Genomic DNA, 57,671 nt, shown 5'->3' on the forward strand with positions numbered 1-57,671 from the left:
AACTCTCCAATAAGGTTTTTCCGGGCGGTTACTCCACTTGAATCACTCCGAGGAAATAACCATCCGAAAACTATCGAAAAGAGCGATTCGCTCATTTTGAAACATCTGACGAGAATGTTACATTCTCAAGATGAATTTCTAAAACGTACAAGACGCTGTGAAAATCATCAGTTTTGGAATCACCGAAGTGAATTCCGATACTCACTCGTTGTTCAGTTTTCAAAGATCAAGCTCGTTGTGGCTGTTCATGTTTCGTCAGCAGCAACTCTTATACTATATCACATCCGGTCGTTCGTTGCAAGCTCTTTTTTAATTTCTTTTTTCGAGCTTGGCGTAGATGCTTTTCAGCATTTCTTGGCCGGAATAAGAATATACCATGTACATAAATAGATTGCAAGCATTATTTTAAAACCCTATACTATTCCACTAAAGAAGGCAGATCATCCGGATAAATAAAGGAGCTGCTCGCGCAGCCCCTGGGAATATTGTGATTAGTCTTTGTTACGCATATGCGGGAACAGCAGCACATCACGGATAGATGCAGCATTCGTAAGCAGCATAATCAGCCGGTCCACGCCGATTCCAAGTCCACCCGTTGGCGGCATGCCATACTCAAGCGCACGGATGAAGTCTTCATCCATCTCATGAGCCTCGTCGTTCCCCTGCTCTTTCTCGTGAATCTGAGCTTCAAAGCGCTGGCGCTGGTCAATCGGGTCATTCAGCTCGCTGAACGCATTCGCATGCTCTCGGGCGACAATAAACAGCTCGAAGCGGTCTGTAAACCGCGGATCCTGATCATTCTTCTTCGCCAGCGGAGATATTTCAACCGGATGCCCCATAACAAATGTAGGCTGAATAAGCGTTTCTTCAACAAACTGCTCGAAGAAGGCATTCAGGATATGGCCAAACGTCATATGCTTTTCAACCGGAACACGGTGCTCCTTAGCCAGACGCTGTGCTTCCTCATCTGTCATATGAACACCAAAGTCCACGCCCGTCACTTCCTTGACCGCATCAACCATAGTAACACGGCGCCATCCCGGAGACAGGTCAACTTCATGTCCCTGATAATTAATCTGCTGACTGCCAAGAACCTCCTGGGCAATGTGGGCAATCATATTTTCGGTCAGCTGCATAATGTCCTTGTAGTCGGCATAAGCTTCGTACAGCTCAATCATTGTAAATTCAGGGTTATGGCGTGTTGAAATCCCCTCGTTACGGTATACGCGGCCGATTTCGTAGACTTTTTCCAGACCGCCGACGATCAGGCGCTTCAAGTGAAGCTCAATGGCAATCCGCATATATAGCTGCATGTCCAGCGTATTGTGGTGAGTAATGAACGGACGCGCAGCAGCTCCCCCGGCAATAGCATGCAGTGTCGGAGTTTCCACTTCAAGATAGCCCAGCGAGTCCAGATAACGGCGCATCGACTGGATAATCCGTGAACGGGCAATAAACGTCTGCTGAACCTCAGGGTTGATGATCAAATCAACATAACGCTGGCGGTAGCGCAGCTCGACATCCTTCAAGCCGTGGTATTTCTCAGGCAGCGGAAGCAGCGATTTGGACAAAACCTCAAGATTGCTTGCTTTAATCGAGGTTTCCCCTGTTTTGGTCTTGAACAACGTTCCGCGTACGCCGATAATATCCCCCAGATCCAGCACGTTGAATGCTGCATACTGTTCTTCAGGAATACTGTCCTGGCGCACATAAATCTGGATTTTGCCGCTCAGGTCCTGGATGTGGGCGAAGCTGGCTTTTCCCATTACCCGTTTGGCCATAATACGGCCGGCAATGCTTACATCAAGATTAAGCTGGTCCAGCTCTTCCTTGGTCTGTCCATCATATTTAGCCAGAAGATCCCCGGCGCCTGCTGTACGCTCGTACTTTTTACCGAACGGGTCAATTCCCAGTGCACGCAGCTCGTCCAATTTGGCACGACGGATGCGCAGCAGCTCGCTGAGCTCATTCTCCGTATTCTCCACCGTATTCAATTCCTCGGTCATGTTCGTTCATCCTCTCTAAAACCATCATGTCATATACATAAGAAGAAACGGCGCCCCAGGCTTAGACCGAGGGCAGTCCGTTTCAGAGCAAAATCCGAAAAAAGCTTCCCTAAGGAAGCTTTCAGGGGTGTAACGGTTAGTTACTTCATTGTGATATCAAGAATTTTATATTGAATAACGCCAGCAGGAACACTTACATCGACGACTGTACCGACTGTTTTGCCCATAATGGCTCTGCCAACCGGGCTTTCGTTGGAAATCTTGTTGTTCAGCGGGTCCGATTCTGCTGTTCCGACGATCGTGTATTCCATTACGTCGCCATACTCCAGATCCTCAACGCTTACAGTTACTCCTACGCTTACCACATCGGTAAGAATCTCGTCGCTGTTGATAATCCGGGCGTTGCGAAGCATTTTTTCGAGAGTAATGATACGGCCTTCAATAAAAGCCTGCTCGTTCTTCGCGTCTTCATACTCCGAGTTCTCGCTGATATCTCCGTATCCGATTGCCACTTTAATCCGCTCGGCCACTTCACGGCGCTTAACAGATTTGAGGGTCTCCAGTTCTTCTTCCAGACGTTTAAGTCCGTCCGGCGTAAGGATGACTTCTTTATCGCTCATCTCAACCGATTCTCCTGTCGTATACATTTATTGAAAACACCATACTATATGCGAATCCGGAGGGATCAGAACCCTCCCTGCTGCATTAACACTTGCTGTAACGGCGATTTTATACTGTGAAATTATATTGGAACCGTTACTAAATGTCAATGATGTACAAGAAACACCGCTTATTCGGGTATTTGCCCTGTTAAACCCGCCTACGCGCCGGTAGTGACAATTGAGTAACAACAGAATCTTATGCTCTTGGAAAAGAGGGACAGATGCGGCTTCGCATCTGTCCCTCTTATTATTATGCCATTACAACGCCATTAGCGCAGCTCCGCTGTCCTGATCCTCTTCATCCTTGAGCTGGGCGACAAAATCATGCAAAATCCGCACCATCTCATCCCGCTCCGTTCCTTCCATGATGTGATCCTTCACCCGTGCTGCTGCTCTGAAGCCTTTGAGATACCAGGCCAGGTGCTTACGCATCTCGCGTACAGCTACAGCCTCTCCCTTGAGGGCAATCAGACGGTCCATATGAAGAATGGCTACCTTGATCTTCTCTTCTGCTCCAGGTTCAGGCATCAGCTCGCCAGTACTCAAATATTGCACGGTCCGGTACAGCATCCACGGATTGCCCAGTGCTCCGCGGCCGATCATTACGCCGTCACAGCCGGTCTGGTCAAGCATCGCCCGCGCATCCTCAGGTGTGTTGACGTCACCGTTCCCGATGACCGGAATGGATACGGCTTCCTTGGCCATTTTGATGTACTTCCAGTCGGCACGCCCGGTATACAGCTGCTCACGGGTACGCCCGTGCACGCTGACCGCCTGGCCTCCGGCACGTTCGACAGCACGCGCATTCTCTTCGACAAAAATATGCTCGCTGTCCCAGCCGATACGCATTTTGACAGTAACCGGCTTATCAACCGCCTCTACAACAGCCGATACCATCTCATATATCTTATCGGGGTTCAGAAGCCAGCGCGCACCGGCATCACACTTGGTTACCTTGGGTACAGGGCAGCCCATATTAATATCAATAATATCAGCGTTAGTCTCTTTATCGACAACTTTGGCTGCTTCAACCAGAGAAGCCCGGTCACCGCCGAAAATCTGCAGGCTAAGGGGCTTTTCCCGCTCATCGACAAACAGCATTTCACGCGTACGCTTGTTACCGTGCAGGATCGCCTTGTCACTGACCATTTCCGCGCAGACCAGGCCTGTGCCGAATTCTTTGGCAATCAGGCGGAACGCCGGATTACATACGCCGGCCATCGGTGCCAGAACGACCTGATTTTTCATTTCAATACTGCCTATTTTCAGCATGCTCATTCACTTCCTTACTGTACTGTTGTATATAAAACTCTACGTATTAAAAAGCGGAGGCTCAAATCGAGGGGTTCGCCAGCTCTTCGGCAGATACGCCGAGAACATCTGCAATTTTATTTAAAATTTTATCCTCTAAACGCCGGTTTCCCCTCTCCACTGCACCCAGTACGGCGAGAGAAATTCCGACAGAATCCGCCAGCTGCTGCTGGGTATAGCCTTTCAGTTTCCGGAATGCTCTGACCCGTCTTCCCATTCTTTTGATGTCCACAAGCGCATTCCTTCCTTTCCGTCCAATTCTTGAAGCGCTGCAGTAAGCTTGCTGTGAAGTGAAGCCTCTGACTGATCCTGCGTCACAATATCGCTCAGCGGAACCAGTACAAACGCCCGCTCCATCATCCGGGGATGCGGCAGCGTTAAATCCGGTGTATCCAAAACCTGGCCATTGGCCCACAATAAATCCAGATCAACCGTCCGCGGACCGTAACGGATATCCCGTACCCGGCCAAGCTGATTCTCAATCTCGAGCATGACTTGAAGCAGAGCTTCAGGTGCAAGTGTAGTGCGGAGTGCAGCAGTCATATTCAAAAACTGCGGCTGATCGAGGTAGCCGACCGGCTCTGTCTCATAAATTCTGGAGCAGCGCACCACTTCTATGTCCTCATGCTGGTCAAGCCTGTGTAAGGCTTCCTTAAGAGTCTCCTCACGGTTACCCAAATTAGCCCCTAAAGCAATATAAGCCTCTGATGCCTCAGAGGTGGAGTGTATGGTCATGGACTTGTCTCACTTTCTCGTTCTGCGCAGCTCTACGGTCACACCCTCAAAATGAATGTCGAACGGCGGATGCGGCTTGGTCACTTTAACCGTTACCGCATTGATAATAGTATAAGTGTCCAGTAACACGGATGCAATATGTTCCGCCAAAGCTTCAATTAACTTAAAGGACTTTGTTTCGACAATATTTTTGACCGTGTAATGCACTTCGGCATAATTTACGGTCTGGGTGAGATCATCATTCTGCCCTGCCGCCTGGAGGTCAAGCTCCAGCTCCAAATCCACATAAAAGCGCTGGCCGAGCTTGCGTTCCTCTTCAAACACCCCGTGATATCCATAGTATTCCATGCGGTGCAGCTTCATTTTATCCATATCGGGTACCTGCCTTTATATTTAAAATAATCCGCCGCTCTTATCCGGGCTATTCCCGAACCTGCGGCGGGGAGGAGTATAGCATGGCATCGCACATTTGAACGGTGCGTCTAATTCTCGCTACATCATGGACCCGCACGATCTGACAGCCTTGGGCAATGCCAAAAGCCACTGTCGCAGCCGTACCCTCTACAACATCATCGGCGGGAAGATCCAGAACGGTGCGGATGAATCTTTTGCGCGAGGTTGCAAGCAGTACCGGATACCCTATAGCAGCCAGACTGTCGAGCGCCATCATTGCCTGCAGATTCTCGGTATAGTCCTTGGCAAAGCCGATTCCCGGGTCAAGGATAATGTTATCCGGCTTGACCCCTGCGGCTAACACCAGCTCAATGCTGCCCTGGAGATCAGCAGCCATATCGGCTTGCAGATCCTGATAGTTACGGTCATGGCGGTTATGCATCAGAATAACCGGACATCCGGCTTCAGCGGCTACTGACGCCATATCCGGGTCCGCCTTTGCCCCCCACACATCATTAATGATGTGCGCCCCCGCCTTGATAGCCTGACGGGCAACCTCTGCCTTATACGTATCTATAGAAAGAACCAGTTGGGGAGCTGCGCGGTGGATGCTCTCAATTACTGGAAGTACCCGGTCCAGCTCCTCCTGCATACTTACCGGCTCATGCCCCGGCCGCGTAGATTCTCCGCCTATATCAATGATATCGGCTCCTTCCGCCGCCATCTGCAGCGCATGCTCCACTGCCCGGCCCGGATCATTCCAGAGCCCCCCGTCCGAAAAGGAGTCGGGCGTTACATTCAGGATACCCATAATTAGTGTCCTGCTCCCCAGAGTCAGTATGCTGTCTGGAAAACGGTAAGTCCGTTTATAGATAACAGGGTTCATCTCAGCGCTTCCGTCCTTTCTCTGTATAACCTGATCAGTTCGGCTGTGTACCTTCCGCAATAGCCTTTACCTGCCTGAAAAGGCTCGTTGCCCTGCCACAGCATGGTTACTGGAACAAGCTCCTGTATCGAGTTTGTCAAAAAAATCTCATCAGCCGCAAGCAGCTGTTCCCACCGGTAGAAGCCCTGCTCAGTCTGCAAACCAGCTTCCCGGGCCAGCACGAGCACCATTTCCCGGGTAATTCCCGGCAGAATGCCTGTTGCTATATCAGCTGTGTACAGTACACCGTCGTTGATAAAAAAGACGTTACTGACAATGCCCTCTGCAATAAAACCTTGTCCGGTCAGCATCAGCCCTTCCGCTCCGCCGGCGGCAGAGACGTATCCGGCAAGCTCGCGCTTGGCCAGAATGTTATTCATGTAATGCAATGACTTCAGCCTCACCGGACCCTCCGGTGTATTGCGCGGTGTGTTCAGTAATTGCAGTCCTTTGCCTTCCAGATATAGCGCCGGGTCCCTCTTCGGCAGCTCCTTGATATACAGCAGGTGATTAGGCTTGCTGTATTCTCCGGACGGAAGTCCCAGTATATCCTCACCTGCAGTAACGGTATACCGGATATAGGCCTCCTGCAGCTCATTGGCATCCATTATCTGCTTAATCCATTGGCGTAGAGAAACTTCATCTGCTTCAAACGGTATTCCTAATTGTCTGCAGCCGTCAGCCAGCCTGTCCAGATGCCGCTGCAGCAGAAATGGAATCCCGTTATAGGTGCGGAAGGTCTCAAACAGGCCCATGCCGTACAAAAAGCCGTGATCCAGAGCGGACACCACGGCGTCTTTGGCCTCTACTGCTATATGGTTTAATCCTATATATTTCATGCCGGTTCTCCGGCTCTCCGTTTCAGAAAATTGCGGAGCATGGTGTGTCCATGATCGGTAATGATGGATTCCGGGTGAAATTGCACGCCTTCGATCGGGTATTCCTTATGACGCAGTGCCATAATCTCACCTTCGGCAGTCTCGGCGGTGATCTCCAGGCAGTCCGGAAGACTCTCGCGCTCTACAATCAGCGAGTGGTATCTGGTAGCTGTAAACGGAGATTCCATCCCTTCAAAGACAGAGGTGCCGTTATGGTGAATTGGCGATGTCTTGCCGTGCATCAGACGCTCTGCACGGATCACATTGCCGCCGAAAGCCTGACCGATGGCCTGATGGCCCAGACATACACCAAAAATAGGGATTACCCCCTTGAAATGCTGCAGCAGCTCGAGGCTGATACCCGCTTCATTCGGTGTGCACGGCCCCGGTGAAATCAGAATATGGTCGGGCGCCATTGCTTCTATCTCCCCGATTGTAATCTCATCGTTGCGGTGCACCTTTACTTCCTCCCCCAGCTCGCCTAAATACTGCACCAGGTTGTAGGTAAAGGAATCATAGTTATCGATAACCAAGATCATAATGCTGCTCCCCCTTTGGCTCTGCTTGCGGCTTGCGATTCGTGCTGCAGCTCGCTGCAGAGAACCGCCTTTACCACTGCTTTGGCTTTGTTATGGCATTCCCGGTACTCCCGGTACGGATCAGAATCAATTACGATGCCTGCGCCCGTCTGAATATAGCCCACTCCATCCTTGACTGCCAGTGTTCTTATTATAATATTTAATTCCATATTTCCGTTATAGTCAATCCAGCCCATTGAGCCTGTATAGGGTCCGCGGCGGACCGGCTCCAGCTCCTCGATGATCTCCATCGTGCGCACCTTAGGCGCGCCGGTAATGGTGCCGCCGGGAAACAAGGCGGCCATGACATCGTAAGCATCCTTGCCGGCGGCGATGCGGCCCTCCACCTGCGAGACGAGATGCATGACATGCGAGTATCGCTCCACGGTCAGCAGCTCAGGCACGCTGACCGACCCGTACGCAGCGACACGGCCGATGTCGTTGCGTTCCAGATCGACAAGCATGATATGCTCGGCGATCTCCTTCTCGCTCCCGCGCAGCTCCGCCTCCATGGCGGCATCCTCCGCGGGAGTGAGCCCCCGGCGCCGGGTGCCGGCAATGGGGCGGGCGCTGATCTTGTCCCCGTGCAGCTTGACGAGAAGCTCCGGCGACGCGCTGGAGAGCGCGAAGCCGGGCGAGCGCAGCAGCCCCATGTACGGGGACGGGTTGAGCTTGCGCAGCCATTCATAAACATCCTCCGGCGGGGACTTCAGCTGCGCCTCCTGGCGCAGCGAGAGGTTTACCTGGAATACATCGCCCTGGCGGATGTATTCCTGGACATCCAGCACAGCCTGCTGGAACTGCTCCGGAGAAAAGGCAGACTGCATACCCGGCCATTTTCCGGTCAGGCTGACGTTCTCTTCAATTGCCGCAACAATGCGTCCGGCTTCAGTCTGCGGGTGCTCTTCGGGTACTGAAGCTGCACAGAGCAGCTCCCATTGCTTCAGCATTTTTTCGGCGCGTACCAAAGTCTCATCATAAAGCGTCTGAAGAGCGAGAGGATTCCTCCTGGCCTCCTCTGTTAATGGGGCATGGACTGTGCAATAAATCCTGTCTTCCTGGCTGTCATAGATCCAGAGCTCCTCAAAGCGCATAAACAGGTAGTCAGGAAACCCCGGATGATCTTCAGCCCGTGAAGGCAGCACCTCCAGAGAGCGGACCACATCATAGCTGAGAAAACCGATACAGCCGCCTGCAAACGGAGGCAGGCCGGCCAACTCCAGGCGTGGTGAAGTAAATTCGTTCATCCAGCTGTGAAGCACATCCAGCGGCTTGCCCAGCAGCTCCATAGGTCCGTTCTGGCCGGCAGCGGCTCCGCTCAGGGCTACTTCCTGCAGCCGGAGCACTTCAGCCCGTCCATCCTTCCCTTCAAGCACGGAAACCGGCTGCAGTCCGAGATAAGTAAAACGTCCGCCCTTCCCGCTCTCCAGTACTACCGAGTAAGGGGAAGCCTGCTTCCAGGCGTCTGTCCAGGAGGCGGGCAGGCCCGGCTGGACCTGAGGGGAGTGTATAATTAAAGGAAGAAGGCTCCAGCTCCCGGTATTCCATTGCTTCCAATCCTGATACGCTGTTAAGATCTCCAAAGCTATCCTCCTAAAGATATGTGATTCGTAACCATATTCACGTTTATTGCCTGTCAGTATACTGTACTTCCGGCTGGTTTGAAACCCCTGATCGCAGCTTTCTGCAAAAATAACCGGGATTCGTGTAAATTTAAATATTTCCATAAAGCGCGACTTTTACGTACAGCGTATTCAAGGAGTTGCTGAAACCAGAAAACACGTATATCAAAAAGAGCCTTCACTATCCCTGTACAAGCGGATAGCAAGGCTCCAGTAAACGTTATTTAATAACTTAAACTTCGAAGTTGTAAAGCGGTGTGCTCAGGTAACGTTCACCGTTACTTGGGATGACAACAACCACTTTTTTGCCTGCGCCAAGCTCTTTGGCCACTTTGAGCGCTGCAAACACAGCAGCACCGGAAGAAATACCGGACAGTACGCCTTCTTCTTTGGCAACACGGCGAGCCGTTTCGAATGCTTCATCATTCTCAACGTGAATAATCTCATCGTAGATATTCTGGTTCAGAATCTCAGGGATAAAGTTCGCACCGATCCCCTGAATTTTGTGCGGGCCTGGTTTGCCGCCGGCCAAGATCGGGGAAGCTGCAGGCTCTACTGCATATACCTTCACGCCCGGATATTGCTTCTTCAGCACTTCACCCGCGCCGGAGATCGTTCCGCCTGTACCAATTCCTGCAACAAAAGCGTCGAGAGGACCGCCAATGGATTCAATGGCTTCAACAATCTCAGGACCTGTAGTTTCCAGGTGGATTTTGAGATTGGCTTTGTTTTTAAACTGATCTGCAAGGAAGTAGTCCGGATTCTCGGCCAGGATCTGCTCAGCCTTCTTAACTGCACCGTTCATACCCTCGGAGCCCGGAGTCAGGACGAGTTCAGCACCGTAAGCACGCAGCAGGTTCCGGCGCTCAAGACTCATCGTTTCAGGCATAACAATAATCGCCTTATAACCCTTGGCAGCTGCAACCAGCGCAAGTCCGATACCCGTGTTACCGCTTGTAGCTTCTACAATTGTTCCGCCCGGCTTAAGCAGACCTTCCTTCTCCGCTTCTTCAACGATGCTGAGGGCAATGCGGTCCTTAACACTGGAGCCCGGGTTCTGGTATTCCAGCTTCAGGTAGATCTCTGCGGAACCTTCCGGAGCAATCCGGTTCAAACGGACGAGCGGTGTGCCACCGATCAGATCTGTTACACTGTTAACGACTTTAGCCATGAGCAAAAACCTCCTTGGAATATTAAATGATATATGAGTACGTAACTTGTGACGGATGTCTTCAGCATGTAATTCCAGGTGTTGGATGTATAACGGGCTTATCTCATATAGAGGGCGGTAGGTCTGCACCAGGATATTATTACCGCAGCGCCAAGTTATAACGCTGTCTTAGCGGCTGTCTTGGATCATCCGCCGCCAATCATTCCCGACTAAAACAGTAGGTTTTACATTTATCCTCATATTATCAATCTTGCAGGCTAATGTCAACATATATCGCTGTCTCATATTTCTTGCGCAGGTCGCTTTCCACCTGCTGTAACGGTGCTGCCTGCTCAAGTGCAAGCTCACGCCGCACCTGTGCTCTGATTTGAGCTTCATCCTCCCGGGGCGGATCAACAATGCTCTCCAGCCGGATTACGGCATAGTCCTCACCAGCCGGTAAGGGCCCTGCGATATCGCCCGCTTCAAGCCCGGCTGCTGTCTGGAGCAGCTCGGCCGGCCAGAACGGGTCATTTTCCTCCACCATGCCGATGCTTCCGCCATGCTCCCTGCTCTCAGGATCAGTCGATACCTCTCTGGCCAGGGCAGCGAAATCCTCACCCTGCTCCAGCCTATCCATTACCGAGACCGCTTCTTCGTAGGTATCTACTCTAATGATAGCCAGCTGCATTTGCTTCTTGGGTGCAAAACGCCCGGCGTTCTCGGCCAGATACTCATCTATAGCCGCATCACCGACCGTGATGCCCTCTGTAGCCACTGCCTGAAGGGTCAGCCGGTATACGGCCTCTTCGCGGACCTCCTGACGGGATAATCCGAGCTCCGACTGCATCTGGGCATAATATTGTTCTTCAGAGCTGTATCCGGCCATATTGCGCCTGAGCTCCTCTTCAATATCTGCCTCAGTTACAGTAATGCCGAGCGCCTTTGCCTCTTTATCGACTACAATGTGATTGAGCATAGCCAGAAGGACTTCATCCCCATGCTTTTTTTTGAGCTCATCCATCCATTCCCTGTCCGTTATCCGCTGTCCGCCTGCAGTTGCCACATCCGCAGACTCCCCTTCCACAGCATCTCCCTTGAGAATAGCCATAGCCCGCAAGCTCCAAAAAAGCAGTCCGCCGAGCACCATTGTACCAACCGCAAGAATAACAACCGTATTGCGCAGTGCACGTTCTTGTCTAGTCATCATTTTACAGGCCTACGATCTTGCTTGATCCAGGATCGCCTGCATTTCATCTTTATTAAATAAATAGGCTTCGTTGCAAAAATGGCATACAACCTCCGCCTGATCATCTTCTTCAATTAACCGTTCCAGCTCATGCTGGCCCAGGCTGATCAGTGTCTGCTCTACCCGTTCCCGCGAGCATTGACATTTAAACACAATATCCAGCCCGTCAAGGATAACCGCATCCGGTAAAAGATAAGTCAGCATCTCCTCCGGCTCAAGTCCCTGGTCCAGCAGAGCCGTAACGGAAGGCATTGTGCTCAGCGTCTGCTCAATTTCACTGATTTCGGCATCAGTAAGCCCCGGAAGCAGCTGGATGATAAAGCCGCCGGCCACACGGACCGAGTTGTCGGCTTCAACCAATACGCCCAGCCCCACCGCCGCCGGTGTCTGCTCTGAAATTGCAAAGTAATAAGTAAAATCATCGCCCAGCTCACCCGAAACGATCGGTACGCTGCCGCGATAGGGCTCCTTGAGCCCCAAATCCTTACTGACATCAATGAACCCTTCCGTGCCTACGGCACCTGCAACATCCAGCTTTCCCAGACTGTTGCTCGGCAGATGAACATGCGGATTGCTTACATAGCCGCGCACTTCACCGCGGGCATTGGATTCAGCAGTAATCTGTCCGATCGGCCCGTTACCTTTAACCATCACCGCGAGCTTCTCTTCTCCCTTAAGCATGGCGCCCATCATGGCTGCAGCGGTTACTGTACGGCCCAGCGCAGCCGTAGCTGTCGGGTAAGTATCATGTCTGCGCCGCAGTTCCTCAACAAGCTCTGTTGTCCGGACAGTAAATGCCCGGACTCTGCCGTGCAGCGCAGTTCCCCGGACCAGCCGGTCCTTTTTCTTTTCCATTGGGTCATACCCTCCTGTCTCTGAGCCTGATTCAGGCTTCTTTATCTTTACTGGTTACGGTCATAAATAATACGCAAGCCTTCGAGTGTCAACATAGGGTTCACTTCATCTATACAGTCCGTTTCCCCCGCAATAAGGGTAGCCAGGCCGCCAGTGGCGATCACCTTAAGCACCGGTGCATTCATCTCCTGCTTGATTCTCCGCACGATTCCCTCAACCTGTCCGGCATATCCAAAAATAATCCCGGCCTGCATGGCATGCACGGTATTGCGCCCGATCACCTTCTTCGGCTTCTCCAGCTCAATCCGCGGCAGCTTGGATGCCCGCTGATATAGAGCTTCTGTGGAAATAACGAGTCCCGGAACAATAGCTCCTCCCAGGTAATTGGCTCCGGCATCAATACAGTCGAAGGTAGTTGCCGTACCAAAATCAACGACCACAAGCGGGCATTTGTACTCCTCGATAGCGGCGACTGCGTTGACAATCCGGTCAGCCCCGACTTCACGGGGATTCTCATAACGCAGGTTAAGTCCGGTCTTGATGCCGGGACCGACCAGCAGCGGATCTTTACCGATATATTTTACGCACATCTCCACGATTACTTGAACAAGCGGGGGCACGACAGAGGAAATGATGACACCCTCCACGTCCTTGAAGGAGATATTCGACATCTGGAACAGATTGTGAATGAGCACGCCATATTCATCAACTGTGGACTGGCGGGCCGTGCTGAGCCGGAAATGATGCAGGAGCTCACGCTTACGGTATATGCCTAGCACAATATTAGTATTACCGATATCAACTGCAAGCATCATGACAGCGGCCCCTCCTTCCGGGCGTTAAGGTCCAGACTGATGTCCAGACTGTTGAAGGAGTACGTCAGCCTCCCGACAGAAATCACATCTACACCTGATTCCGCGATACGGCGTACTGTCTCCAGAGACACATTGCCGGAAGCTTCTGTTTTGACATGAGGCGATTTGGTCTTGATTCTTCTGACTGCTTCCTTCATCAGTTCAGGCTCCATATTGTCGAGCATTATAATATCTGCTCCTGCTGTAAGGGCTTCCTCTACCTGCTCAAGGCTCTCTGTTTCCACCTCAATCATCATGGTATGCGGAATATTGGCCCGGGCCCGCCCCACAGCCTGAAGAATACCCCCGGCTCCCTTAATATGATTATCCTTAATCATCACAGCATCGTATAGGCCAAACCGGTGGTTTGCCCCGCCTCCGACACGCACAGCGTACTTCTCCAGCATCCGGTGGCCCGGTGTCGTTTTACGTGTATCAACCAGCCGTGTCGGCAGACCATCCAGCACCTCTACAAAAGCTGCTGTCCGTGAAGCAACTCCCGACAGCCGCTGCATCAGATTAAGTGCAAGCCGCTCACCGGTCAGAATGGCATGGGTGCTTCCTTCCACTTCGGCAATTACCGTTCCTTTAGACACATTCTGCCCTTCTTGAACCAGCGGGGTGAACACGAGCGACGGGTCAACGACTTCAAATACCAGCTCTGCTACAGGCAGACCGCAAATCACACCGGCCTCCTTTGCATGAATAATCCCTTTGGACTCGTGGCCGGCTGGAATAGTGGTCCGGGTTGTAATATCGCCTGAACCGACATCCTCCTGCAGCCAGCTTTTAATCAGCTGTACCAGTTCTTCATTATATCCATTAAACATCATCACTAAATTCCTCCACTATGCCCAGATCACGGATCTGGAGCAGATGTTTCTGCCACTTCGCATCATCGCGCAGCGGATAATCATCCCGGTAATGGGCTCCGCGGCTCTCCTGCCGTGAGAGTGCCGATTCAGTGATCAGCAGACTGCAGGTAAGCATATTGGCAAACTCATATTCTTCACGCTTGGTAAGCGCAGCAGTAAAAATCGGCAGCTGCCGCTTCAGTTCTTCAAGTCCTTTATTCAGCATTCCCTCATCGCGCCGCAGCCCCGCATAACGAACCATTACCTTCTGGAGTTTCAGCCGGCGTTCCACAATGGCCTGAATCGGTGTTTCTGTACGTCCTTCATTGCAGCCTGCCGACAGGCTGGTCCAATCGGCCGGAGCAAGCTCTCGGATGCGTTCTGTAATCCGCCGTCCGAACACTATAGCTTCAGACAAGGAGTTGCTGGCCAGCCGGTTGGCCCCCTGTACTCCGGTTGAAGACACTTCCCCGCAGGCAAACAGGCGGGCGATATTGCTCTCCCCGTTCAGATCAGTTTTGATGCCCCCCATCATATAATGCGCAGCAGGAGCCACTGGAATCCAGTCACTTGTAATATCGAGTCCGTAGCTCATGCAGGTTTCATAAATGGTCGGAAAACGGTGCTTCACCATATCAGCAGGCTCATGGGTAATATCAAGATAAACAAAGGTGGATTTGGTCAGCTCCATTTCACTGACTATGGCCCTTGCCACAATATCCCGCGGTGCAAGCTCAAGCAATTCATGATACCGTTCCATGAAACGGTCCCCGTGTATATTGCGCAGTACGGCACCCTCGCCGCGAACCGCCTCCGAAATCAGAAAGCGCGGTGCTCCGGGATAACAAAGTGCTGTCGGATGAAACTGGATAAATTCCATATCCCGTATATGGGCTCCTGCCCGGTAGGCAATGGCCACCCCGTCACCGGTAGCCACCTCAGGATTAGTGGTATAGCGGTACAATTGCCCCGCTCCCCCGGAACACAGGACGGTAGCATCTGCCTGCAAAAACAGCCTTTCGCCGTTTGGCCGCTGTACCAGGGCTCCGGCGCATTCGCCTTGTTCCGTAATCAGATCGATGACAAAATGATCATCCCAGACCTCAATATTCCTGTCCTGCTTCACCTGCTCTATGAGCGCACGTACGATTTCATATCCGGTAGCATCACCATTGGCATGCAAAATACGGCGGTGGCTATGGGCCCCTTCCTGGGTTAAAGCCAGTACACCGTTCTCTTCATCAAATATAGTGCCCAGCCGGATCAGCTCACGCACACCCTCCGGACCCTCATGAACCAAAACATCCACCGCAGCAGAGGAGTTCAGCCCGGCACCCGCCATCAGGGTATCCTGCCGGTGATACTCCGGAGAGTCTTCTTCCGAAAAGACTGCAGCAATTCCGCCTTGTGCATACCGGGTATTGCTCTCCATCAGCGACTTCTTGGTAAGCACTATGACTTTCCGGTCCTCAGCGGCTTTGATGGCAGTGAACAGTCCTGCAATACCTGAACCGATTACAATAACGTCTGTTTTTACTGCAGGAAGCCCGCGAACATCGAAATCTACTAAATATTGTGGAATCATGACCGCTATTCACCTGTTTCAACGAAAGAGTAGCGCATGCTACCGGACTTGTAGCATGCGCTCTAGGGAGGTTCTGGCTTTGTCGGCGACAGCGGGCGGTACGTAAATCTGCGGCTTCATCGTCTCCAGGCACTTAACCAGCTTCTTTAGATTATTAACCTTCATATTAGGACATACGAGGAATTTGGTTGCAAAATGAAACTCCTTATCGGGACTGTCCATGCGCAGCTGATAGCCTGTTCCATCCTCTGTTCCAACGATAAACTGCCGGCGGTCCGATTTCCGGCAATAATCGATAATCGAGGTAGTGCTGCCTACATAATCGCCCATTGCAACAACTTCCGGCCGGCATTCCGGGTGAACCACAAATTCGGCTTCCGGATATTTGGCCTTCATTTCAATAACATCCTTAACTGTAAGCATATCATGGGTGTTGCAGTAGCCTTCCCAGATAATCAGCTTCTTTCCGGTCTTTTCCTGAACATAGTGGCCCAGGTTTTTATCAGGCACCCAGATGATTTCCTCCGCATCGAGCGACTCAATAACTCTGACTGCATTTGCCGAGGTACAGCAAATATCAGTCTCAGCTTTAATCTCAGCAGATGAGTTGATATAAGTGACCACCTTGGCGTTCGGATGCTGAGCCTTAAGCCTGCGGAGCCCGTCTACATTGACCATGTCAGCCATCGGGCAGCCGGCGCGTTCGTCTGGGATGAGAACTGTTTTGTTCGGAGCAAGAATTTTAGCGCTTTCCCCCATAAAGTGAACGCCGCAGAAAACAATGACCTCTGCATCCGTCTCCGCTGCTTTTTGAGCAAGTAAAAAAGAGTCACCCCGGAAATCCGCTACCTCCTGAATTTCGTCACGCTGATAATAATGAGCCAGAATAATTGCATTACGTTCTTTCTTTAGCTGTTCGAGGCGCCCACGAAGTTCGCGGTTCTGTTCCTGCTTGCGCTCAAGCGCCAGAGCTTCCACGGTTGATTGTCCCCCTTAATTCTAGTGGCTTGTATACCGTTCATCCTTTATAAAACCCCAATTTCATATTGGCCTGCACAGCCACCCGGCTCTGCTATATCATGGATCTTCTAATATTTAATAGTTAATCACTAATGTACACAACGTTACCCCCACTGTCAATGTAACGAACCATACACAATACACCCCTTCGCCAACAAAATGTCAGAACGACAATTGATGACGGTCATGCTGACCGTTTGTTTTGGCATAAAAAAACCGGAGAACCTTCAGGTTCTCCGGTGCGCCATTCTTACAGGCTTCTTAATCCATTAGACGAGGTTGCCGCCTCCGTCTTTGTTGCCGCCGTTCGGATCATTACCTTCTCCGGAATCCGGCTTGTTCGGAATGTCCTTCGTCAAATCAGGGACAGACGAAGATGTATCGTCAGTTTTGCCCTGGATGCGTACGCGCACATCACCAATTGAATCAATAACGGGCTCGCCGCCTTCATGTGTAACACCTTCTACTTCAGCCGGTTTGCCGTCTTCAGTAAGGTAACCCTGTTCGATCAGTTCTTTGATCTGATCAAGCTCCAGTGTTTCCTTTTCAAGAAGGGTGTTTGCAATCAGGTGCATTTCCTTGGAGTACTTGGTCAGCAGCTCGCGGCAGCGTTCATAGCAATCACGGATAAAGCGCTGCATTTCCTGGTCAATCTCATATGCGATGGAATCACTGTAGTTCTGCTCATGCCCGATATCACGGCCCAGGAAGACCTGGCCCTGGGATGTGCCGAACTGCATAGGTCCCAGTTTATCACTCATACCGTACTGCATAATCATGCTGCGCACGATACTTGTAGCCTGCTGGAAGTCACTATATGCTCCAGTACCGATTTCACCGATGAACATCTCTTCGGCTACACGTCCGCCGAGGAGTCCTGTTACTTTATCAAGCAGTTCCTGCTTGGTAACCAGCATGCGGTCTTCCTTAGGAAGCATGATGACATATCCGCCTGCGCGCCCGCGCGGGATAATGGTAACCTTGTGAACCATATCTGCATGCTCCAGGAAGTATCCTGCAATGGTATGACCTGCTTCGTGGTAAGCGACGATGCGTTTCTCACGGTCACTGATAATGCGGCTGCGCTTCTCGGTACCCACGATTACGCGGTCGATGGCTTCATCAACTTCGCGCATGCCGATATCCTTGCGGTTGCGGCGGGCGGCGAGCAGGGCCGCTTCATTCAGCAGGTTCTCCAGATCAGCCCCGGTGAATCCGGTAGTACGCTTCGCAATGACATCAAGCTTAACGTCTTTGGTCAGCGGCTTGTTGCGGGAGTGAACCTTCAGTACAGCTTCACGGCCTTTCACATCAGGGCGGTCAACCGTAATCTGACGGTCGAAACGTCCCGGACGGAGCAGTGCCGGATCGAGTATGTCTGCGCGGTTGGTTGCCGCGACGATAATAATGCCTTCGTTGCCGCCAAAGCCGTCCATTTCGACGAGCAATTGGTTGAGTGTCTGTTCGCGTTCATCATGTCCGCCACCCAGTCCGGCGCCGCGCTGACGGCCCACTGCATCAATTTCATCAATGAAAATGATACATGGCGCGTTCTTCTTGGCATTCTCGAACAGGTCACGCACACGGGAAGCACCGACACCGACAAACATTTCTACAAAGTCAGAACCGGAAATACTGAAGAACGGAACGCCTGCTTCACCGGCAACCGCACGGGCCAGCAGGGTTTTACCTGTACCTGGAGGGCCGACGAGCAGCACCCCTTTGGGGATACGGGCACCCACTGCAGCGAACTTGCGCGGGTCCTTCAGGAATTCAACGACTTCAACAAGCTCCTGTTTCTCTTCATCAGCACCGGCAACATCTTCGAAGCTGATTTTCTTCTTCTCTTCGTTATACAGGCGGGCTTTGCTCTTGCCAAAGTTCATCACTTTGCCGCCGCCGCCCTGTGCATTATTGAACAGGAAGAAGAACAGGATGAACATAATAACCAGCGGGATAATGGAAGAAAGGAATGTCAGCCAGATGCTGTCACCCTCCATTTTCTTCTGGGTCAGCTCAACGCCGTTGGAATCACTGGCGGCAATGAGCTCATTAATCGCTGCATCTGTAGGAGGTACATATGTGGAGAAGTTTTTCGATTTGGTATCAGTCGGCAAATTTTTGTATTCGCCGGTAACCAGGAAGGCGTTACCTTCAAACTGAATCGTCATGCTCTTCACATTGTTAGCCTTGATCTCCTGCCGCAACTCATCGTATCTAGGGAAATCGGCGGATTCATTTCCATTGCTGACAAACTGGACAATGCCCACCACGACTAAAAATAAAATCAAATAAAAACCAGAATTCCGGATGAACCGATTCATCCCCTACCTCCTCTCACAACGCTCAAGTTATTGTACCATAGCCTGCCCGGAGTCCTCAAATAACATCAGGCCCGGGAATCTGATCCGCGGATCTAAGGCTGTCGAATAGTTTATTTGGTGTAAATTTCAGGCTTCAGCACACCGACATAAGGGAGGTTCCGGTACAGCTCGGCATAGTCCAGACCATAGCCTACCAGGAAGGCATCAGGGATCACAAAGCCGGTATATTCAGCTTCAAGAGTCACTGCACGGCCTGACGGCTTGTCGAACAAAGTTACTACTTTAATGGAAGCAGCATTGCGGCCCTGCAGCATGTCGATCAGATAGCTGAGCGTAAGGCCACTGTCGATAATGTCCTCAACAATCAGGACGTCACGGCCTTCGACCGAAGTATCCAGATCCTTGATGATTTTGACTATACCGGATGATTTGGTCGTGCCGCCATAGCTGGATACCGCCATAAAGTCCATTTCGACAGGTACTGTTATCACTTTAACCAGATCTGCCATAAAGATAAACGCGCCCTTGAGTACACAAATGACTAAAGGCGTGCGTCCTGCGTATTCTTCGCTCAGCTGGGCGCCAAGCTCCCTGATTCTTTGTTGAATTTCCTCTTCGCTGATCAAGATTTCCTGAATATCATTCTGCAACTTGCGAACCTCCTAAGTTATACTATGAAAGACTTACTTCGACCATTACGCTTCTTCGCTTTTCTCCAGCTCCTCCAGAGTCAAAAGCAGAACCGTGGCCGTTTGCCGCCCTACTGCGGCATGCATCGAGCGTCTAACGCCCGGAATCCAGACGATATTGCCTGCAGCATCACAAACGAGGGGAATTCTAGAACGTTCGGAAGAAGGTATTTTATCATCAATGTAAATATCTTTTACCTTTTTGCTTCCGTTTAATCCCATAACCCTAATGGTATCTCCAGGCAATCGGGAACGGACAGTCAGCGGCATGGCCAGCTCCCTGCTGTCAAACCAGGCTGATGTCTTCCCTAAATCCTCCCCCTGTAAAGCAAAGCTCTCCCTCTCCAGCACCGTCATCGTCATTGCTTTGCCAATCTCCGCGATTTCAAGGCGGGAAGGGGGCAAGGACAACCGATATGTATAGCTAACCTGCCGCTGCTGAGGCTTGGACGAGAATACAATGGTATCATACTGCCGCACACAGATCAGCCCTCCACCTAAGTCCAGAGTCCAGACGGTGGGGTATTCCTGCAGCGTTCCCCGGCGTACCGCTTCAATCTTTAAAAAATCAGGTGATAAAGCATCCGCCGACAGATAATTTAATATTAGTTTAATCAAACGCCGTTGTAAAGCGGACGGCACGGCCGCAAATGCAGCTCTTTGCAAGGTGTATTTTCCATGCTCCGCCAAAACCAGCTCATCGAAGCATTCTAGCGCATTCGCCTCCATAAACTCATCTTCGGCCCCGGTAATTTCGGACAGCTGAAGGAGCGACTGTTTCACTTTGGGGTTATATTTCTCCAGCATGGGCAGCAGCTCCAGCCGGACGGCATTCCGCTGATAATGAGTAAGCAGATTGCTGGCATCCAGGACGTACGGATATCCCTGCTCCTGGCAAAGCCCGATAAGAGCTGTTTTGTTAATACGCAGGAAGGGGCGGATGAGTTCCACCTTTTTTTCGGTTCTTTTCCAGCGCATTCCGGCCAGTCCCGAGGGACCGCTTCCGCGCAGCAGCCGCATAAGCACGGTCTCTGCCTGGTCATCCGCATGATGAGCCAGCGCGACCGCACGCGCCCCGTAGCGGCGGGCCGTTTCGATCAGAAACCCGTACCGCTTCTCTCTGGCAGTCCCCTCCGGTCCTAAACCGCTGCTCTTGGCAATCGAGGGAATATCGAACTCGGCCAGCTCAAACGGTATCCCGAGTTCACCCGCAAGCGCCCGGACAAATCCGGCCTCTTCCATTGATTCTTCCCTGAACCCGTGATTTACATGGGCGCATACCAGCTTTAGCGGTGTCCATTTCCGGGATATTTCATGCAGGATACGCAAAAGAGCCACAGAGTCCGGCCCTCCGGAAACTGCGACTATAAGAGTGTCATGGGGCGCCCACAGCTCATGCTCTGCCGCGGACTCCATTACAGACTGCACCAGTCCATTCATCTGCTCCATCTACGGCTTCCTTTCCTGCCTGTTGATATACAGGTGCTTCAGCTTCATGCTCAGCCCCGGATCGTATGTATAATGTCAAAACCGGATTACCCAGTAAATTGTAAAAGCCAGTACAAACAATGATAACATAAACGCATTTTTGAGCCAGCGCGGTGTGTCCACTGTCTCCTTAGCCGGTTTCCTCTGCCCGTAGATATGCTGCTTCCATACTGCTGCCGCCTGTGCGGATCCCGGAAATCCGCCTTTAAGGGCCAGACACAGCCAGGAGGACAGCTTCTTGTCAGGGAGATTTCGGGCCAGTCGCATCAGATCATCCACATTCCGGGTCTGCGGAAGCTGCTGTGCGCATGCCTTGAGTCCCTCCTCATTAAGAAGACGCAAGCATAGTACCGCAAAGGAAAACAGGTCGTAACTCTCGTCACCCGTACGGCTGCCGGCATTCCAGAAGCCGCGGTCATGCCATTCGGTAAACTGCTTGACGCTGCGTCCCATCGGGCTTGCACCGCCGTAATCGATCAGCTCGGCTTCCCCGTAATCCGACACCATTACATTCTCCGGCTTCAGGTCACCGAACACAAACCCGCATTCATGCAGCTTCTGCAGCTTCTCCAGCACCCGGAGTCCGACCAGTCCGAGCCAGGTGGCCCCATGTCTTGCCAGAAAATGATGCAGCGGCCGTCCCTCCACATAACGCATGACGTAAAAGGGTTCATTGATGCCATCCTTAAAATCATCCGATTCCAGCAGGTACGAGGATAGCGGAGACTCACGTCGGGCCCGGTATTCGCTGCGCTTGCGGCAGGACTGAAGAGAGGTCAGCACATTGATTTCGGACTGCAGCTCAAGAGTATCGTTACCTACCTTTAGTGCATACCTCTCCCGTCTGCCTTCCCGCTGCACAAGATATACGGTTCCGTTCGCCCCTTTTCCCAGCATCCGTTCAACGACATAGCGGTTCCCCCGCCATTTGCCTGTAATCACTGTGCCTACTGGATAGGGTGGATTAGACGACATACCCACCAATCATCCCTTCTCGTTCATCATGCTCCGCGCGGTCAACGCGTTCACGGTGTTCATCCAGTTTATCATAACGGTAATGCTCAAGCACCCTGAAAATCGCCGGCCCTGTCGGAGTTGCGCCTCTCATCTTTAGCCTGCTGAAAAGAGAACGGACCTCCGATACATTGCTGCTCCAGTCCATATCAAGCGTAGCCTCCTCGCTGCTGGAGCGCCCGGGGAAATGGAAGACGGCAATTTCGCTGCGTCCCTCACGGGCTTCCAGACTAAGCGCCAGGTCACGGATTGCTTCCTCAACCGCTGCAAGCTTGGGCTTCATGCTGGCACTTGCATCAATAAGCAGGGCAATGCGCAGAGGCGTTGTTTCAGTAAGCTCATCCACGACTGTTACCACCTGTGAGCGCTTGGCCGGCGGCAAATCCTCAAGTGAGCCTTCACCCAGAATTTTTTTTACCTCTTTATTAACCGCCTGCTGAATGGTCTGAACCACGGTCTTGCGCGTCATCATCTGCATCGTCTGCGCAAGCTGCGGTGTACCGACAATCCGGCTTAAGCCCCCGCCGGCCTTGGCGATGTCGGCAATTTCCCGGCTGCCCAGCTCCCCGATTGTTCCATAGTCGACCACACCGACAACATTTACGGTGATTCCCTCCTGCCGGGCATGCGCCGCAGCCATCACCGGACTTTCCCCCACGTTTGAACAACCGTCAGTAATGAGCAGAATTTGTCTCATAACCCGTTCACTCCCCTTTGCCTTGTCTCTTTTCTAGCATATCCAAGGTTGAGAGATTTCAAACGCCGCTTAGGCGAGATTTTCAAGTGAAAAGTACTCGTTAAATATAGGGGAACTGCAAGGAACTTTTGGGCTTCCGATCGCTGTTGTCCTCCGATTTCTTTAATTAGAACCGCTCTTTGCGGTTGAAATCGGAAGACAGCCAATGCTTCCGAAGCGAGCTTTCCTGCGGAAAGCTTTCAGGCGAACGCTACTGCTTCTACAGCTCCATAATTCCTCTCCGTTGCAAAGACGGGCGGGTCTAGTGAATGGACCCGCCGAAGAAAGGTAACTATACTTTGATAGAATATCTGACTCTGCCTATCAGCTTACCGTACGCGGACGCTCCATCCGGCCGATTCCGGGCAGATGCAGGCTGGACCACTGCGGATGATAATGATCCAGACGGCTGATGACAATGGTCATGTCATCATGAATCTCATTCCCCTGATAGCGGATCACCTTTTCCAGCAGCTCGTCGGCCATATCCTGCGGATCATCGCCTTCAAGCTCCTGAATCAGCCGCTTCATCCATATCTCTTTATTAACGGCATATCCGGGCGCATCATAAATACCGTCGGTCATCATTATGAGAATATCCCCCGGACGCAGCTGCATGCTGATGAGATCAACCTCGATATCCTTGATGATTCCAATAGGCAGGTTGCTTGAGGTAATCGGAATGACCTCACTGCCCCGCCGGATAAAGCTTGGCGCAGAGGCGATCTTCATAAAGGTAGTCTGCGCGGAGTACTGGTCAATCAGCGCCATATCCACCGTGGCATAAAACTCATCCGGTGAACGGAGGAGCAGAATGGAATTGACGGATTTGATGGCCAGCTTCTCATCCATTCCCGACTGCAGCAGCTTCTCAAGCATCGACAGTGCAGCGCTGCTCTCCATACGTGCCCGTTCTCCGTTGCCCATGCCGTCACTGACAGATACAGCAAAGGTCCCATTACCCAGCTCAACCGTGCTGAAGCTGTCGCCGGACAGGATATCGCCGCCCTTGGCCGCACCTGCTATACCTGTGCTGACTTCATATGCCTTGGCCGAACCAAAGGTAACCATAGACAAGCCCTCGCGCGGATGGACGGCCGTCTCGCTGACTACGGAAATATTCTCCTCAAGAATGTCAGAGAGCAGCGGCGCAATCATTTTGCGGCATTCATCGAATCCCCTTGTATACGCATGTACAATTTCGATTTCAACCCGTCCGGGGTCCAGACTAAGAATCTCAATACTGTGGATGGACAGCCCCAGCTTCTCCAGCGCCTCGCGGATCTGGCCCTCCTGCCGGTACATGGCCTGTCCTTCCCGTTTGATCTCCTTGGCCAAATCCTCCATGACCTGGGAGACACCGGACAGCTGCTCGGCCACAAATTGCCGGCTGTCGTATATTTGCCGCTTCCAGCGCATATCATGCTGGTAAAGCTCATATTGCCCTTTCATTACTTCCAGGACGTCAGCCGTCTTCCCGCAGATCCGGTTCCATTCGGGGGGAAGCTGGGCCGCCGTAATATCCGGGCATTCTTCTACAGTAGTCATCATATCAGTCATGTATCTATATGTCTGATAGAATTTGGCATCCCAGCAGTGTGTCCGCCGGATGCATCCGGCGCACGCTCCCTCTGTGACGGTACTCATGAAGTTTTCCATCTCGCGGTCGCTTTTGCCTGCCTCGGCAGCACGGGGAATCTGGCCGAAGCTGCTCGACAGCTGCTGAAACACCTGAGAAAACTGCGTCACCCGTTCAGCTGTAATATCCCGGACTCTGCGTGCATATTCATGCTGGGAACGGCTGTGATCGGCAGTACCGGGAACGTACTTGGCGATAGTAGTAATAATTCCTTTCGGTGTTAGAAGAAACATTACTACAGCAGCGCAGGTTTCCCAAGTAGAGGCCATGACATCACCGGGACCGAGGAAATAGACGGATAGAATGGTTGAACCGAGCAGCATCCCCATGGATACGGCGCCTTTGCGTCCTGATTGCATCATTCCGGACAGCATGCCGGAAAAAGCAAGCAGGCTCATCTGATAAATGGCACCAACATTGGCAAGACTAAGAATCAGACCGGTTACCACGCCGACCGCGGCCCCAAGCGGAGCTCCTCCGGCCAGCGCAAAGAGCAGAATCAGGTATCTGGACAGGATATGTTCAAGGGACAGCCCGCTTACCGTCCAGCCCACAAGGCCAGTCATGACAGACGCAAGCAGAATGATGAGGCATAGAATCTCATCGCTGCGCAGCGCCCTGCTCTTCATTTTGAAGGTAAACAACGGAAGCGCCTGCAAAAATACCAAGGTCAATACAAATCCCAGCAGGGCATCCACCGCACACATCATCAGCGGGTACCAGGCAATCGACGGCCCGATCACAATCCGGAACAGGCCAACCATAAACGACGATACAAATACCATTAACGGTGCATAGGAAAGGTCCACCCGCTGGAAGTTCTCCAGACCTTTATAAATCAGGAAAAAGATAATCAGCTCTGACGCTACTACAATCGCTCCGGGAAATGGTGTGAACAGGCTTCCGAGAATAACCGCTGCCGCCACCGGCAGCACGGAATCTTTTCTCATAAACATAATGACAGCAAAGTAAGCGGCAGCAAAGGGTGACAGCTCGTCCAATATCATGGCCCGTCCTAACAGAAAGCCCATAAGACTCAGCAGCAGTGTCCATTTCTTCACCGATATCAGCTGGAGAAGCGGCTGTTTGATCATCCAGTTCTTCACACGCGAGCCCCATGCCTCTTCCTTCTGCTCCTTGTCCTTGCTTCCGGCTCTGGTCCACTCCGGCAGATTCACCACATTGCTTTTGTTCATTCCTTCGCACCACCCGTTTGAGAATTTATGGTTCTCATTATAAGCGCACGATTCTATGAAAGTTTGTCAGAAACAGAGAGCAGTTCCTGAGAAATTTCCGACAAAAAAGCCAGAGACGACATTATTTGGAAATTTACGTCCAACCCTTACGGGTCACAGGATTGACACGTCTTGAAGCTGCCCGGACGGCCAGCAGCATAAAACCTGACAGCGTATATTCGTCAGCGATTGCCCCGGAGATATGTGAAATCGGCAAGGATGCTGTCGGCAATTTATTCGGCAACGACAAAAAAAATCCCGCATAAGAGGATCTGAACATGGAAGCCGGCTCAGACACTTTGCAGGGACACAAACATATAAATTATGATCTACAAAAAACCGCAGCGGCATTATGCCCCTGCGGTTATTTATGCTGTACCAGTACCTTATTACACGCGTTTGGCTCCACGGCCGCCGCGTTTTCCTTCTGTGTTCTTCTTGATCGAAGACATCCGTTCTTCGCTATCTTTCAGGAAGCGTGACATTTTATCCTCGAATGAAGGTTTACCGGCTGCAGGCTTGAATGGACGCCCACCCCGTTCACGATTGTAACCACCGCCGCCTCCACCGCCGCCGCTGCCTCCGCCAAAACGGTCTCCACCGCTTGGACGTTCAGGTCTTGGAGCTCTTGGGGGACGTACTTCTGATGCCGGCTTATCAACAGCCTGCTTGATGGAAAGTCCGATCTTGCCGTCCTTGTCAACATTGATCACCTTGACGGTTACTACATCACCAATCTTTAAATGATCGTTAACATCCTTAACGTAGTTATCGGCGATTTCCGAAATGTGAACGAGACCTGTGACACCTCCTGACAGATCCACAAATGCTCCGAAATGCGTGATGCCTGTCACCTTGCCCTCTAACTTGGTGCCCACTTCAATTGCCATAGAATAAAATGATCCTCCCTTAAAAATATACAGACGAATATACACTTCATCCAGTCTGCGGTGATTTGATTATACAGTAAAGAGCAAATCAAGGCAACACAGCGAAAGCCTGATTTGGCCTGCTTTATTCCCCTGATTGCTCTGTACGGATTGGCAGTTCGCCCGGGAGATACATATTGTACCATTTCCGCGCCAGCTGTCCGATATATTCATCATCATTGAGCCTGGATACGTCGTATTTCAGCTGGTTAAGCGAGGCCGTTACACTTTCATTCGTTGCCTGCTTTTTGGCAAGCACCTCACTCTTGTCCGCTATCGAAGCGCTCTGGGCAAAGAAAATGTAACCGGACCAGCTGAAAAATACAGTCATTACCGCAAGCCATATGAACTTTCTTCTCTTCGCACCTGCGGCGAAAGCCTTGCTTGCTGTTCCCTTCTCTTCCGCAGTAAATCTGTTCATGCGTCGTACCCCCATTGTAAGGTCAGCGTTTCCGCCATGCGGTTATCCATTCAATAGATCTCTTAAACCAAGGAGACTGATAGATTCTAGACAGATATGGAGAGATCCATCTTACAGGAAATACCCAAATTGGCTTCGTTAGACGCAAGAGCAGCTTCAGAATAAATAATAGGATGCGGCCGAGCAGCAGCAGCGTTCCTCTACAAAGCCTCCAAAGCCAGCGCAGCGGTACACCTATTAAGATTTCCAGGGTTCTCCATAGCAGTCTGCACGTATACTGGACCGACTGAATTAACATTACCACAAATCGCCGCACCGTAACACTGAAGATCAAAAAATAGATCCATACGCCTAGAAAGAGCCCCAAAAAGACATAAAACCTCAATTGCCCCTGATTTCCGGCATACAGCATGCGAAACACAAGCAGCGCCGCCCATATCCAATACAGCAGGTCCAGCAGTGCATTCAGCCATTTGGGAAAGCTAAGCTTCAGCGACAGCACCCGGTAGCTGTCATAGGTCACTCCCATAGCTGTACCTGCCAGTATCATATAGATCAGGGTCATCCACTGAACTGCCGGATTCATTTAAACAGCTTGCCCAGTAAGCCCTTATTTTTCCCCTGTGTTCCGGGATCGAGATAAATCAGGGAATGGACGTTGCCCTCCAGCGACAGAATACCGTTCTCCAGACTCAGGTTTTTGATATGTAAATGGCTGCCGCGGATGGTGAGATGGCCAAGCTCCGTGCGGAGCAGGAACTCCTCGCTGTCGAAGCTTTCTACATTCTGCACACCTGTCAGCTCCAGCTGCTTGCGGCTGCGCATGTGCAGATCATGCTGCTTATTGACTTTGACTGGCTCGATCATAGCATGTACCCCTCCTTCTTGATTCTAATCTATGGTGATCGGGAGGGTAATAGAACTTGCAGAATCTCCGGAAAATATAAAAAAGCACAGCTCTACATAACGTAAGCTGTGCTTGTGGTTATAGCTGTCTGCCTCTACCAGTCAAGACCGCTGCTTTTGGCAACAGGTTCCTCGCGGAGCAGGGTGTACATGCCGGCCGCCTCATCCTTGCGGGTGGTTTCAACCAGCTTTTCCACTTTGACTGTTACAAGCTTCTGGCCGAACTGCACTGTAATCTCGTCGCCGATCTTTACGGTGCTGCTTGGCTTTGATTCCTTACCGTTAATCAGCACCCGGCCCTGTTCGGACACATCCTTGGCCACTGTGCGGCGCTTGATTAGCCGGGACACCTTCAGATACTTGTCCAGACGCATTAGTTAACGGCTTCTTTGAGCTTGTTGCCAGCCTTGAAGGCCGGTACAGTCGATTCAGGAATTTCAATAGGTGTGCCCGATTGCGGGTTGCGGCCGGTACGGCCGGAACGTTTGCGGGTTTCAAAAGTACCGAAGCCGATCAGCTGTACTTTATCGCCCTTGGACAAAGCATCGGTAATTTCGCTAAGTACTCCGTTTAATACGGCTTCTACATCTTTTTTGGCCAATCCGCTTTTTTCGGAAATGTTGTTTACCAGATCTGTCTTGTTCATAATTTGAAGTTCCTCCTAGGATACAAAAAAATAAATGAAACGCGATAAGCTGCCAAAATATGCCACCTGTCGTCATTTCGTCTTTATGATATTCTGGATGCCGCCCGGAAATCCTGCCGCAAAACGTCGTTTTTTTGAAAAATCGCCTACTCCGGCTCCAGGCACTACTACATTATAAACCTCATACGGCATTTGGAACCAGATATAAAGCCTTATTCCCAGCATTGCCGCTTCCTGCCGCAGCTATACGGTTACAGTAACATTTAATGGAAAATGGTCATTTACAGCTTCAGACCTGCCATAGACGGCTATTTCCGTTCCTTTACCTTGGCTTCCTGCCATAACTGCTCCATCGTCTCCAGACTGCTCTCCTTCACACTTGTACCCCGGTCCTGCAGCTGACGCTCGATATAAGCAAACCGCGATACAAATTTACGGTTGGTACGGGTCAGCGCCTCCTCCGGGTCTGCACCGATGAAGCGGGCGGCATTGGTTGCCGCGAACAGTAAATCCCCCAGCTCCAGCATCTGATCCTCCGCTGCTGCACCGCTCTCAACGGCCTCCTGCAGTTCATCGACCTCCTCGCGGATTTTGGCCAGGACATCCGTTATGTTATCCCAGTCAAAACCGACCTTGGCGGCCTTCTTCTGCAGCTTGTAGGCTTTCATGAGTGCAGGCAGATCACGCGGAACCCCGCTCAGTGCCGATTCCGACTCGGGCTTCACACCCTTCAGCCGCTTTTCCTCCGCCTTCATCCCGTCCCAGTTCTTTAGGGCTTCGTCCGCATCAGCAGCGCTCATATCGCCAAACACATGCGGGTGGCGGAATATAAGCTTGTCGTTCAGACCCTCAATAACATCATAGACGCTGAATGTGCCGAGCTCCTCTTCAATCTGCGAATGGAGCATAATCTGCAGCAGCAAATCGCCAAGCTCCTCCTTCATGTGGTCCGGATCATCCTCGTCGATCGTTTCCAGCACCTCATAGGTTTCCTCGATCAGATTTTTGCGCAGTGATTCGTGTGTCTGCTCGCGGTCCCACGGACAGCCCTCCGGGCTTCTCAGCGTATCGACAATTTCATGAAGCCGGGCAAAGGTGCGCCGGCGCGCGTTCTCCGCACGGTTCGCAGGGACATAGACCAGAGACAGATTGCCGTACCCGTCAATCCGGTCCAGCTCATATAGCGGCACGCGGAGAATCTGCTCCTCCTGCTCCACTCCAAGGGCATGTCCGACGATCACCTCGTACTCCGCCGGGTACAGCTCCATCAGGCACAGCTTGGTCTCGGAGGCTGTAAAGCTGTCATAGACCTGTCCAATCAGCGTATGCAGCTCAGGCTGGAGCTGCGAGCTGCGGATGCCTGAAGCATCGAGCAGCTGAAAGCCTTCGATCGGATCGAAGCCAAGCCGCACAAAGGCCTCATCCAAGAAGCTCTCGCCGCCGAGAATCTCAAGTGCAATCCCTGCTTCAGGACAGCGCCGGCGCAGCTGGGAAACTGCCGACTCCGCCACCATCGGATGACCCGGGACCGCATAGACGATTTCGGTCCCGTCAGGTGCGGCAAGCGCTTCTTCTAATAACCTCGAGGTAATGGCTTCGTAGACCTCCGGGAAAGAGTCCAGTGACTCATACAGCCCGTCAAAGGACTGTGAGGCAATCTCAAGCTCCGCGAGAGCTGCCATTACGGGATGCTCGGCGGTTCTCACGTATACTACGGCCGCCGCCTTTAGTTTCTTGATAATCCCCAGCGTCAGCCGGTCCGGATTGCCTGATCCCAGGCCGACTACTGTTAATCTTGCACTCATTCCGTTCCACTCCTTCTTGGCCTGCCGCAATATTCGTTAAACCGGAGGCAGGCCTATAACTTGCCGTTATTATTTGCCCTGTCTGAATGAAAAGGTCAGGGATACAACCCGGTGTCCGGTCTGCTGACCGCCCTCTAAGGGAACAGGCGCAGCCTCGCCAGCTTGTCTGCAAGCTTAGGGCCGAAGCCCGGCAGCTGGCGCAGCTCGCTCTCGCTGAGCAGCCGCAGCCTGACTGCGCCCAGCCCAAAGACCGCGCAGCCCGCCAGCACGCCCAGCAGCGTCTGCGCCAGGCTTGCCAGCCGCCCGCCGCCGAGGCCGGCGGCGGTAAGCGCCAGCGCCGCGCCGCTGCTCACGGCGGCGGCGGCCAGACCGAGGCCCGCGAGCAGCAGCGCGGGCCGAAGCCCGGCATCTGCGAGGCGCAGCCGCAGATGGCCCTGCCGGTACAGCAGCAGCACGTTCAGCGCTGCTGCGAACCCGTGCGCCGCCACGCTTGCGATGGCAGCGCCGGTAATGCCCTGCTGCGGCACCAGCAGCAGGTTTAGGGCCGCCTTAAGCGCAGCGGCGGCCAAGAGATGCAGCGCCGGCGCACGCACGGCGCCCAGGCCCTGCAGCAGCGCGGCAGAGATGATGCTGATCGTACCGCCTGCGGCGGTAAAGGCCAGCCACATCATCGTGCCGCTGCCTGCGGCATCGCCATACAGAGCCACGTTGACGGGCTCTGCCAGAACCGCCAGGCCGACCGAGGCGGCCAGGCCCAGCAGCCAGAACCAGCGCAGCGACAGGCTGCAGCGGGTTCTTATCAATGCATTATCGCCGCGGTACTTCGCCTCCGCGAGCGCGGGAATGAAGACGACCGACAGCGAGGTCGCCAGCATGGTGACGATCTGCACGAGCGGCAGACCGCGGTTATAGATGCCGAACTGGGCCATGGAGGCCGTCTCACCGTAAGCGGGCGACAGCAGCCGCGGGACGGTGAAGACATCGACCAGCCCGATCAGCGGCACCGCCAGCGCCCCCAGCATCACCGGCAGGCCGTAGGCCAGCAGCTGCCAGGCGGACGCCCGTTGAATCCGGCCTGCAGCCGCAGCATTATTGCTGCGCAGGGGTTGCTTAGCGGCTGGTGCATCCTTGCCGGACAGCCGCCCGCCTGTCTGCCGGCGGTGACTCTTCCAGAAGAGCAGCATGACGACCAGCCCGGCTGCTCCGCCTGCTGCCGAGCCAACCATTGCACCAGCAGCAATCTCTGCTGCTCCAGCCCCGCGGCTGGTCAGATACAGCAGCAGCGCGATCATGACAATGACGCGGACTGACTGCTCCACTACCTGTGAGACAGCAGTCGGCATCATATTATGCAGCCCCTGAAAGTAACCGCGCACAGCTGCCATCAGGGGAACAACCGCCAGCCCGAGGGCGCTGGTATGCAGGGCCGGGATAATATGCGAGTTGCCCACAATCCGGGCTATGACAGGAGCGCCTGCGTAGGTTAGCATACCGATAATAATCCCGCAGACCGCCGTTAGCACTGCTGACATCCGCAGGACACGGCGCCCCTCCGCTTCGTCGCCCCCGGCGGAGGCTTCGGCTACAAATTTGGAGATGGCTGACGGCAGACCCAGCATGGCTACCGTAATCAGCATCGTATACAACGGATTAACCGTGTTATAGATGCCAAATACGGCGTCACCGCCCAGATTTTGCAGCGGTATTTTTTGGAGGGTACCGATAAGCTTGGATACAATGGCTGCCGCGCTGAGAATAAATGCCCCTTGCAGCAATTTGGAGCCGGGTGTGCCTGATTTCATAATTTACCTGCTTCTGCAGCAATAACCGCAATAATAGAATGAATTTCTATATTATACCGCAAGCAGGCATACGACAAAACCCCGCCCCCCCTTGATCTCGGATCAAAAGGAAAGCGGGGCTTCCGGCACCAAACCTTCTACTGCTCCATTTGCTTGCCCAGGAAGGCGGCAGCAGTCTCGGCCATCTTTACTTCCATCTGTGACATTTTTACAGAATCGTCCTTGTTCATCAGTACTACACAGCCGATCGGATCACCGCCGGAAATAATGGGGGCAGCCACATAGCTGGACAGCAGCTCGGAATGCTCTTTACTGATGTCGTAATTTCCGCCGTTCGTCTCCAGCATGGTCTTGCGGCTCTCCATAACCTTCTCGAGCAGCGCCCCGACCTGCTTGTCGAGATATTCCTTCTTGGAGCCGCCGGCCAAAGCGATAAAGCTGTCTCTGTCGGTAATCATTGTAATATGCCCTGTACCCTCATAAAGCGATTCCGCGTATTCTTTGGCGAAGTCGCCCAGTTCCCCGATAGGAGAGTACTTTTTCAGTATGACTTCACCGTCGCGATCAACGAATATTTCCAGCGGATCCCCTTCACGGATACGCAGTGTACGTCTAATCTCTTTAGGAATAACAACACGGCCCAGGTCATCAATACGGCGAACAATACCAGTAGCTTTCATTTCACATGTTGCCCCGCTTTCTTAAGAAGTATGGTCCAACTACTGTCCATTACGGGAAAGGATAATCCCGGTGATTTATCGTAATATCTGACCATAGTATTCATCTGTTCCCAATTCCTTATACATGCCCGGCCCTTAAATAAACACAAGCTCCAGGTCCGTACATTATCCGGGTATTCATACCAAGCTTGTGCCTGTTTGCCCTATAGTATACATACCCTCTTTACGCGAAAAAAGCCATCCCTCGCTTGGAAGCGTCAGGATGGCTTGTCCGTCTGTGTATATTATTGGGCTGCTTCTGTAGCAGCCGGTGTTGCACTTGGTGCTGCAGTAGCTGCAGTTCCGCTATCCGTTGTTCCGGATTCTTCGGCAGCAGCGGTGCTCTTAGGCAGATTGATCTCAATATTCAGTGAATCAAGCTCTTCATCAAGGAAGGTCTCCAGGTTCTTTGAAGCCAGCGTGCTCTTGACGGTTTCTTTCTGCTCGTCAGTCAGCTTGTCAAAAGTGGTCTCTGTACGTGACTCTACTTCAATGACGTGATATCCGAAGCTGGTCTTTACCGGATCACTGATGGTGTTCAGCGGCAGGGTCTGTGCAGCCTGTTTGAATTCCTCTACATAAGTGCCCAGCGCCTTGTCTTTGTATTCGCCGCCGGACTCAACCGAGCCGGTGTCATCTGAGTACTCCTTGGCAATTGCAGCGAAATCACCGCCGGCGTCAAGCTTGGCCTTAACTTCGTTAGCACGCTTCAGTGCATCCTCATCCGTCCGTTCCTTGCCGTCCGCATCAGTCAGGCCAACCAGGACATGACGCAGTGTAGCAACGGTGTAGTCCCCTTTGGTTGCTTCAAACTCAGCCTTAACCTCATCGTCGGTAATTTTCAGCAGCATGTCCTGATAAACGGTGAGTACACGCACCATGTAGGAGCGAATATCTGCTTCCGTCAGATCTGCTTCCTTCAGCGAGCTTTCGTAAGTGTCGCCCAGCGCCTCTTTCATTGAGCTTACCTGTACATCCGCTTCTTTCTCGGCCTGCTTCTTCGCCTCATCCGTAGCTTGTCCTGCCAGATATTCAAAGGCAACCTCCTGCTTCAGGATGGATTCCTTAAAGGCGTCAATCTCCAGGTATGCCGCCTGCTGCGGAGAAAGGAACTTCATGACCTTGGTATCCAGATCGAATTCCTTCTCTGTAATCGTGCCGTCCTTGTACGTTGCGACTGCCTGGGTGTTATCCTCGGCTGCGGTGTTATTATTATTGCTGCTGCAGGCAGACAGCATGGAGAAGGAAACGGCTGCGGCTAAAGAAACCAGCAGCACCTTCCATGATTTTGTTTTATTTACTGACATTGTGTAATTCTCCCTTCGGTTTTAACGACTCTTTGGCTGCCGCCAGAAACTGCTCCAGCAGCTCAAGCAGCTCTTTATCACTGAGATCCTTAGCTTTGATGCGGATGCCGGCCTTGGCCTCTCTATCAAATTGTACACGTCTTTCGAAGCTATTACCAACTTTGGCGAGCTTAGCCGTATCAAAAGCGGCCGCGCCGCCCTCATGGAAATTAAGCGATACCTCATCGCCGCGCCGGACCATGGACTCCATGCCGTACAGCTTACCGTATACTTTCAGCCGGGCAACCGACAGCAGATTGACGACCGCTTCGGGTAATTCACCGAACCGGTCAAGCAGCTCGTCCTCCAGCTCACTTGCATCCTCAAAGGAAGCCACTGCGGCAACCTTTTTATAGATTTCAATTTTCTGGATGCTGTCGTAAATATACTCTGATGGAAGATAGGCGTCAATCGACAAATCAATGACCGTATTGCCCTGCTTCAGCGAAGTATCCTCTTCGCCAAGCACCGTAACCTTCCGCTTGCGGATTTCCTCTGCAAGCATCTGTGAGTACAAATCAAAGCCGACTGAAGCAATGAAGCCGTGCTGCTCTGCGCCGAGCAGATTTCCCGCTCCGCGGATCGAGAGGTCACGCATGGCAATTTTGAAGCCGGAGCCGAGCTCAGTGAACTCCTTGATCGACTGCAGGCGCTTCTCGGCTACCTCAGTCAGCACTTTGTCCCGCTGATACGTAAAGTAGGCATAGGCAATACGGTTGGACCGCCCGACACGCCCGCGCAACTGATAGAGCTGGGACAGGCCCATCTTGTCGGCATCATGGACAATCAGGGTGTTAACGTTAGGGATGTCGACCCCTGTCTCAATAATGCTGGTGCTGACGAGCACATCATACTCCCCGTCCAGGAAATCGAGGATGGTTTTTTCCAGCTCCGATTCTGACATCTGCCCGTGCCCGACGCCGACACGCGCTTCCGGAACGAGCATGGATATCTGTGCTGCCATCTCATGAATCCCCTGTACCCGGTTGTACAGATAATAAACCTGGCCTCCGCGGGCCAATTCACGCTCTACAGCTTCACGTGTAAGAGTATGGCTGTGCTCAACCACATACGTCTGTACGGGAAAGCGGTTCTCCGGTGGCGTCTCTATAACGGACAAATCCCGCACGCCGAGCATGGACATATGCAGCGTACGCGGTATAGGCGTTGCAGTGAGGGTCAGGACATCGACATTGGTTTTGAGCTTTTTAAGCTTTTCCTTATGAGTTACCCCAAATCTCTGCTCTTCATCGACAATCAGCAGACCCAAATCCTTAAAGACCATATCCTGCGATAGCAGCCTGTGTGTTCCGATAACTACATCTACGGTTCCCTGCTTCACGCCTTTAATCGTTTCATTCTGCTCCTTGCGGCTGCGGAACCGGCTAAGCACCTGAATGTTGATCGGGTAGTTGCCAAAACGCTCGCGGAACGTCTCATAATGCTGCTGGGCCAGAATGGTGGTCGGTACAAGCACAGCTACCTGTTTGCCCTCAATCGCCGATTTGAACGCGGCACGGATTGCGACCTCGGTCTTGCCATAGCCTACATCCCCGCACAATAGCCGGTCCATCGGACGGTTCTGCTCCATATCCTTTTTAATTTCTTCAATCGCCCGGAGCTGGTCGCGCGTCTCCTCATACGGGAACATTTCCTCGAACTCGCGCTGCTCCTGTGTATCCTTCTCGAACCCATAACCGAGTGCGCTCTGCCGTTCCGCATAGAGCTTGATCAGGTCATCGGCAATATCCTGTACAGAGGAACGGACCTTGCTGGTGACTCTCGTCCATTCGTTGCCGCCCAGCTTGTATACCTTTGGCTCCTTGTCTTCTGAGCCGACATATTTCTGAATCAGGTCAATCTGGTCAATCGGTACGGACAGCTTGTCGCCGCCGGCATACATGATATGCATATAGTCACGGTGAATTCCGCTGACCTCCAGCGTTCCGATGCCCATATACTTCCCGATGCCATGATTCTGATGAACAACATAATCTCCTATTTTGAGCTCGGTATAGCTCTTGATCCGCTCGGCATTATCAATTCCCTTGGACAGCTTGCGTGCTTTGCGCTGCTTCTGGGAGAACATCTCACCCTCGGTGATGACGGCCAGATGAATCGACGGCAGCTCAAAGCCTGAGCCCAGGTTGCCCTGAAGCAGCGTCGGCTCTTCAATACCGTAATCATCGAGCACCCGGCGGACACGCTCCATCCGCTCCTCGCTGCTCGCGAGCATGACTACCTTCACGCCTGACTTATGCCAACGCTCCATCTCCGACTTCAGTACATTCATCTGCCCATGGAAATCCTGCATGCCGCGGCTGATGAAGCCCAGGATGTTCTGCGGCTGGATATGGGGAACCTGACGCAGGAAGATCGACATGAACAGGCTCTGGAACGGGCGCCGGTACATGATAACCTCATTATCTACCGAAAGATGCAGATCAGGAAGATTCTTCCCGTTCTGAAGAAGGTGCAGATTCCACTCGGATTCGTCACGTTCCAGCTGCTTCGCCGTTTCCAGCAGCCGGGCCGGCTCATCCAGCACCAGAAGGGTATCCTGGGCCATATAGTCATACAGATGCGTACGCTCAGGATATAAGAGACTGATATATTTATAGATTTCAGGGAAATAGGTGCCTTCACGCAGCATCTCAAGCTCCCGGCCCATTTCCTCACGCAGACGCAGCTTGGCCTGACGGTCGGTCATTTTCTCCAGCTGACGCTCCAGCATCGCCGCTGCCGCGGTTGCAGCCGAGTCCAGTCGGGACTGGTCGGCAATGATTTCTTTGGCAGGGGTGATTTTTACATTCCGGACTTTATCAATAGACCGCTGATCCGCGGGATCGAAGGTACGGATCGAATCGACCTCATCATCGAACAGCTCCACCCGGTACGCCAGCGGAGAAGTCATCGGATAGAAGTCGATAATGCCCCCGCGTACACTGAGCTCACCGCGGTTCTCTACACGCTCTACACGCTCATATCCCATCTCAATCATCGACATCAAAAATTCATCAAGGGAGAGGGTTCCCTCCTGTGATATAGTCAGCTGTGCTTCTGCCATCACATGAGGTGCAGGCAGCAGCCGGCGGACGCCGGAATAGGGAACCACGACAACCCCGCGGAAGCCCTGTGCACACCGGGTAAGCACGTCAATCCGCTGGGCCAGCGTCTCCGGACTGGACACTGCCGCTTCAGCTGCAACCAGCTCATTGGCAGGATAGAGCAGCACCCGGTCAGGAGAAAGCGCTTCCTGCAAATCCTCAGCCATCTTCTGGGCCGAGAACATATTATGCGTGACTACAAGCAGCGGCCGGGCGAGCTCTTCATGCAGTGCCGCCAGCATAATTTGTCTGGCAGAGCCGGACAGCCCCGAGATCAGCTGCTCCTTCATACCTGCTGCTACGCCACGGGTGACAGATTGAAAATCAGGATCTTTGGAAAAAGCCTCTATAAGACCGTGTAACAACGAAAGACACCTCTCTAACTGAACAGGCCGGCAGTGACTTATCGATCACTGCCTCCCGTTATGATTGGAATCGAAAACAAGCCTTAGCATTAAGGCCAAGGCTTACGGTTGACAACAGAGACAGCCGCATTCATGTTACTGAAGCGGACTGGCCAGGAGGCTCAGTTCAGGATTGTTATCCAAGGCCTGCTTGCAATAATCGCAAGTAACCTTTACCGTGATTTCGCCGTCTGAATCATACGCTATGATGTCTCTGCGTTCCGCAGGGGTCAAGGAGTGAAGGCCCAGCTGTATTTCTGTAGCGCTGCTTCTATTGATGCTTCCCAGAAATGTCCGGCAGTGCCTGCACACGTAATGTATTGCCATCTATATGCCTCCTGAAGGTAGTATATACCCTTCAGTATGCCCCGTACCCAGTGTATTTAGCCCGGAACAGGGACACGGGCGCTGCTGCTGTTAACCGTTGAATTTGGCCATTGTCTGCTCAAAGGTATGCTGCAGACTGAACTCCAGTGCATCACAGGTATCCAGAATCATCGACTTCAGCTTCTCCCCGTCCTTCTTGGGGAAGGTAGAGAGCACATAATCTACGATGGCATAGCCTGGCTCCGGACGGGAGATGCCCATCCGCAACCGGTTGAAGCTCTGGGTGCCGGTATGCTGGATAATGGATTTGATGCCGTTATGGCCTCCGGCGCTGCCTTGATATCTTAACCGGATTTTTCCGATTTCGGTATCCAGATCATCATACACTACAATCAGGTCCTCAAGGGACACTTTATAATATTCCATATACGCGCGAACCGCTTCTCCGGACAGGTTCATAAAAGTCATGGGCTTAATCAGGACGGTCTTAACCCCGCCGATCATCCCTTCACCAATCACGGATTTGCATTTGTTCTGATTACAGCTTATTCCGTTTCGGGCTGCGAGCTCGTCGAGCGCCATAAACCCGACATTGTGCCTTGTCTTGGCATACTGGGTACCCGGATTTCCGAGTCCAACAATCCATTTCATGATTCCGGCCTATCCTTTCTATCCTCTCGTAAGCAGAAGAGTTCCGTTTTTGGTACAATAAGCTGTATATACTCCAGAGACAGGTGATGAACGATGCCACATCAGGGCGAAATCTTAACGCTTCAGCGCCATTTCCAGTATCACATTCAGTATGCTGTGCCTGTCGAGATCTACAGGGACGATGTGTTCGTGGCTATCGGTGTAGTTACGGCTGTTGACGAGGGTTTTGTTGAACTGCAGGGCACCCTCTATAACCGCGGCATCTTTACCTTTATTTCCCGTCCGGGGTACTAGAAGGCCGGCATACGCCGATAAGGGTTACATCTTCCGACACCGGAGGTGTAACCCTTTTTTTGCATATCCGATTCAGCCGGCGCACCGGCTTGTCCTACTCGATCTCGAACAGTTTGCTGATTGACAATTCCTCATGAACGCGGATAATCGCTTCACCCATCAGCGGAGCCACAGACAATACCTTCAGCTTGGAAGTCGGATTGGCACTGCGGATCGGAATGGTATCCGTTACGATAATTTCCTTAATCGGTGAATTCTCCAGGCGTTCATGCGCCGGACCGGACAATACAGGGTGGGTACAGCAGGCGTATACTTCCTTCACGCCGCCTTCCATCAGTGCATTGGCCCCCAGTACAATAGTACCCGCTGTATCGATGATATCATCGATCAGAATCGCCGTCTTGCCTTCAATGTTACCGATGATGTTCATAACTTCACTGACATTCGGCTCCGGACGGCGCTTGTCAATAATCGCCAGCGGGGCGTTGAGGAAATCAGCAAGCTTTCTTGCGCGCACTACGCCGCCGTGATCCGGTGATACGACAACGGGATTCTCAATCTGTTTGGAGCGGAAATACTGGGCAAGAATCGGAACACCCAGCAGATGGTCAACCGGGATATCGAAGAAGCCTTGAATCTGCATAGCATGAAGGTCCATGGTAATAACACGGTGCGCGCCTGCCTTCTCGATCAGGTTCGCTACCAGCTTGGCCGTAATCGGATCACGGGAACGTGCTTTGCGGTCCTGACGCGCATAGCCGTAGTACGGAATAACTACGTTGATACTCTTGGCCGAAGCGCGTTTTAGCGCATCCACCATAACGAGCAGTTCCATCAGGTTATCATTAACCGGACCGCACGTGGACTGGACAATGTAGACATGGCAGCCCCGGACACTTTCCGAAAGCTTAACCTGGATCTCTCCGTCACTGAAGCTTGTAGTGTGTGACTCCCCCATCGGAATGCCGATATAGTCGGCAATCTGACTGGCCAGCTTTGGATTGGAGTTACAAGTAAAGATCTTTAATTTGGAATCGCAATAAGTCATAAAATATAAACCCTCCGTGACGGAATTTAACTTCCAAGCAGCGCCGGACAACCCTTGTGCTCTGTCCGGCGCTTTGGCTTTGGCCTTTACGATGGACTAGGACTGTTCTTTTTTGGCTTTGGCGCGAGCGCGGATCTTATCCGCATACCCCGGCTTATTCTCCTGTCTTACTCTGGCCACAGCCAGATCATTCTCCGCAACAGAGCGCGTAATTGTCGAACCTGCTACAACAAAAGCCCCTTTGCCCACGGTTACCGGAGCAATCAGATTGACGTTGCTGCCGATAAAGGCATCATCCTCAATGGTGGTCTTTGCTTTATTATATCCGTCGTAGTTAACGGTAATTGCACCGCATCCGACATTGACGTTCTTGCCGACAGACGCATCCCCGATATAGCTTAAATGCGAAACTTTGGAGCCGTCGCCAATGGTGGCATTCTTGACCTCTACAAAATCGCCGATCTTCACTTCTTCACCAAGCACCGCGCCCGGCCGCAGATAAGCGAAAGGACCGACAGATGCCCTTGCCCCGACGGTAGCCTGGCTCAGCACGGAATGCTTCACGGAAGCGCCGTCCCTGATTTCGGAATCCTCAATATCACTGGACGGTCCGATCTCACAGCCCTCTCCGATAACAGTCTTGCCTTTGAGCAGAGTCGAGGGGTGCAGAATGGTATCCGCACCAATAACAACATCCGCTCCGATATAAGTCGAGGCCGGATCAATGATCGTTACCCCGTTAAGCATATGTGTCTTGTTGATCCGCTGCCGCATATGTCCCTCTACTTCGGACAGTGCGAGCCGGTCGTTAACGCCAATAGACTCCGCAGCGTCATGAGCCTGATATCCCAGAACGATATCACCCTGTGCCCGGAGTATGCCGATACAATCGGTTAAATAATATTCCTGCTGATTATTGTTGTTCGTCACCTGTTCCAGCGCAGCGAACAGCTTAGCATTATCAAAGCAGTAAGTGCCTGTATTAATTTCCTTCACAGCCGCCTCTTCTGGCGAGCAGTCCTTCTGCTCAACAATCTTCAGCACACCGCCGTCTTCCCCGCGGATAATCCGTCCATAACCGGCAGGCTGGTCCATTACAGCAGTCAGAATAGATGCTGCCGCCTTCTGTCCTTCATGCAGCGCCATTAATCCTTCCAGCGTTTCAGGCGTGATAAGCGGGGTATCTCCGCAAATAACTATCGTCGTGCCTTCCTCACCGCCGAGAAGTTCCTTGGCCTGCTTCACAGCATGCCCGGTCCCGAGCTGGGTTTCCTGAAGCACATATTCAGCATTCTGGCCGAGATAAGCCTTCACTGCGTCTGCTCCATGTCCGACTACTACAATATTGCGTTCACATCCGGTCGCCTTTACAGTTTCAAGCACATGCCCTACCATCGGCTTGCCGCAGACGGGATGCAGTACCTTGTATAATTTAGATTTCATGCGCTTGCCTTGACCTGCAGCAAGTACAACAGCCATTCTTTTCAAGAATGCCAACCTCCTACTTCTTGAGCTCACTACTGAATATATCTCATTCCGGGCAAAAAGAAAAGAGAACCATGCTGCCATGGTTCCCTTTTCTTCGAACCCCAATTGAAAACGGCCTGACCTTACGCCACCCCTTACGGGCAGGCGTTCTTCAGAGAAAGCGCGCTTAGCTCCTAAGCTCCCTCTTCAATAACTTCCTCTTCTTCCGTAGCGGCGCGATCGTACTCGGCCAGAACCGCAGATTGAATCTTTTCGCGTGTTCCCGAAGAAATCGGGTGTGCGATATCGCGGAATTCACCGTCCGGTGTACGCTTGCTGGGCATTGCAACGAACATCCCGTTATTACCGTCGATGACGCGAATGTCATGAACAACAAACTCGTTATCGATGGTAATGGATGCGATTGCCTTCATTCTCCCCTCAGAGTTGACGCGGCGGAGTCTGACATCCGTAATTTGCATGTGTGTGTTCACCACCTTTTTCCATCAGAGACTTGGTGTATAATTCCACACAGCAAAGCGAATTCCTTCTTTTTGATTCCATAAAATGACTACTAAAGAAGATTATTTTTGCGAAATCAGCGTTTTCGACACGTTTCGCGCTCTTTTCTAATCGTTCCTCATGTTTTCGACACTATACTGCACTTTGCTAAGCCGTTGATTTCCCCCCTACTAAGAGGAAAAATAGTTACCGGGGTGCGCGGAAATTCTCCGCTCCCTGGAGTCCACCTCGGTCAGCTTCACCAGCGACACATAATCATGCAGCAGCCGTTCCTCCGTCTCTACGGCACCTGACTCAACAAGCACGCCGACTCCGGCAACCTGGGCGTTGAATTCGCCGAGCAGATCGACCATACCGCGTACCGTACCGCCTGCCTTCATGAAGTCATCCACTATCAGCACCCGCGATTTCTCGCGCAGCGCCCGTCTCGATAGAGACATCGTATGAATGCTCTTATGGGAGCCCGATACATAGTTGATGCTTACCGCCGAGCCTTCCGTCACCTGATGGTCACGGCGGACGAGCACTACAGGCAGACCCAGCTGGGCGGCTGTCGCATACGCAAGCGGAATCCCCTTGGTCTCTACAGTCATTACCACATCAATCTCTACGCCGTAAAAGGCGGTGGCGATGATTTTGCCCGCCTGCTCCATTACGGAAGGGAGACCCAGCAGGTCGGACATATACAGATAGCCGCCCGGAAGAATCCGGTCACTCTGCTCAAGCTCCCCGCACAGGTGTTTAACAAAAGCAAGTGCCATATCTGTCGGCATGCGCGGAATATAGCGTACACCGCCGGCTGCACCGGCCAGCGTCTGCAGCTCGCCCATGCCCTCACCTTCAAATACCTCTTTTATAATAGCCAAGTCCTCACTGATGGATGACTTCGCCGCACCGTACCGGTCCGCAAAGGTGGATAACGGCAGCAGGTCATGCGGTTTCTCTAACAAAAATTGGGTCATATCAACCAAACGTTGGCTTCTTTTAAGTTTTTTCACGGAATACTCCTCGCCAAAACCGAATATTATTAAAAATAATATCATTTTTGTACGGAATTACACAAGAAGAAACGGACCTTCCGCCCTCTCCGGGAAAAGGTTCCGTTTCTCCAAAGGTTAAGTCAGCGAGCGCACAGCGTATACTTCCTTGCAGAAGCCGCGCAGCCCATTATAGATTCTAGCCACCTTGGATTGCTTTGAGACCAGCCCGAATACCGTCGGCCCGCTCCCGGACATCAGTACTCCGTCAGCCCCCAGCTTCACCATGGCTTCCTTGAGCTGCTGAACCTCAGGGTGCAGCTTCAGGGTCACATCCTCCAGCACATTGCCCAGCCGTGCGCAGACTGCCCCAAAGTCGCCCGCCTCAATAGCCTCCTGCATCCGTGAAGCCGATGGATGCACGGCGATCTGATTGGCCCGCACACTTCCATATACTTCGGCTGTAGAGACATTGATCGGAGGCTTCGCCAGGATAACCCAGCACTGCGGCGGATTCGGGATCGGCGTGAGCTTCTCCCCGCGGCCTGTGGCCAGAGCCGTACCGCCAGTGACGCAGAACGGGACGTCCGAGCCAAGCTCGGCGCCAAGCTCCTGCAGCTCCTCTGCGGGGATATTCAGGCGCCAGAGCCGGTTCAGGCCGCGCAGCGTAGCCGCAGCATCACTGCTGCCGCCGGCAAGGCCGGCAGCGACCGGAATTCTTTTGTCCAGATGAATATGTACTCCGCTCTTCACATTGTAGCGGTCTTTAATAAGCCTCGCTGCCTGAAAGGCCAGGTTCTTCTCATCAAGCGGTATATATCCGGCCTGGCTAGAGATGATAATGGAGTCACGCTTCAGCTCAGACAGCTCCAGACGATCCGCCAGATCGACCATTGTCATAATCATTTCAACCTCATGAAACCCGTCAGCACGCTTGCGAAGCACATCCAGCATCAAATTGATTTTAGCTGGCGCTTTTTCATACATTTTCAAGGCGTTCACCCACCCTCAGCTTTTCCCGTAAAAACAACTTAACATATTATATGAGAAACTTGTTATGAAGTCCATGATCAAAAGTAAAGCCTGTTGCGGCAAGTCAAAAAGAGGGCCCTGCCGTTCAGGCAGCTCCCCCTTCAGGATTTGCTTAAAAAGACTGCAGATTATATATCTGACTTACGGGCAGCCTGCTCAGCAAGCTGGATGGCCCGCTTTACCATATTGCCGGCGTCCTTGGCCCGGATTCCGCCCCAGCCGTCCTTTTCGACCGTTTCGTAAAAGCCAAGCTCCTTGGCCAGCTCCGTCTTCAGTTCCTCTGACATCATACCCCGTCTTCTGCGGCTCATCGGTAAAAGTCCTCCCTTACAGTAGTGGATAAGAAGCATAATGCCCCTATAGTATGCTGCTGCAGGGCGCTGCCCATTCCCGATGCCCGTGCGTGTCACCGCAGGACGCCAATGTCCAAACAAAAACAGCCCCTTATAGGGACTGTTCTGTAAAGCGTTAAGCCTTAATATACACAACCTGCATTTGCCCGTCATCTTCATAAACAGTGATCTCCACTGATTCAGTGAGGATATCGGCATAGCTATAGGAGACACGCTTAAAGGTCTGCTGCTCCTGATCCAGTTTGACAATGAAAACAGAAGGGTACGTTTCTTCCAGGACACCGGTGCGTTCAACGGTCTTACGGCGGCCACCATTAGCCCGCAACGTAATCTTATGACCGACATGAGCTTCGAGACTGCGTTTAATTTCCAACAGCGCGTTATTAGCCATTGCCTGACGACCACCTCTTTCCTTGTCCCATTATACAACTTTTCACAAACTTTGTCAAAATAAATAATTAATTATATATGATGCTAAAATAGTTGTCAACGGAATTTTTTTGAGAGAGTAGATTGCTGTAATAGCTCAATTGTTAGCGGCAATCTTAATTTTAAATACGCATTCATTGCTTTGCACCCAAACACATAAAAAAGAAGAAGGATAGCCTAATGACTATCCTTCCCCTCATATGTCCCTGCCATTCCCCGATTATGGAGATAAGTACTAAATGGCTGAAGGTGTTACCTTCAGTGTGGACAGGTTCTGCAGCCGCGGCATACCGATCCGGAAGCTGCCTCTGGTCTCTATGCCGCCTATCCCCTTGCTTCCGCTAATCGTATGGCCCAGCACATCCCCCAGATTCACTGTCTCACGGACCGAGGTGAAGGCAGCCTTGGCTGCAATATACACAGGGTCCAGAGCGTGGATCAGTATTCTTCCCGGGGAGCTGGCAAAGTTGGCCCCTGACCCGAGAAGTGCCTCAAAGTGGGACTGGCATGCCCCGGCCACAATTGTCAGGGCGTCAAAGTTACGTTCATACTCACGCGCAGCCTGAATTGCCGCCACAAAGTTCTGTGAATTCTTGTAGCTGGCCAGGCTGTAAAGATCATAAGTATGGGGCTGCTTCAGCACACCGTCATGGCCTGTGATGACCACAATATCCGGACGGACGCGCGGCAGCAGCCGGTAGAGCATCTCTGCCATTTTGGATTCATGCACATGATGCCCTTCAGCCGGAATCCGCAGCTGTTCGTATAGGCTCAAACTTTTCCGCAGATAAAGCTGATCGCCGTCCAGGTGCAGCACCTTGCCAGGTACCTCGAAATAGGCCGTTTCCTTGGGCGCCTGGGGCCATCCGGCAGCAGCGCTCTCCCCGCTGCGCTGGCTCTGCTCCTGGCGGTCCCTGCGCAGCTTGGTCAAAGACTCGGTAGCTTTGATCTGAGCCTGCTGGCCGCGTTCTGTGATACGGGTGGGCGGCACCTGAATCAGGTCATCCAAGGGGGAATCCGCAAGCAGGCGAAATTCCGTGCCTTTGATGACGGCTGCATTCTGTATTATATTTTCTACCCGGAAGGTCACATCTCCGCCATATGATTTACGAACGACCAAATCTCCTAAATTCATTACAACACCACCTCTACCCCCATCGTATGGGCAAAGGCCCCGGTTGGTTCATAAACCGGCTTATTTTCGGAAATTAGATGTTCCAACCCTGATGCTATTTAATTCCGGCTGCCAGCAGTACTGCGCTCAGCCGCGCATACTCGGCAATGCTCAGCGTTTCCCCGCGCCGCGCCGGTTCAATTCCCGCTTCAGCCAGCAGCGCCTCAAGGCGTTCACGCCCTTCGCCGGGGAAGAAGCGGGCCTTCAGGTTATTGGCAATCGTCTTGCGCCGCTGTGTGAATGCAGCCTGCACCACCTCAAAAAAGTGCTTCTCATCCTCCACTTCAACCGGGGGCTGTTCCCGCACCTTCAGACGGATTACCGCAGATTCCACATTCGGCTGCGGAATAAACACCGTGCGCGGCACAATGCAGACCAGTTCAGGCTCACTGTAGTATTGGACTGCGATGCTGAGGCTGCCGTATTCCTTGCCGCCCGGAGAGGCCGCCATACGTTCGGCAACCTCCTTCTGAATCATTACGACAATGTTATCAAGCGGCAGCTTCTCTTCCAGCAGCTTCATGAGTATAGGTGTGGTCACATAATAAGGCAGATTGGCTACAACACTTACCTTATCTACCGCGGCAAAATCCTCAGCAAACAGCTCCTGCAGATTCACCTTCAATACATCGTCATTTCGTACTTTGACATGCGGGTAAGCCGCCAGCACGTCGCGGAGGATCGGAATCAGCCTGCGGTCAATCTCTACCGCTGTAACGGAACCCGCCTCCAGCGCAAGCCGCTCCGTAAGCGCACCGATGCCAGGCCCGATCTCCAGCGCTCCCGAGGAGGCAGTGAGTCCGGCTGCATCGACAATTTTGTCCAGAATGTTCTGATCAATTAGAAAGTTCTGGCCCAGGCTTTTTTTAAACGAGAATCCGTACCGCTGAATAATTTCCTTCGTCCGTGTCGGGGACGAGATATGGTCATGTCCGCTCATATGGTGTTGCCTCCCTGATTTATTTGCGCGAGTGCTGCCTGGAACTCCTCTGGGGTAATCCCAAACATCGCAAGCCGTTTATACAGCTGCTTGCCGTTACAGTATCCAATGCCAAGCGTATTGCCAAGCGCCATTCTCCGCTCAGCCGCTCTGGGATGCACCAGCATCCCTGCCGCCATAAGCTCGTCCAGACCGATCAGCGCAGGTGCACCCTCAAAGGAGGTATGCACATTGGCCAGCGCATGGCGGATCGCCTCAGGCGAGGCATTTTCCACTCCAATATCGCCTTTGCGGGTTGCATCCTTCTCAGGAATAAAGGCATGCTTGCAGCCTGGCACCTTGGACGAGACAATCTTGCGTATGCGCTCACCGGCATGGTCGGGATCGGTTAGGATGATGACCCCTCTGCGTTCCATAGCCAGTGCAATTTTGGCAATCACCTTGCGGTCAACTGCGGAACCGCCTGTCTCTATTGTATCGGCCTCCACCGCGCGCTTGACGGCTACCGTATCACTTTTGCCTTCCACTACAATTAATTCTTTGATCATCGCGATAATCTCCTTCCCTTACAACACAAAAAGAAGAGGATTCGCTCCCCTTCTTTTTGGCTAAAGAATGTATAAGTGATGAGCTAGCCCGTTCATAAAGTGCTACCCTCACTATATCGTATATACTGCTGATTTGCAAAAACTGCCGCCTTAATTCAACTCCGGCTTCACTGGTCCAATTACGTATACCGTCCGTGACTTCCGTCCGAAATTACGGGCATGGCTAAGTGAATCGTAGTAAACATCGATCTTGTTGCCTTTAATGGCACCGCCTGTATCCTCTGCACGGCGGAAACCCAATCCTTCAATGTACACCCACCAGCCGATAGGTATTACATTCGGATCAACAGCAATGGTACGGCCTTCAGTTACGCGTGTTCCGGAAGCCGTCTTTGTTCCGATGCCCGGCTCTTCAGAAGAATAAGCTGTCATCGACACATTCTTGATCATTTTTTTATATTCAAAGTCTACGCCTGCCTTGTGCACGACGTTGGTTGTTGCGGCTACTTTTTTAGCAGAACTGGAGGTAGTTGTTGTTTTGGTTGGGGTTGCTGCAGCAACAACAGGGGTCGGAAGCTTCTTGATACCAACGGCAATGATCTTGTCTTTGGTAACGGTCTGCACTTCCTTGCCGATCAAGGTCTTCGAGACCAGCTCACCATCCTGATAAATCTTCTGGTAATGCTGGATGATGGCTCCCGGCTTGCCTGCCTGTGCAACTCTTACGTCTCCCTTATACAGGGATGGATCTGCGGTTTTGATGACTTTGAAAGGCAAGCTCACCGTCTGCTGTACCGTTTGCTTGGTAATACGGACAATCTTGACTTTCATGTCAGGTGTAACTGCGGTGTCTAGCGAAGGGAAAATCTTGTCGTCGCCGTCCAGGCTGTAGCCCAGCTTGGTAATGGCATCCCCGAGTGAATCCTCGGTGGTGTACAGCGTCTTGGTTGCTCCGTCTGCAGTAAGTGTAAGCTTCTGCGCACGGGTAATGGTAACCCGGTCTCCATCCTGTATTTCATCGCTAAGACCTATGGATACTACGTCATGCGGCGTAAGCGTAATCTGCTCTTTGGCCAGCACGTCGCTGAGCAGCGCCTCACGCGTTTCGAGCGTCAGCACTTCTCCGTCTATTACTAAGTTAATTACTTTATTGCCTTGGCCGTGTACGTACAGCAGAATTAACAGCGCGATAACAATGGATACTGCACCTGCAAGTGAAAGTACGCGAGGATTCACCTGCTTGATCCGTAATGCGAATGACCTGCTGGATGATTGCGAATCATGGGATACTTCTGGTTGGAATACGCCCATTCTCTCCATCCTCCTTACATAGCCCCGTCGTCCAAATAGTATATCAAAGTTGACTGAATCATATCTGACGAAACTAAGTTTGAGATTGCAACAGGATACGCCCGCATATCTTAAGCGTTTCCTGCTCATGGATCGCCTGCCCGGCATAATGCTCCCAGAACCTGTTATATAACAGTATGCTGGGGACAGCCGCATTATTCATAACAAAAAAAGCCCAAAAGAGTTCTTATAGAGGACTCTTTCGTGGCTTCTCCGGGTGTTAGAATACGCGGGAATGTGTATGCACGAGGTTTCCTCTCTTACTTGCGCTTACGGGGTTAGCTGTCGGGTTCGGGCATAAGAGAGACGCCCTATCTCAGGTCACCCGCTCACGGCGGTTGCCCTCAAATTCACCCCAAAGACCACGTGAAGAAATCAAATAAAGTCTGCGGCATTTCATGTGTTGTACTCTATGTACGCCCATGCGGCAGTGCATTATTGGTTCCCCCGTTCTCCATACGGAGACTCAGCGAGACGATCCATGAATCAGTGACTGTCACAGTAACAACAGCTCACTGCACTGAAAAGATGATATCCTGTTTTGATGCATGTTGTAAAGGACGGTTCAACCACGTTTACGCAAAAAAATGATTAAAATATTGTAATATTCGCCCATTTAGAGTTTAAAAAGATTTAATATATCGGTTATACTTCTTTTTTCACCGCTTTTACTCCCGATTTCAGACAATACCAAATCGTACCAGTGCGTTCGTATACGTAATTTCCGCTAATTCCTGTAAATCAATCCCTTTTATTTCCGCCGCAGCTTCTGCAACTAATTTTACATAACTGCTCTCATTCCGCTTGCCTCTGAAGGGGTGCGGAGTCAGGTAAGGGGAGTCTGTTTCGATCAGCAGGCGGTCCAGCGGTGTCTTCGCCAGCACCTCCTTGGGTACCCTGGCATTCTTGAAGGTGACCGGTCCGCCGAAGCCCAGATGGAAGCCCAGATCGAGACACATCTTGGCCGTTTCCCAGCTGCCGGAGAAGGAGTGCATGACCCCGCCCACCTCATTTGCCTTCTCTTCCCGCAGAATCCGTACCACATCCTCATGGGCATCTCGGTTATGAATACAGATTGGCATGTTAAGCTCACGGGCCAGCCCGATCTGCTTGCGCAGCACCTCATGCTGTATCTCCTTCGGTGAAGTATCCCAGTAATAATCCAGACCGATTTCCCCGATGGCCACCACTTTGGGATGACTGCACAGCGAAGCAATCCACTCGAGATCCCCTTCCTTCATGTCAATCGCATCCACGGGATGCCATCCGACGGCTGCATAAATATAATCATAGGTCTCGGCCAGCTTCATGGTGGTCGGGATGGTTTCCCTGTTAAAGCCGATATTAATCATCTTCGTTACTCCGGCTTCCCTTGCCCGGGAGATCACTTCCTCGCGGTCTTCGTCGAATTGTGGAGCATCCAGATGGGTGTGTGTGTCAAATAGTCGCATTGTACAGCTTCCTTTCTGTCTTCATTTCTATAATGAATGCCAACTTTTTTTGTATTATTTTGCAAAAATCTCTGCGATCGAGGATGGCAGCAGCGGAAGGGCCTTATGCAGCTTGTCCTGCGGAAAATACAGATGATATCTGCCTCGGTGAATCCCGCTGATTGAGCGTACAATATCTGAGACCTCGGATATCTCCCGCAGTTTGTCATGGCGGTCAAGCAGCAGAATCTGCTTGCTGTCAAAAGCATCGCCCGGACGGAATACATCATAAGGGAGGTCTGTCGGAAAATCGATTTCCAGGTCATATTCGGCATTAAGTCCGGCACCGGCAAAGCTGCGGCGGATTTCGCCAATAGTCTCGGAATCGAGATTCTCTATCTCTACATATTTATACAGTTTACGGTGTATAAAACGACAACACAAGTCGCTCAGAAGCTCATCCTGCTCCAGTGTCCATTGCATAAACGCTGTCTGAATCATGGCTTCATCCAGCAAAAGATACTGCTCCACCGTCACCTCGCCCCGGAACAGGTCCTTTAAAGGCTCAATCATGAACCCGAAGGCATATCCATTCTGAAAAAGCTCCTTCGCCCTGCGGAAAATCTGGCGGAGTATAATCTCCGAGCTGCGGGTTACCGGATGGAAATACACCTGCCAGTACATTTGGTAGCGGGACATCAGATAATCCTCTATGGCGTGCATGCCTGACTCTTTAACGACTACCCTGCCATGATAAGGGCGCAGCATCCGGAGAATACGGTCAATATCAATGGTTCCGTAATTAACTCCGGTATAATAGGCATCGCGAAGCAGATAATCCATCCTGTCGGCATCAAGCGGCCCTGATACCAGGTTGACCACAATTTCATGCTCATAGGTTTTGGAGATAACCGAGGCCACTTTCTGGGGAAAATCTTCAGATACATCCTTTAGAATGGCTGTAATCTCCGTGTCCTCCAGAATGATCCGGCAAGTCCAGTCTTCATGATTCATTTCGAAGGCTTCCTCTATGGAATGGGAGAACGGGCCGTGTCCCAGATCATGCAGCAGCGCTGCGCATAGGGTCAAGAGGCTCTCTTCCGGCATCCAGTCCTTATAACCGCTCCGTTCAAACTGGGAAATAATCCGCCGTGTAATTTCATATACCCCCAGCGAATGGGAGAACCGGCTGTGCTCTGCTCCGTGGAACGTGAGGTAGGACGTGCCGAGCTGGCGGATACGCCGTAGGCGTTGAAACTCTCTGGTGTTAATCAAACGCCAGATAATGGTTTCCTGCACATGGACATAATTATGGACCGGGTCCTTAAAAACCTTTTCCTCTGACAGCAGCTGTTTCACAGGATCAGCTCCTTCACCATAATTTTATTAGTAATTCATTGGTATTAAGTCTATAATAATGAATAATGTCATAGTTTGTCGAATAATGGTATTATGTATATCCGCAAATCGACAACTCGTATTCATGCACTTTTCAGGAAAACCCGGATAACTGCAGGGGTTTCGAAAGCTTTCTTTTAAAAATTCCTTAAAATTAGCCTCAAAAAAGGTTGACTGTTTTGGGAATGGTTGGTATTATAAATATCATAAAACGGTGAACAATGTCGAATAATGACGCTTTTGAACTTTGAGAGGAGCAAGATTGCAATGATGAAATCAACAGGAATAGTAAGAAAAGTAGACGAGCTTGGACGGGTTGTTATTCCGATTGAATTGCGCCGTACTCTGGGCATTGGAGAAAAAGATGCGCTCGAAATTTACGTGGACGGTGAGCGGATCATGCTGAAAAAGTACGAGCCTGCCTGCATTTTCTGTGGCAACGCCGAGAACGTTACTTATTTCAAGGGAAAAATCGTTTGTCACGAATGCATTTCTGCTATTCCTACCCCTGTGACAAATTAAATCAAATCGGTTATAATAAGAACTAATCAAATTGTTAATTCTAACCTTTTTATATCTCCTTGGCCTCCCGTTTATGCGGGAGGTATTTTTTTGCGGTTATGACGGGGGCTTCCCCCGTTATCCCCCTTTTATTTCTATTTCATCTAAAACTTTAAGCTATAATGATTAGATCAGAATAAAAAAGTTGATTTTCTTTTCTACCCTCCCAAACCCTCCCTGACAGGGAGGGCCCCAAAGGGCCCCGGCCCTCTGGACACCCGGAAGCTTGTCTGATTAAGCAGCAGCGCGGACAAAAGAATGGTTCGGCGGAAGACCGGCCCACTTTCGGGCAAGCCCTCAGGGCCTTGTCATGCGAGTGACTCCCTCATAGGCAATTTTCCTATGAGGGCTGCGCAGGGCGCTCTCGTGATACGGATGAGGAGAAATGCGCTCTCCCTTCGGGAATCGCTTACTACGGCGCTAGCCAGTAACTTGTGCATGAGCCACATTTTGCCCGGAACCGCTCTCCCTTGGGGAAACGCTAACAGTGACGCAATTGCTGTAGTGTATGCAGTTAAATTACTCCATATTGAATGGTAAATAATTTTAAATGCAGTTTATACACTTATATCCATATAAAACCTCAACATTTAGTAATTTCCTTAATTATAAATGTATAAAATACATCTATATCTAATAAAAGGAACTATTTGTGCCAAATAGGTGTACAAAATGCAATTATTTCTGTAAATAAATTGATCACAGCTACTTATTTGGAGTTTTGTAGCTTCATTATAGGAGACCAATAAATTGGACTCTTACACTCTGCTCCCTCTCACTCCTGCTCCAGCAGGGCATTATAAATATCCCGTTTAGCCAACCCGCGGTCGGAGGCTGCTTTTTTCATAGCATCCTTACGTGTCAGGCCGGATGCCTCGTAGTGTACTACATGATGCTCAACGCTGAGCTCACGCCACCAGGAGGACTCGGCCAGCTCGGCTTCCTCCTTGCTTTCTCCCTCAACAACAATGACATATTCGCCAAGCGGCGGATGCTCGGTCAACCAGGAGATGCACTCCTCGATGGTACCCCGTAGGAATTCTTCATAGCGCTTGGTCAACTCGCGGGCCAGAACTACCCGGCGGTTACCTAAAGCCTCCTGCAGGTGAGCCAGTGTTTTGGCTACTCTGTGCGGCGATTCATAGAAGAGCAGAGTACTTTGCACCGTGCGCAGGCCGGATAATACGGTACGGATATCCTTGCGTTCACGCGGGAGGAATCCGATGAAGGTAAAGCTGGCGGTCGGCAGTCCGGAAGCAATCAAAGCTGACAACGCTGCGTTAGCTCCCGGGATCGGAATGACCGGAATACCGTGGCTTACAGCGAGTGCAACCAGGTCTGCACCGGGGTCGGAAATGGCCGGAAGACCGGCATCACTGACGAGGGCCAGATTTTTACCTTCTATTATATAGCGTATTAATTCCGGTCCGCTGGCACCCTTGTTATGCTCATGATAACTGAACAGCATCGAAGGAGTTATTTCGAAATGGCTTAGCAGCTTGCGGGTCTGTCTCGTATCCTCGGCGGCAATGATGTCACATTCCTGCAAAGTGCGCACGGCCCGGTAGGTCATATCCTCCAGATTGCCGATCGGCGTAGCGACCAGATACAGGCTGCCGCTTCCCCCTGTAGCACCTGTACCGGCTTCCGAATTTTTTTGAAAACTGCTCTGGCATTGTATGGTCATTGTTTGTTATCCTCTTTGTTTCCATAATAGATGTCCATGATTTCCGGACAGTATTGATTGTCATCATTATATACGATGAGCGGCGGTTGTAAACGCACCTCAGGCTTTCCATCCCGTGCCGCTTCAATTAATACCATATTGGCCTCCAGATGAGCACGCGGGTGGACAAACCGGATAATCTTCGGCTCCAGCCTGTATTGTCTCATTATACTGATGATGTCTACAAGCCGCTGGGGTTTATGCACCATGCTGACTTTGCCTCCGGTACGGACGAGCCGGACACAAGCCTGAATGACCTCCTCCAGTGTACAGCCGATCTCATGCCGGGCCATAGCCTGATGCGTATTCAGCTTGAGATCGCTCCCGTTAAGCGGCATGTACGGAGGATTAACGGTGATTGCATCATAAACACCATATCCGGCTGAGTTATGCAGCTCACGTAGATCACCCTCATGAATCTGTACCCGCTCCTCCAGGCCGTTCATGGCGACACTGCGCCGGGCCATATCCGCCAGACGGGGCTGAATCTCAATCCCTTCTATAGAAGCCTTGGTACGTGTGGTCAGCAGCATGGGAATAACGCCATTGCCGGTGCATAAATCAAGTACTCGGCCCCGCGGCGGAATGCTGGCGAACCGGGCCAGTAATACAGCATCCATTGAAAAGCTGAATACCTCATCGCTTTGGATAATCCGCAGATCATGAGTCAGCAAATCATCAATCCGCTCCGAGGGCTGCAGGGGCACATGTGCTTCGTTAAAAGAATTTGTCATTGTAATCTCCTAAAGTGTATAAATTCAAAAAAAACCGTAGGCGTAAATCTCCTACGGCTGGATATCCTCATTTATTAAGAAAAGAAAGACAGAACAGACAGTCACCCTCTGTACGCAAATGTCCGAAATAGACATTGCAGATGTGAAAGCCTTCGTGATACAGCCGGGCCAGATTATCATAGCCTTCCCCGACAACCTCCTCTGTTCCTTCAGCGGCAGCCAGCAGTGCTTCTGCTTCAGCTGTATCCACGGCCGGATCCAAAGGTGCTTCCCTTTTCAGTATTTTGCGGAGCTGTTCATTTTCCAGACTGAGCCTTTGATTGGCCTCCATCAGTTCCTTGACCGTCTGTTTCCAGTCTCCGAGCGTGGCGCGCATGGTTTCCATCTGCGCTTCCATCTCCTGCATGTGTGCAAATATATTTATCTTCTCCAAGTTTCCACCCCGAAAGTAACCTTATATGGTTTACTTGACGACAACATCATCCATTGGAAGTTCCTTAACTTTGCCCACTTCGAACAACTGCACATGAACCGTACGGCTTCCGGCGTTAATGCCTACTACCTTGCCTTCTCCCAGTGAGGTTATAACAAGCTTGCCTACGGCCGGCATTTCTTCCTTCGTGCTTTCGTAATTATCATGCTCAAACTTCAGACAGCACATCAGCCTTCCGCATAAGCCGGAAATCTTGGTCGGATTCAGCGAAAGATTCTGATCCTTGGCCATCTTGATCGATACCGGCTCAAAATCGCCCAGCCAGGAGGAGCAGCATAGTACCCGTCCGCACGGCCCAAGCCCGCCAAGCATCTTCGCTTCATCACGTACACCGATCTGCCGCAGCTCAATCCGGGTCCGGAAAATACTTGCCAGATCCTTGACCAGTTCACGAAAATCGACGCGTCCCTCAGCAGTAAAATAAAAAATAATCTTGTTGCGGTCAAACGTGAATTCTACATCCACTAGCTTCATTTTGAGGCCATGATCGCGGATTTTATTTAAACAGGTATTAAAAGCATCCTTTGCTGCACCCTTGTTCTCCTCAACCACACGTGCGTCGGTTTCACCGGCGATCCGCATGACTTTTTTGAGAGGCAGTACAACATCGGCTTCCTGTACCTCTTTTTTGCCAACGACAACCTTACCGTATTCAACCCCTCGTGCCGTCTCCACAATAACGCATTGATCGCGTTCAATCGGGAAATCAAGCGGATCGAAATAATATATTTTACCCGCTTTTTTAAAGCGGACGCCTACTACGCTGTACAAAAATTAACCCCCTTGTTTGCCGGTAAAGGAACCCTTAAGCAAATCCGCTCCCTGGTGATCTATGCTTGTCCTTCCTTATCCGTGAAACCCTTACTTCCAGGCTGAAGCGTTGATCCGGAGGATTATATTAAACTAAACCTTTAGCCTTCCAAACGGATTAAAAACTGCTCCAGACAGAGCGCCGCATTGGCATTGGAACGGAGCTTGCGCTTGCTCTCCGCTGCGAATTCCATGTAGGCGACCCATTGTTCTGTGCTCCGCTCGCGGGCATGTCTGGAAATAAAGTCTAACTGATCTATGAAAACGATGCTTTCGTGTCTGCGGTACAGGAAGTAGAGCATATCTTTGAACCAGAGGTGGAACATGCTGAACAGAGTATCCAAATGTTCACCGAGCCCGGTCTTGGCCAGCTTCTGCCCGGCTGTTGCCACTGCAGTGCTGCCCTTTCCCATAGACTCCTTTGCTAATTGTAACACTAGATTTCTCATTTCTGCAAACCAATTCTGTGCCAAAAGTTCCCTGCAGCCATCGAGTCCGGAAGTGAGCGAAACGGCGCACCGCGCCAGTGCCACCGGGATCCCCTCCCCTGCCAAAGCCTGAAGCATTATATCCGGATGCAGCGGGCTAAAGGGGATGCGCTGGGTTCTTGACTGAATCGTAGGCAGCAGGGAACTGCTGTTATCGGAGATTAGAATGCCCACTGCCGGAGCAGGGGGCTCCTCCAGAAATTTAAGCAGACTGTTGGCGGCCTGAACCGTCATTTTGTCCGCTCCTTCTATAATATAAACCTTCGGGTTAACCCCTTCTGACCGGTAGGAGAACATGCGCTGCAGCTCGCGGATCTGATCGATCTTAATACTCGCCCCGTCTGGTGCCAGCAGCGTCAGATCAGGATGGTTCCCGTGCTCCACCTTGCGGCACTCCAGACATTCCCCGCAGGCATCATCCTTAAGCCTGGTACAGAATATGGCCTGGGCAAACATCAGCGCTGTCTTCATCTGCCCGCTGCCGGAAGATCCGGTGAACAGATAGGCATGACTGACGGCATCCTTGCGGAGCGCGTTCTGAAGCAGGCGCTTTGCATCCTCCTGGCCTAATATATCATGAAAAGGCATAAATTCCTCCAACTTCTTTTAAAAAGAAAAATTGATCAGCAATCCACGGATTTCGCCGACCCGTCCAAGCAGATCGATCCTGCCCTGCTCGCTCTCCAGCAGATCATCTGCCAGATTCAACAGGGCGGCATCAATTTCCTCGAGCAGCTTGTAGCGTTTGCCGCGGCCGCGGCGGTCCCAGCCTTTCGTTTCTTTTAGAACTACACCGCGCCGTGCCGTCTCTTCCAAAAAACGTTTGACCATATTTCTATATATAGCAAGCTCACGCACCGTCATTGATTTTGCCAGCCGGTCACCCTGCTGCTGAATATCTTTGATCTGGCGGTTGAGCTCATCCAGTGTCTTCTGTTCACCCTGCTGCTGAAAAATATCGCTAAAGGTCCTCTGCTGGACAGGCCGCCGTTCTGCATCAGCATTCGGCATTTCACTTTTTAAGGGCCTGTA

The 57,671-nt window shown here is 51.7% G+C and carries 57 protein-coding genes and 1 riboswitch (1 of these 58 running past the window's edge); of the genes, 2 read left to right on the forward strand and 55 right to left on the reverse strand.

The features are described from left to right. Window positions 1-491: 491 nt before the first annotated feature. The 36 genes from lysS to pth all read right to left on the reverse strand — a co-directional run bounded on the left by lysS (window position 492) and on the right by pth (window position 38,865). On the reverse strand, window positions 492-2,006 hold the full coding sequence (gene lysS / locus BLR64_RS21030; protein ID WP_090717147.1) for a lysine--tRNA ligase: 1,515 nt from the start codon (window positions 2,004-2,006) through the stop codon (window positions 492-494). A 140-nt stretch (window positions 2,007-2,146) separates the two neighbouring features. Then, window positions 2,147-2,626, reverse strand: coding sequence for a transcription elongation factor GreA (gene greA, locus BLR64_RS21035; protein ID WP_068729207.1), 480 nt, complete (start codon window positions 2,624-2,626; stop codon window positions 2,147-2,149). A gap of 300 nt (window positions 2,627-2,926) precedes the next feature. After that, window positions 2,927-3,940: a tRNA dihydrouridine synthase DusB gene (gene dusB, locus BLR64_RS21040; RefSeq protein ID WP_090717149.1), complete on the reverse strand. Its 1,014-nt coding sequence runs from the start codon at window positions 3,938-3,940 to the stop codon at window positions 2,927-2,929. Window positions 3,941-4,001: 61 nt separating this feature from the next. Beyond that, on the reverse strand, window positions 4,002-4,196 hold the full coding sequence (locus BLR64_RS21045) for a helix-turn-helix domain-containing protein (RefSeq protein ID WP_260510344.1): 195 nt from the start codon (window positions 4,194-4,196) through the stop codon (window positions 4,002-4,004). Continuing rightward, window positions 4,163-4,714 carry a 2-amino-4-hydroxy-6-hydroxymethyldihydropteridine diphosphokinase gene (gene folK / locus BLR64_RS21050; protein WP_090717151.1) on the reverse strand — a complete coding sequence of 184 codons (552 nt, stop codon included), beginning with the start codon at window positions 4,712-4,714 and terminating at the stop codon, window positions 4,163-4,165. The genes BLR64_RS21045 and folK overlap by 34 nt, the downstream gene beginning before the upstream one ends. A 9-nt stretch (window positions 4,715-4,723) precedes the next feature. Then, entirely contained in the window at window positions 4,724-5,086 is a 363-nt protein-coding gene (gene folB / locus BLR64_RS21055; protein ID WP_068729217.1) for a dihydroneopterin aldolase, read from the reverse strand. Between the two features lie 49 nt (window positions 5,087-5,135). Further along, window positions 5,136-5,993 carry a dihydropteroate synthase gene (gene folP, locus BLR64_RS21060; RefSeq protein WP_090717153.1) on the reverse strand — a complete coding sequence of 286 codons (858 nt, stop codon included), beginning with the start codon at window positions 5,991-5,993 and terminating at the stop codon, window positions 5,136-5,138. Then, on the reverse strand, window positions 5,990-6,871 hold the full coding sequence (locus BLR64_RS21065) for an aminotransferase class IV (protein WP_090717154.1): 882 nt from the start codon (window positions 6,869-6,871) through the stop codon (window positions 5,990-5,992). The genes folP and BLR64_RS21065 overlap by 4 nt, the downstream gene beginning before the upstream one ends. After that, window positions 6,868-7,449: an aminodeoxychorismate/anthranilate synthase component II gene (gene pabA / locus BLR64_RS21070; protein ID WP_090717156.1), complete on the reverse strand. Its 582-nt coding sequence runs from the start codon at window positions 7,447-7,449 to the stop codon at window positions 6,868-6,870. Before pabA ends, BLR64_RS21065 begins: the two co-directional genes overlap by 4 nt. Then, window positions 7,446-9,071, reverse strand: a complete 1,626-nt coding sequence (locus tag BLR64_RS21075) for an anthranilate synthase component I family protein (RefSeq protein WP_244157801.1) — start codon at window positions 9,069-9,071, stop codon at window positions 7,446-7,448. Before BLR64_RS21075 ends, pabA begins: the two co-directional genes overlap by 4 nt. A gap of 271 nt (window positions 9,072-9,342) precedes the next feature. Next, window positions 9,343-10,281 carry a cysteine synthase A gene (cysK, locus tag BLR64_RS21080; RefSeq protein WP_090717159.1) on the reverse strand — a complete coding sequence of 313 codons (939 nt, stop codon included), beginning with the start codon at window positions 10,279-10,281 and terminating at the stop codon, window positions 9,343-9,345. A gap of 244 nt (window positions 10,282-10,525) precedes the next feature. Next, window positions 10,526-11,470: a peptidylprolyl isomerase gene (locus tag BLR64_RS21085; RefSeq protein ID WP_090717161.1), complete on the reverse strand. Its 945-nt coding sequence runs from the start codon at window positions 11,468-11,470 to the stop codon at window positions 10,526-10,528. Between the two features lie 9 nt (window positions 11,471-11,479). Next, complete coding sequence (gene hslO, locus BLR64_RS21090) at window positions 11,480-12,364, reverse strand: Hsp33 family molecular chaperone HslO (protein WP_090717163.1); 885 nt, start codon at window positions 12,362-12,364, stop codon at window positions 11,480-11,482. A 47-nt stretch (window positions 12,365-12,411) separates the two neighbouring features. Beyond that, the gene (locus BLR64_RS21095) at window positions 12,412-13,179 is read right to left on the reverse strand and encodes a type III pantothenate kinase (protein ID WP_090717164.1); all 768 of its coding nucleotides are present in this window, start codon (window positions 13,177-13,179) and stop codon (window positions 12,412-12,414) included. Beyond that, window positions 13,176-14,051, reverse strand: coding sequence for a carboxylating nicotinate-nucleotide diphosphorylase (gene nadC, locus BLR64_RS21100; RefSeq protein WP_090717166.1), 876 nt, complete (start codon window positions 14,049-14,051; stop codon window positions 13,176-13,178). Before nadC ends, BLR64_RS21095 begins: the two co-directional genes overlap by 4 nt. Beyond that, the gene (gene nadB / locus BLR64_RS21105) at window positions 14,041-15,657 is read right to left on the reverse strand and encodes an L-aspartate oxidase (protein WP_090717167.1); all 1,617 of its coding nucleotides are present in this window, start codon (window positions 15,655-15,657) and stop codon (window positions 14,041-14,043) included. The genes nadC and nadB overlap by 11 nt, the downstream gene beginning before the upstream one ends. 39 nt (window positions 15,658-15,696) lie before the next feature. Beyond that, window positions 15,697-16,635, reverse strand: a complete 939-nt coding sequence (gene nadA / locus BLR64_RS21110) for a quinolinate synthase NadA (RefSeq protein ID WP_068729229.1) — start codon at window positions 16,633-16,635, stop codon at window positions 15,697-15,699. 311 nt (window positions 16,636-16,946) lie between these two features. Beyond that, window positions 16,947-19,001 carry an ATP-dependent zinc metalloprotease FtsH gene (gene ftsH / locus BLR64_RS21115; protein WP_090717169.1) on the reverse strand — a complete coding sequence of 685 codons (2,055 nt, stop codon included), beginning with the start codon at window positions 18,999-19,001 and terminating at the stop codon, window positions 16,947-16,949. Window positions 19,002-19,111: 110 nt separating this feature from the next. Continuing rightward, a complete protein-coding gene (gene hpt, locus BLR64_RS21120; RefSeq protein ID WP_039868902.1) occupies window positions 19,112-19,651 on the reverse strand; it encodes a hypoxanthine phosphoribosyltransferase in 540 nt (179 codons plus the stop codon). Window positions 19,652-19,696: 45 nt separating this feature from the next. Further along, window positions 19,697-21,139 (reverse strand): tRNA lysidine(34) synthetase TilS, encoded by a 1,443-nt coding sequence (gene tilS, locus BLR64_RS21125; RefSeq protein WP_090717171.1) that lies wholly within the window; start codon window positions 21,137-21,139, stop codon window positions 19,697-19,699. A 75-nt stretch (window positions 21,140-21,214) separates the two neighbouring features. Beyond that, complete coding sequence (locus BLR64_RS21130; RefSeq protein WP_415841177.1) at window positions 21,215-22,153, reverse strand: serine/threonine protein kinase; 939 nt, start codon at window positions 22,151-22,153, stop codon at window positions 21,215-21,217. Beyond that, complete coding sequence (locus BLR64_RS21135) at window positions 22,143-22,889, reverse strand: vWA domain-containing protein (protein ID WP_090717174.1); 747 nt, start codon at window positions 22,887-22,889, stop codon at window positions 22,143-22,145. Before BLR64_RS21135 ends, BLR64_RS21130 begins: the two co-directional genes overlap by 11 nt. A 363-nt stretch (window positions 22,890-23,252) precedes the next feature. After that, window positions 23,253-25,763 (reverse strand): stage II sporulation protein E, encoded by a 2,511-nt coding sequence (spoIIE, locus tag BLR64_RS21140; RefSeq protein WP_090717175.1) that lies wholly within the window; start codon window positions 25,761-25,763, stop codon window positions 23,253-23,255. A gap of 428 nt (window positions 25,764-26,191) precedes the next feature. Next, window positions 26,192-26,692, reverse strand: coding sequence for a S1 domain-containing RNA-binding protein (locus BLR64_RS21145; protein ID WP_068729242.1), 501 nt, complete (start codon window positions 26,690-26,692; stop codon window positions 26,192-26,194). A 124-nt stretch (window positions 26,693-26,816) separates the two neighbouring features. After that, on the reverse strand, window positions 26,817-27,152 hold the full coding sequence (locus BLR64_RS21150; RefSeq protein WP_090717177.1) for an FtsB family cell division protein: 336 nt from the start codon (window positions 27,150-27,152) through the stop codon (window positions 26,817-26,819). Between the two features lie 22 nt (window positions 27,153-27,174). Continuing rightward, on the reverse strand, window positions 27,175-27,738 hold the full coding sequence (yabQ, locus tag BLR64_RS21155) for a spore cortex biosynthesis protein YabQ (protein WP_090717178.1): 564 nt from the start codon (window positions 27,736-27,738) through the stop codon (window positions 27,175-27,177). Beyond that, on the reverse strand, window positions 27,735-28,019 hold the full coding sequence (gene yabP / locus BLR64_RS21160) for a sporulation protein YabP (RefSeq protein WP_090717180.1): 285 nt from the start codon (window positions 28,017-28,019) through the stop codon (window positions 27,735-27,737). Before yabP ends, yabQ begins: the two co-directional genes overlap by 4 nt. A 134-nt stretch (window positions 28,020-28,153) precedes the next feature. Further along, the gene (locus BLR64_RS21165) at window positions 28,154-28,432 is read right to left on the reverse strand and encodes an RNA-binding S4 domain-containing protein (RefSeq protein ID WP_042171862.1); all 279 of its coding nucleotides are present in this window, start codon (window positions 28,430-28,432) and stop codon (window positions 28,154-28,156) included. Continuing rightward, window positions 28,432-28,704, reverse strand: coding sequence for an HU family DNA-binding protein (locus tag BLR64_RS21170; protein ID WP_039868883.1), 273 nt, complete (start codon window positions 28,702-28,704; stop codon window positions 28,432-28,434). Before BLR64_RS21170 ends, BLR64_RS21165 begins: the two co-directional genes overlap by 1 nt. Before the next feature lie 308 nt (window positions 28,705-29,012). Further along, entirely contained in the window at window positions 29,013-30,509 is a 1,497-nt protein-coding gene (gene yabN, locus BLR64_RS21175; RefSeq protein ID WP_090717181.1) for a bifunctional methyltransferase/pyrophosphohydrolase YabN, read from the reverse strand. Between the two features lie 134 nt (window positions 30,510-30,643). Beyond that, window positions 30,644-32,311 (reverse strand): putative polysaccharide biosynthesis protein, encoded by a 1,668-nt coding sequence (locus tag BLR64_RS21180; protein ID WP_090717183.1) that lies wholly within the window; start codon window positions 32,309-32,311, stop codon window positions 30,644-30,646. Between the two features lie 137 nt (window positions 32,312-32,448). Continuing rightward, entirely contained in the window at window positions 32,449-32,991 is a 543-nt protein-coding gene (spoVT, locus tag BLR64_RS21185; protein WP_068728925.1) for a stage V sporulation protein T, read from the reverse strand. A 284-nt stretch (window positions 32,992-33,275) separates the two neighbouring features. Beyond that, window positions 33,276-34,337: a peptidylprolyl isomerase gene (locus tag BLR64_RS21190; protein ID WP_090717184.1), complete on the reverse strand. Its 1,062-nt coding sequence runs from the start codon at window positions 34,335-34,337 to the stop codon at window positions 33,276-33,278. Beyond that, window positions 34,324-37,848, reverse strand: a complete 3,525-nt coding sequence (gene mfd, locus BLR64_RS21195; protein ID WP_090717187.1) for a transcription-repair coupling factor — start codon at window positions 37,846-37,848, stop codon at window positions 34,324-34,326. The genes BLR64_RS21190 and mfd overlap by 14 nt, the downstream gene beginning before the upstream one ends. A 135-nt stretch (window positions 37,849-37,983) precedes the next feature. Further along, entirely contained in the window at window positions 37,984-38,214 is a 231-nt protein-coding gene (gene fin / locus BLR64_RS21200; protein WP_068728917.1) for an anti-sigma-F factor Fin, read from the reverse strand. Window positions 38,215-38,304: 90 nt separating this feature from the next. After that, the gene (gene pth, locus BLR64_RS21205) at window positions 38,305-38,865 is read right to left on the reverse strand and encodes an aminoacyl-tRNA hydrolase (protein WP_090717189.1); all 561 of its coding nucleotides are present in this window, start codon (window positions 38,863-38,865) and stop codon (window positions 38,305-38,307) included. 93 nt (window positions 38,866-38,958) lie between these two features. Between pth and BLR64_RS21210 the strand changes: the two genes are divergently transcribed. Beyond that, a complete protein-coding gene (locus BLR64_RS21210; RefSeq protein WP_090717190.1) occupies window positions 38,959-39,159 on the forward strand; it encodes a hypothetical protein in 201 nt (66 codons plus the stop codon). Window positions 39,160-39,253: 94 nt separating this feature from the next. Here BLR64_RS21210 and BLR64_RS21215 read toward each other — a convergent pair whose 3' ends face one another. From BLR64_RS21215 to BLR64_RS21275, 13 genes are all read right to left on the reverse strand, one after another. After that, a complete protein-coding gene (locus BLR64_RS21215) occupies window positions 39,254-40,207 on the reverse strand; it encodes a ribose-phosphate diphosphokinase (protein WP_036678796.1) in 954 nt (317 codons plus the stop codon). A 96-nt stretch (window positions 40,208-40,303) separates the two neighbouring features. Beyond that, a complete protein-coding gene (gene glmU, locus BLR64_RS21220) occupies window positions 40,304-41,695 on the reverse strand; it encodes a bifunctional UDP-N-acetylglucosamine diphosphorylase/glucosamine-1-phosphate N-acetyltransferase GlmU (protein WP_090717192.1) in 1,392 nt (463 codons plus the stop codon). A 173-nt stretch (window positions 41,696-41,868) separates the two neighbouring features. After that, window positions 41,869-42,156 (reverse strand): septation regulator SpoVG, encoded by a 288-nt coding sequence (spoVG, locus tag BLR64_RS21225; RefSeq protein ID WP_020425826.1) that lies wholly within the window; start codon window positions 42,154-42,156, stop codon window positions 41,869-41,871. A 210-nt stretch (window positions 42,157-42,366) separates the two neighbouring features. Next, the gene (gene purR, locus BLR64_RS21230; protein ID WP_090717193.1) at window positions 42,367-43,194 is read right to left on the reverse strand and encodes a pur operon repressor; all 828 of its coding nucleotides are present in this window, start codon (window positions 43,192-43,194) and stop codon (window positions 42,367-42,369) included. Between the two features lie 117 nt (window positions 43,195-43,311). Then, window positions 43,312-44,166 carry a 4-(cytidine 5'-diphospho)-2-C-methyl-D-erythritol kinase gene (gene ispE, locus BLR64_RS21235; protein ID WP_090717195.1) on the reverse strand — a complete coding sequence of 285 codons (855 nt, stop codon included), beginning with the start codon at window positions 44,164-44,166 and terminating at the stop codon, window positions 43,312-43,314. 167 nt (window positions 44,167-44,333) lie between these two features. Further along, window positions 44,334-44,516 (reverse strand): small, acid-soluble spore protein, alpha/beta type, encoded by a 183-nt coding sequence (locus BLR64_RS21240; protein WP_068728905.1) that lies wholly within the window; start codon window positions 44,514-44,516, stop codon window positions 44,334-44,336. A 157-nt stretch (window positions 44,517-44,673) separates the two neighbouring features. Continuing rightward, entirely contained in the window at window positions 44,674-44,949 is a 276-nt protein-coding gene (veg, locus tag BLR64_RS21245; RefSeq protein WP_068728903.1) for a biofilm formation stimulator Veg, read from the reverse strand. Between the two features lie 273 nt (window positions 44,950-45,222). Beyond that, window positions 45,223-46,122 (reverse strand): sporulation peptidase YabG, encoded by a 900-nt coding sequence (yabG, locus tag BLR64_RS21250; RefSeq protein WP_090717196.1) that lies wholly within the window; start codon window positions 46,120-46,122, stop codon window positions 45,223-45,225. 94 nt (window positions 46,123-46,216) lie between these two features. Continuing rightward, window positions 46,217-47,101 carry a 16S rRNA (adenine(1518)-N(6)/adenine(1519)-N(6))-dimethyltransferase RsmA gene (gene rsmA, locus BLR64_RS21255; protein ID WP_090717199.1) on the reverse strand — a complete coding sequence of 295 codons (885 nt, stop codon included), beginning with the start codon at window positions 47,099-47,101 and terminating at the stop codon, window positions 46,217-46,219. Then, window positions 47,098-47,649 (reverse strand): ribonuclease M5, encoded by a 552-nt coding sequence (gene rnmV, locus BLR64_RS21260; protein ID WP_090717201.1) that lies wholly within the window; start codon window positions 47,647-47,649, stop codon window positions 47,098-47,100. The genes rsmA and rnmV overlap by 4 nt, the downstream gene beginning before the upstream one ends. A 150-nt stretch (window positions 47,650-47,799) precedes the next feature. Continuing rightward, the gene (locus tag BLR64_RS21265) at window positions 47,800-48,960 is read right to left on the reverse strand and encodes a 3D domain-containing protein (protein ID WP_090717204.1); all 1,161 of its coding nucleotides are present in this window, start codon (window positions 48,958-48,960) and stop codon (window positions 47,800-47,802) included. A gap of 291 nt (window positions 48,961-49,251) precedes the next feature. Next, window positions 49,252-49,481, reverse strand: a riboswitch (cyclic di-AMP (ydaO/yuaA leader). Window positions 49,482-49,679: 198 nt separating this feature from the next. Next, window positions 49,680-50,450 (reverse strand): TatD family hydrolase, encoded by a 771-nt coding sequence (locus BLR64_RS21270; protein ID WP_090717206.1) that lies wholly within the window; start codon window positions 50,448-50,450, stop codon window positions 49,680-49,682. Window positions 50,451-50,504: 54 nt separating this feature from the next. Then, a complete protein-coding gene (locus tag BLR64_RS21275; RefSeq protein ID WP_090717208.1) occupies window positions 50,505-51,788 on the reverse strand; it encodes an HD domain-containing protein in 1,284 nt (427 codons plus the stop codon). Window positions 51,789-52,094: 306 nt separating this feature from the next. Between BLR64_RS21275 and BLR64_RS21280 the strand changes: the two genes are divergently transcribed. Continuing rightward, complete coding sequence (locus tag BLR64_RS21280) at window positions 52,095-52,349, forward strand: AbrB/MazE/SpoVT family DNA-binding domain-containing protein (protein WP_019914502.1); 255 nt, start codon at window positions 52,095-52,097, stop codon at window positions 52,347-52,349. Between the two features lie 814 nt (window positions 52,350-53,163). Here the strand turns inward: BLR64_RS21280 and rsmI are convergent. The 6 genes from rsmI to BLR64_RS21310 all read right to left on the reverse strand — a co-directional run. Continuing rightward, entirely contained in the window at window positions 53,164-54,075 is a 912-nt protein-coding gene (rsmI, locus tag BLR64_RS21285; RefSeq protein WP_090717211.1) for a 16S rRNA (cytidine(1402)-2'-O)-methyltransferase, read from the reverse strand. Then, on the reverse strand, window positions 54,072-54,848 hold the full coding sequence (locus BLR64_RS21290; RefSeq protein WP_090717213.1) for a tRNA1(Val) (adenine(37)-N6)-methyltransferase: 777 nt from the start codon (window positions 54,846-54,848) through the stop codon (window positions 54,072-54,074). The genes rsmI and BLR64_RS21290 overlap by 4 nt, the downstream gene beginning before the upstream one ends. A 67-nt stretch (window positions 54,849-54,915) precedes the next feature. Further along, window positions 54,916-55,281: an initiation-control protein YabA gene (locus tag BLR64_RS21295; protein ID WP_068728883.1), complete on the reverse strand. Its 366-nt coding sequence runs from the start codon at window positions 55,279-55,281 to the stop codon at window positions 54,916-54,918. A 30-nt stretch (window positions 55,282-55,311) separates the two neighbouring features. Then, window positions 55,312-56,112 carry a PSP1 domain-containing protein gene (locus BLR64_RS21300; RefSeq protein ID WP_068728881.1) on the reverse strand — a complete coding sequence of 267 codons (801 nt, stop codon included), beginning with the start codon at window positions 56,110-56,112 and terminating at the stop codon, window positions 55,312-55,314. Between the two features lie 140 nt (window positions 56,113-56,252). Further along, on the reverse strand, window positions 56,253-57,227 hold the full coding sequence (gene holB / locus BLR64_RS21305; protein WP_090717216.1) for a DNA polymerase III subunit delta': 975 nt from the start codon (window positions 57,225-57,227) through the stop codon (window positions 56,253-56,255). A gap of 18 nt (window positions 57,228-57,245) precedes the next feature. Continuing rightward, on the reverse strand, window positions 57,246-57,671 hold the 3' portion of the coding sequence (locus BLR64_RS21310) for a YaaR family protein (protein ID WP_090717219.1). The gene runs 18 nt beyond the window's last position; only the last 426 of its 444 coding nucleotides appear in the window; its start codon lies off the right edge, out of view — the gene reads right to left on this strand; its stop codon occupies window positions 57,246-57,248.

The organism is Paenibacillus typhae (genome assembly GCF_900099765.1).
Classification (GTDB): Bacteria; Bacillota; Bacilli; order Paenibacillales; family Paenibacillaceae; genus Paenibacillus_AQ; species Paenibacillus_AQ typhae.

Excerpts from the sequence above, each read along its gene's own strand:
- lysS (WP_090717147.1), bottom strand. The coding sequence starts at position 2,006 with ATGACCGAGGAATTGAATACGGTGGAGAATACGGAGAATGAGCTCAGC.
- greA (WP_068729207.1), bottom strand. The coding sequence starts at position 2,626 with ATGAGCGATAAAGAAGTCATCCTTACGCCGGACGGACTTAAACGTCTG.
- dusB (WP_090717149.1), bottom strand. The coding sequence starts at position 3,940 with ATGCTGAAAATAGGCAGTATTGAAATGAAAAATCAGGTCGTTCTGGCA.
- BLR64_RS21045 (WP_260510344.1), bottom strand. The coding sequence starts at position 4,196 with ATGGGAAGACGGGTCAGAGCATTCCGGAAACTGAAAGGCTATACCCAG.
- folK (WP_090717151.1), bottom strand. The coding sequence starts at position 4,714 with ATGACCATACACTCCACCTCTGAGGCATCAGAGGCTTATATTGCTTTA.
- folB (WP_068729217.1), bottom strand. The coding sequence starts at position 5,086 with ATGGATAAAATGAAGCTGCACCGCATGGAATACTATGGATATCACGGG.
- folP (WP_090717153.1), bottom strand. The coding sequence starts at position 5,993 with ATGAACCCTGTTATCTATAAACGGACTTACCGTTTTCCAGACAGCATA.
- BLR64_RS21065 (WP_090717154.1), bottom strand. The coding sequence starts at position 6,871 with ATGAAATATATAGGATTAAACCATATAGCAGTAGAGGCCAAAGACGCC.
- pabA (WP_090717156.1), bottom strand. The coding sequence starts at position 7,449 with ATGATCTTGGTTATCGATAACTATGATTCCTTTACCTACAACCTGGTG.
- cysK (WP_090717159.1), bottom strand. The coding sequence starts at position 10,281 with ATGGCTAAAGTCGTTAACAGTGTAACAGATCTGATCGGTGGCACACCG.
- BLR64_RS21085 (WP_090717161.1), bottom strand. The coding sequence starts at position 11,470 with ATGATGACTAGACAAGAACGTGCACTGCGCAATACGGTTGTTATTCTT.
- hslO (WP_090717163.1), bottom strand. The coding sequence starts at position 12,364 with ATGGAAAAGAAAAAGGACCGGCTGGTCCGGGGAACTGCGCTGCACGGC.
- BLR64_RS21095 (WP_090717164.1), bottom strand. The coding sequence starts at position 13,179 with ATGATGCTTGCAGTTGATATCGGTAATACTAATATTGTGCTAGGCATA.
- nadC (WP_090717166.1), bottom strand. The coding sequence starts at position 14,051 with ATGATGTTTAATGGATATAATGAAGAACTGGTACAGCTGATTAAAAGC.
- nadB (WP_090717167.1), bottom strand. The coding sequence starts at position 15,657 with ATGATTCCACAATATTTAGTAGATTTCGATGTTCGCGGGCTTCCTGCA.
- ftsH (WP_090717169.1), bottom strand. The coding sequence starts at position 19,001 with ATGAATCGGTTCATCCGGAATTCTGGTTTTTATTTGATTTTATTTTTA.
- tilS (WP_090717171.1), bottom strand. The coding sequence starts at position 21,139 with ATGGAGCAGATGAATGGACTGGTGCAGTCTGTAATGGAGTCCGCGGCA.
- BLR64_RS21130 (WP_415841177.1), bottom strand. The coding sequence starts at position 22,153 with ATGTCGTCTAATCCACCCTATCCAGTAGGCACAGTGATTACAGGCAAA.
- BLR64_RS21135 (WP_090717174.1), bottom strand. The coding sequence starts at position 22,889 with ATGAGACAAATTCTGCTCATTACTGACGGTTGTTCAAACGTGGGGGAA.
- spoIIE (WP_090717175.1), bottom strand. The coding sequence starts at position 25,763 with ATGAACAAAAGCAATGTGGTGAATCTGCCGGAGTGGACCAGAGCCGGA.
- BLR64_RS21145 (WP_068729242.1), bottom strand. The coding sequence starts at position 26,692 with ATGGCAATTGAAGTGGGCACCAAGTTAGAGGGCAAGGTGACAGGCATC.
- BLR64_RS21150 (WP_090717177.1), bottom strand. The coding sequence starts at position 27,152 with ATGAACAGATTTACTGCGGAAGAGAAGGGAACAGCAAGCAAGGCTTTC.
- yabQ (WP_090717178.1), bottom strand. The coding sequence starts at position 27,738 with ATGAATCCGGCAGTTCAGTGGATGACCCTGATCTATATGATACTGGCA.
- yabP (WP_090717180.1), bottom strand. The coding sequence starts at position 28,019 with ATGATCGAGCCAGTCAAAGTCAATAAGCAGCATGATCTGCACATGCGC.
- BLR64_RS21165 (WP_042171862.1), bottom strand. The coding sequence starts at position 28,432 with ATGCGTCTGGACAAGTATCTGAAGGTGTCCCGGCTAATCAAGCGCCGC.
- BLR64_RS21170 (WP_039868883.1), bottom strand. The coding sequence starts at position 28,704 with ATGAACAAGACAGATCTGGTAAACAACATTTCCGAAAAAAGCGGATTG.
- yabN (WP_090717181.1), bottom strand. The coding sequence starts at position 30,509 with ATGAGTGCAAGATTAACAGTAGTCGGCCTGGGATCAGGCAATCCGGAC.
- BLR64_RS21180 (WP_090717183.1), bottom strand. The coding sequence starts at position 32,311 with ATGAAATCAGGCACACCCGGCTCCAAATTGCTGCAAGGGGCATTTATT.
- spoVT (WP_068728925.1), bottom strand. The coding sequence starts at position 32,991 with ATGAAAGCTACTGGTATTGTTCGCCGTATTGATGACCTGGGCCGTGTT.
- BLR64_RS21190 (WP_090717184.1), bottom strand. The coding sequence starts at position 34,337 with ATGTCAGTAAATAAAACAAAATCATGGAAGGTGCTGCTGGTTTCTTTA.
- fin (WP_068728917.1), bottom strand. The coding sequence starts at position 38,214 with ATGGCAATACATTACGTGTGCAGGCACTGCCGGACATTTCTGGGAAGC.
- pth (WP_090717189.1), bottom strand. The coding sequence starts at position 38,865 with ATGAAATGGATTGTTGGACTCGGAAATCCGGGTACCCAGTATGCCAAG.
- BLR64_RS21210 (WP_090717190.1), top strand. The coding sequence starts at position 38,959 with ATGCCACATCAGGGCGAAATCTTAACGCTTCAGCGCCATTTCCAGTAT.
- BLR64_RS21215 (WP_036678796.1), bottom strand. The coding sequence starts at position 40,207 with ATGACTTATTGCGATTCCAAATTAAAGATCTTTACTTGTAACTCCAAT.
- spoVG (WP_020425826.1), bottom strand. The coding sequence starts at position 42,156 with ATGCAAATTACGGATGTCAGACTCCGCCGCGTCAACTCTGAGGGGAGA.
- BLR64_RS21240 (WP_068728905.1), bottom strand. The coding sequence starts at position 44,516 with ATGAGCCGCAGAAGACGGGGTATGATGTCAGAGGAACTGAAGACGGAG.
- veg (WP_068728903.1), bottom strand. The coding sequence starts at position 44,949 with ATGGCTAATAACGCGCTGTTGGAAATTAAACGCAGTCTCGAAGCTCAT.
- yabG (WP_090717196.1), bottom strand. The coding sequence starts at position 46,122 with ATGAATTTAGGAGATTTGGTCGTTCGTAAATCATATGGCGGAGATGTG.
- rsmA (WP_090717199.1), bottom strand. The coding sequence starts at position 47,101 with ATGAGCGGACATGACCATATCTCGTCCCCGACACGGACGAAGGAAATT.
- rnmV (WP_090717201.1), bottom strand. The coding sequence starts at position 47,649 with ATGATCAAAGAATTAATTGTAGTGGAAGGCAAAAGTGATACGGTAGCC.
- BLR64_RS21265 (WP_090717204.1), bottom strand. The coding sequence starts at position 48,960 with ATGGGCGTATTCCAACCAGAAGTATCCCATGATTCGCAATCATCCAGC.
- BLR64_RS21270 (WP_090717206.1), bottom strand. The coding sequence starts at position 50,450 with ATGCGACTATTTGACACACACACCCATCTGGATGCTCCACAATTCGAC.
- BLR64_RS21280 (WP_019914502.1), top strand. The coding sequence starts at position 52,095 with ATGATGAAATCAACAGGAATAGTAAGAAAAGTAGACGAGCTTGGACGG.
- rsmI (WP_090717211.1), bottom strand. The coding sequence starts at position 54,075 with ATGACCATACAATGCCAGAGCAGTTTTCAAAAAAATTCGGAAGCCGGT.
- BLR64_RS21290 (WP_090717213.1), bottom strand. The coding sequence starts at position 54,848 with ATGACAAATTCTTTTAACGAAGCACATGTGCCCCTGCAGCCCTCGGAG.
- holB (WP_090717216.1), bottom strand. The coding sequence starts at position 57,227 with ATGCCTTTTCATGATATATTAGGCCAGGAGGATGCAAAGCGCCTGCTT.